Source organism: Pseudomonas sp. DWP3-1-2 (genome assembly GCF_049896285.1).
Classification (GTDB): Bacteria; Pseudomonadota; Gammaproteobacteria; order Pseudomonadales; family Pseudomonadaceae; genus Aquipseudomonas.
This window is the reverse complement of sequence record NZ_JAFCTZ010000013.1, coordinates 56,881-114,551: the sequence shown is the minus strand read 5'-3', so window position 1 is coordinate 114,551 and position 57,671 is coordinate 56,881. Positions and strand designations below refer to the sequence as shown.

The window sequence follows — 57,671 nt, the reverse complement described above, 5'->3', positions numbered from 1 at the left end:
CTGCTGCGCAAGCGACCCAAGGGATGCCAGGCTGACATTCAATGCGGCGGCCTTGGCCTCCATTGCGGTCAACTGCTCGGCAATGCTTTTCTGGCGTTCATCAATGACGTTGACCTTCAACCGCAACTGGTCGGCCTGAGCATAGTGTTCCAGCAAGACCTGCTCCCCTTCCTGGCGATAGGTCAACTGAATACCGATCAGATTCTCACTGCCCATCAGGTTGCGCTGGCTCGGGAAATCAGCAGCCGTAAACGTGTGCTGGCCACCATTGAACAGACGCAGGAAATCAACAAATGCCCGATCTCCCGTCCAGTGCCTGACCAGTTTGAAGTTGGCGAAGCTGATTTCCAGCGAAACATCTGTACAGGCACCAGGAGCCCAGACAAAACTTGCACGGGTGGGAAAGTTGAAGTTATCCAGGACCGTTGAGCGACCGCTGCATTGCAGCGTCAAACGCGTTTGCTGTGGCAATGATCGTGCGCTGATATTGACCTGCGACGGCGTCGCTGAAAGCTCCACCACCGCAGCGGTAGCCTGCAACGTTGCGATATCCTGAATGAGTTCCAAGCGTTGTGCCGTCAGGCCCTTCTGCTCGGCTTCCAGCGCCTGCTTGCTTTGCTGCTCTGTGGCCTCTTGTGTCTGGCTTTGCCGCTGGGCGCTGGTCAGATCGTTCCGGGCGTGCTGCATACGACTGACGTAGGCGTAAAATGCGCCCGTCAGAGGGATCTGCACGCCCAGGGATTCACGACCGCTGTAGCGCTGCACATCGCGCTGCACGAAAGTTTTCACCGAGCCATTCATAAAGGCAGGCAGTTGACCGCGATCACCGTACAACAACTCGTTGAGCATGACCGGGTCGCGAACGCCCTGAATCGAACTAAGCAATTGCCCGCTCCAGTCACTTTGCAGGCGACAGGCCGCCACCTGCGCAATGTAGTGCAGGGAAAAATCCAGTTGGCCGGTCACCAGAGACCAGACCACATCTTCACGCGGGTCGGGGCTCCTGAGCGCTTGGATCAAAGCGGTGCGGATACGATCCGCCTCCCAAAGAGGTGCGGACTTCACTGCGGGATCAGCACCAAACCCCCAAGTGTCGAGGGCAACCTGAAAGGCTTGCGCGTCGCTTTTCTGCAGGTCGGCAACCACACCTGACATCAGTTGCTGAAATCTGGCCAGGACACGTGTCTGAGCCAGTTCGTCACGCAGGCCATTGACACCTCCCTCGATCGAACCGCCATTGACCATGCCTTTGAGCACATCACCGCCCAGCGCGTTAGTCACCTTGAAACTACCCAACGCACCCGATTCGGCATGCAGATCGTTGTTGCCAGCCAGTTTGAGCATGCGATCCATCGACACCGCTCGGCTCACCCACGGTGCCCGCTGCTCGACCGGAATCAGCTCGAAACGCATCGCACTGCGATGCAGAATCATGAGGAAAGGATCGTTGGACGTACCCACTACACTAAGGGTTTGCTGCCAGTCACTGCGGTTTTTCAAGCGGGTCTGCGCGCTGAGCAAGCTGTCCTGTATGAACCGATACCAGGCGTCCTGGGTATCGCTCTGATACTGATCCAGAAACTTCGCTCGCTGCGCCTTCCATAGCGTCTGGTCACGGCTGGCGCGACCCAGCTCATCAAAGAAACCGAGAATTGCGTTGTGCCCTTGTGAGGTGTATGCCTCGGAAAGGCTCACGTTCGGGTGTTCCGTATCGGTCCAGTATTCACTGAGCAATATGGGCTGCAGATCATCTTGCAGCTCAGCCCAAGCCGTCAGCCAGGATAAGTCACGCGATTCAAGCACCATACTGTCGAGTTGGCCCAGTAAGGCAACGAGCTGACTCTGCATCTGCGGTATATCGGTTTGCCATTCCAGATAGGAGCGATAGCTAGTCCCAAGGGTAATCAATTGCCCGGCACTGATTACGTCTTTATTGCCATAGGCCAGGTTCAGGAAACCCACCTCCGATCCTGGCATTGGCAAGTTACTCATTGACTGATTGTTGAGCCTTGCGTCGAGCAGATTGATACGCCTTACCAAGAACTCGGCATAAGCGGCAATCAACCGAGGGTTGCCGTGGTTCAATGCATTGCTCAGGTTTTGTGCGATGAAACCATCAAACACCGGGTTACGTATCTGGCTGTCAAACAGCTTTACGTAGTCGGCACGATAATGTTCCTGCACATGATCGATATGCCGTGAGAACGGCAGTAACGAATGCCATCCGCCCTGCTGTTCATCGGACAAATTGATCAGTGCCTGCCGGAAAAGCCGCAACGCATCCAGATCGGTCTCCAGCCCACCGGTAAAGGCTGAAGGAGCCGGAGGCTCATTGAGCGCTTCAGCGAGCACCGCCTGGGTGTGACGATCGGCATAGACCAACAGCGCGCCTGACCCTATGCACAACCCCAGCCACGAAATCACTGCGGCGTGGGCCAGCAACCGCCGCCAGCGACGCCAACTGTCGATGGTTTGATACGCGTAACGCTGCGCTGGCAGCAGTCGCCCCAGTAGCTCGTGGCTGAACCAGCCTTCCTCTCGCGCATCCGAATCCTGCCCTTGCGCGGTGAAAAACAACCCGCACAGCAGAGGCGGTTCGCTGTAGGGATTGGCGTCAAAAGCCGGCAACAGCAGCTTCTCAAGGCGCGGACGTAAATCGCCGATGCGTTCCGGAAGACTGAAGGCCTCTTCGTCAGGCAGGCCCCGCACTCCAAGCTCTATGCGCAGATCAGAAAGGCGTTGACCGATTCCGCTGAACATTTCATCGAGAAAGGCGCCAGCGTTTGTGCGATGCAGGCTGAGCAAGCCAAATGGCTGTTCACGTTGTATGGGGGTCAGCGCTGTACCCCACTGTGCGAAACCAGGTACGGCTTCTGCGCCAGTGATGATGAAATACACCGGAAGCCGCGCGCCGAACACTTTCACCAAGTCATCGAGACGGCGGCGCAGACTGTGTCCCTGTTCGGCCAGACGCTCATCGGAATCCGTCAGCAACCGCGTGCTGTCGATCACCAGCAGCACGCCGTTGAGCGGCTCCCGGCGACGCGAACGCAGCAGCCAGTAAAGCAGCCGCCGCCATTCTGCGCCTTCGTCACTGTGACCCTCGGCCATACGTCCTGCGGGATCAATAACCACTCCGCGCTCAAGGAACCACCAGCCCAGTGTCCCGGTCGGGTTCGCCTGCCGGCTACGGCTGGTCGAACGTAATGCCGAGGTCAGCCCACTGTTGTTCAGCAGGCTGCTTTTACCGCTGCCACTCTCGCCCAGCATCAGGAACCAGGGCAGCACATACAGCGGGGAGCCCAATCGACTCAGACGTGACTCGCGCAGCATGCGCACACCACGGTTCCAGTCCTGGTCCAGGTTGGGAGCCTCATCCTGACGCCCCTTTGGCAACTCGCTTTTCATCCTTGCCCGTAAACGCCAGGCGTACCAGCGGCGTCCGATCCACCGCAGCGTCAGGACCAACAGCACAGTTCCAATAAAGATCAGCGGTACATACCACAGTTGCCAATCCTCATAGAGTGCCAGCGCCCATAACACCAGGGCAAAGGCTGCCAGCAGCAGTCCCCACAGCACGAAGATAGCGGCTTTCTTTAACATCAGCGCATCTCCAGCAACTGGCTGACCTGTCGACTCAACGAAAGATCGAAACTGATGTAAAGCGCAGTCAATACCATCAGGGGAATCCCGATCAGCAGAAGCAACGAAATGCCGCGCAAGCCTCGGCGCACCACACGAACACGTTTCGGCAATTGGTCTTCGGGTTGTTCAAAGAGGTGACTGGTGGCATCCAGCGGCTCCATTTGGTGATCCAATATGATCCGTTCCAGCAGCGACCGACGGTACTGGGCCAGTTCGCCCCCCGGACGGGTCGCATATCGACCTTCAAAGCCACTTAACAAGGCCAGCCCGAATACTTCACGGGCCTGCACCGCAGCCTCGGGCAGCGCCTCCAGACGCTGAAAAAACTCTACACCGGCACGGCTGGTGGAAAAGTAATGACGTTGCAGCGGTGCGCGACGCCATTGCGCCGAACCGGGCCACTCACGAGACATGGCCGTTTCATCGATCCAGGCCACGACTGCGAACAGTGCCTCGCGCACTTCAGCTTCAGCAAAGTGCAATTGGCGGGCACGGTTCGCAGCATCATCAAGCAGCGCGATCAGAAGCGGTGAAAGAGCGTCATGGGATTGAGCAGGATCAAGGATGCCACGCTTGGCAGCATCGAAAATCGGTGTCCAGCAACCTGCAAGTCGGGGACTGGTCATGAGCGCACGACCACCAGATCAATGACCAGATCAGTCAATGGCTGTGGCAGGAAGAACGCCGCCTGACGCTCGCGTTGCAGCGCTTCCCAGCCATCACTCAGTGTTTCCAGACGGAAGTACAGCGCACCGGCCACACGCGGCAGGCCCTGTGGCGGCACTTGCAGATATATCAGCTCGACGCCCGGGAGGGCACGGTTGATCAGCCCTTCCATGACACTGACGGCACCCAGCTTGCCATCAAGCGGCAGGCTCTCGGCCAGCCAGACCGGATCGACCGCGCTGCGTGCTACCAGAAAGTACCGATGGCGTGGGCCGAAAAAAGCGTCAGGCAGTTCAGCCTGATAGAAACCGTCAAGCAGTTGCAAACGGACAAGCAACTCGGAGCCGATGCTGATTTCGTTCAACTGCAGGCCGATCAAGGACGCCAGGGCAATGGTCGCAGCCCCCGCCTCTTCATGTTTATAAGGCGGGACCAGCAGACGGTCGTCCGGGGTTTCACCGAGCATGTCGCAGACGTCGGAGAACAAACTCAACTCACCCACCAGTTGGCGAAGGGTGCCGTATAACTGCCAGGGCGAGACCTGCGGTGTTTCCAACAGATGAGTCAACAAAGGACCGTAGCGATTCAGCACGGCCAGGGCCATTAAATGATTCATCTGGGCGCCGTCGAAATCTCCCCGCCGTGACTCTCCCGGCTGCTTGTACACCGACAACTGCCGGGCTCTGCCGATCAATTCGTCACGCACTTCCCGCAGCGTTTGCAGGAGCATCGGTGATGCCGCGAGGTTGACCAAGGGCGGCACGTAGCGCTGCGCCGGCCGCACGCGGTCGCCGTCAAGATCCAGACGGGCAATCGGCAGCAGCTCGTAAGCGCTCAGATGCTCCAGTTCTTCTTCCCAGAACAACCGCAATACATAGGACATTGAGCGCACCCGAGCTTCCGGGGAGTTGCCGAGACGGTCGCCGATGACTTCCGGGTCCGCGGCCACCACAAAGCGTGCTTCGGCTCGCGCGCCGGCAGCAAGCGTCTCGAACATCTGTGCATTCGCATCGCCCGGCAACAGACGGCGCAGCCCGACATACAACGTGCGGCCTCCATTGAACTCACCCAGATCCAGCGTGCGCGACTCCAGCACAGCGTTACCGGGGTATTCGGCGAGAGTACCTTCAGGAAAACGCACAGACAGTTGATCCAGCAGACACTGCTTGGCCACCAGCGCAGACTCATTGATCTTCAGCGAGATCAAGCCCCACGGATAGGGGTGATTCAGCTCTGTGGTGCGGGTCAGACGATGCTCGATGCGCGCATCGTTCTGCTGGAAATGCTGAGGCTGGAGGAACAAGCCCTGATGCCAATACAACAACTGATCGATATTCATAGGACTCGCGTTCGGGCAAAAGATGGAAAAAAGGGATGGCGGCAACACTCAAGATATAAAGGTCAGTCCTGGGCGCCCGGCAGACGCACCTCGCCCTCTCGCGGCTGCACCGGTTTGGGCAGCGCAAGGCGACTTTCCTTGCCGCGCAGCAACGCGTCGGGCCCGACCAGCAAGTCGATGGCGATCGGTCTGGGCGTCGCGGTCCAGGTCTTGCTGAACCAGCCGGTGGAGGTGACATCGACGCCGATCTGATACAGCTTGGCACTGCGTGCCGGGTCTAGATGGGCGTAGCCCGCAGCGATCCCGACCATCTTCGCGCCCTCAAGCCTTGGCAGACTCAATTGCTTGCTCTGACCCGGCTCGATGAACAGCCGTGTAAGACCGATCAACCCGGTCGGCGCACTGTTCATCAGCAACAGACTGCTCAATTGCTGGGAACTGCCGGTGTAAGCCGCAAACGCATTGATCTGATCGAACTGTGCGACCACCACCAACAGGTTATGCGCCTGGCCGTCGTACTGATTGAGGTCGTTATCGGCGGTAAACGTCAGCTCGATGGCGTTCTCGGCGTAGTCCCACTTGAGTTCGGCAAGGGCCTTCTGCTCGGGGCTTAGGTCCTGGGAGCTGCAAGCGGTGAGCAGCAGACAGAGCGTGAGGAGTATCGCCAATACCTTAATCATTCGAGCCACCGTACGTGTGTCGGCGTATTGCCCCTATCGAGAGAGGTGAAGCTTTTCGTCATTCCCCTGTGTTTAAGCATGTTCATCACACCCACTTCCCCTAACCAATTTATCCATTCGCCATCGGGGCGACTGTTACTTAAACGTTTCGATCCAGGATGTGCTGCCCAGCCTGGTTATTGCCTGGCAGAGGCATCGCCGCACCGCCCGACAAAGTGATCAAGCACACGGTCTAGCCTTGATCAGGACATGACCATGACCACCGTCTGGCTTGGAGCGCAGACCATGCCCATGGTGTTGGGCGGGGTTCCGTTGTGAGCTGTCTGCGAGGTGAGTCGCACGGCGGGCATCCCCCCCACCATGACCGTGGCGCTGCCATCAATAAACGCCATAGATCCCATTATTTTTCCGCTCACCACGCCCCCCGCCACACCCGCCTGGTCGCCGTTACTCAACAAGACCTTGCTCATGAAATTCATCGCAGGCATACCACAGACCAAAACCGCCATTACCAGTCCGCCTGGATCTGCCATGGATGTATCCGCCGTATTGGGATAAGGCATTGGCATCGGCCCTGCAGGCGTAGGCGTTTTGCAGATGTCAGGCACTGTGGAACTTGCGGTCGCTCCGCCATTGTTGAGCATGTACATAGCTACCTCCTTTTTCAGCCCAATTTGATTTGTTTACCGCTTACGGCAACGGCGACTTCAGCAAACAAATCAAGCGTCTCGCCGCGCAGGCTCCAGTCTTTGTCGACTCGCTGACGAAGCGACCCCGCGGTCAGCTCCTCATGCCCTTTGACTTCACGGCGGCTCTGACTGTAGTGCGCGGTATGCCGCACAGCTTTTTCGCAATGCCTGATTGCGCTGTCGTTGCGCTCGCTCCAATGATGATCGGAGCGCTCCCCAGTGACGCTGAGTGTCGTGACGCCAACTTGAGCCTGAGCGAAATGCGCCACCATCTGATCGGCCCGCAATGCAAGCATGGGGCCCGCATCCGCCGAAAGGCCGTCTCGGGCTTCAATGCTCAATGCGCCGCTGGGCAGGTTGAAATGCACGTCGCCCTCCACACGCAGTTGCGCGGGTTGCCATTGAGTGCGCTCCAGAACGCTAAGGATGTAGCCGTCCTCCCCCGCCAAAGTAATAAGCACCGTGTCGCCGACGGCAGGCTGAAGCAGGCAACCCATGGCCGGTTTCAACCAGTAGCGATGGCCTTGAGTGCTGACGACGCCGAAACGTTCGCCGCTGACCGCATTGATCTGCGCATGGCGCAACACAGCAGGGGAGTCGATAACGTGCAGGGCTTCTTGCATCGCTGGTTCCTATAGAGTTGGTAGCCAGCGTTGCGCCGCCAGGCGCTCGCTGTCTTCGGGACGGATGGCATCTAAGTTGGCACCGCGCCAGTCACAATGGGCGAGGTCGGCACCGTGAAAATCGGCGCCGTTGAGGTTCGCGTCGAGGAAGCTTGCCTTCGGCGCGTGAAGCGCCTCGCACAGCGCATACTCCAGTGAAGCCCTGGACAACATTGCATCGGATAAATCGGCGTTATTGAGACACGCCATGTTCAGGCTGGCCTCAGTGAAATCGGCACCTGACAGTTGCGCATTGGAAAAAATAGCCTTGTCCAGGCGTGCGCCTTTGAACACCACACGTTGACCCCGGCTCTGGTAGAAAGACGCTGACTGGGCATCACACCCCGTGAAATCAGCACCCGTCAGCGTCGAACGATCAAAGGCGCATTGATGGAGGACAATTGCGGCGAAACGCGCCCGCTCCAGCAGACAATTGATAAAGCGCGTCTGTGACCAGCGAGTTTGAGCGGTTTGCAGATCAGTCAGGGTGCAGGTGTCCCACTGACTGGACTCCATACTGGCCTGTGCGAAACGCGCGCGAGCAAACACCCCCTCGATCACCGACAGCCCGTTGATTCTGGTCTTGCGCAAATCCAGGTCATTGCCACTGCAGCGCAGCCATAGACCGTGATCCAGCCGGGAACCTAGCAGGCTCGCCCCGTGTAACGTGCAATCGGTCAGCGTTGAATCGGTAAACGCACAGTCGTCGAATTGCGCGGCGGATAATTCGCTGGATATCCATGAACAGCCTTCAAGCTGCGCCTGGGAAAAGATTGCCCCTCGCGCATTGACGCGCTCGAACCGGGCATTGCGAAGATCGATTGCGCGGTAGTTTCCACCTTCCAGATCAAGGCCCACCAACGGTTCATGATCCGCGACCAGCATTTGCAACTGATCAGCTGTCAATGTGTGCTCAGCCATGGGCGAGGTCCTCTTTCAAACGACAACGCCCCAGCAGGACTCGATTCAGTACAACGTCCTTGCCCTGAACCGCTTCGGTCACGACACCGAATAGATTGCTCCCTGTCAGATCCGCCGCGTCCAGTTGCACTTTGCGTAACCGCGCCTCCATCAAATTGGCGCCTTGCCAACGGACCTGCCGGAGATCACTGCCGGTGAAGTCAGCCTGTACCGCATTCAAGTGGTAACCGTCGCTGTCTCGCAGATCGCAGCGACTGACAAGCGCCTGCTCCAACGTCGTGCCTTTTAAACTGGCCCCCCGCAGATTCGCGCCTTGAAAACTGGCCCGTTGTAGTTGCGCAGCATCCAGGCAGATACCGGGCAGCCGACAACCTTGATCGAGACGAAAATTAATGGCCTTCACGGCTTTGGCATCGACCGCAGTGCCGGTCACTTGCGACCAGGAAGCTTCCTGAAGATCAGCGCCAGACACCTGCAAACCGTCCACCGTGCAGGCATGCAGGCTGGATTTCGACAGGTCGGCGTCAAAGGCACGCACCGCCGTCAGCGTGCAGGTGTGAAAACGTGCACCGGCCAGTCCGGCGCGGGTGAAGTCGGCGTTGTCCAATGCACAGTCGACGAACTGCGCTTGAGGCAAAAGGGCCGCTGTGAACTGTGTTCGCAGGAGGCTGCATCCGGTGGCATAAAGTGCACTGATACTCGCGCCATGGAACTTCGCATCGTCCATGTTGCAATGTTGCAAAAGTGCACCTTTCAGGTGTGCTTCGCCCATATCGACCCGGGTTAGATCACAATCGGTGAACACCCCATGATCCATCTCGGCACGGTTCAGCTTTGCATCCTTGAGTTGGCATCGTTCAAAATGCGCGCCGGTCAGAATTGCACTGCTCATGTCGACCCCAGAAAGATCGATATCCAGAAAGTGCTGTCCGATCAACGATTGTGAGGCCGAGTGAGCGGCCTCCAGAAGTTCGCGGGTCCAACTCGCTGCAGGACGGATCGATGGAACCTCAGGCAAATACTCAGTTCCCCCGGTCAGTTGCGAGGTCATTTCAGCAATTGCACGAGTGATTTCAGCGTCCACCGATTTGGCTTGGGTAAGCCCCCCTTCGATTTTGGCTTGGTATTCAGCCTTTTTAGCGATCGACAGGGGCAGTCGAGAAACCATCGAGAACGCATCAAATTGTTTGCCCGCAGCGGTGCTATCAGCAGAGGCTGCCTGACCATAAATCGATTCAGCGCTACGGTTCACGCGTTTGGCGATTTGCTCAACATAAAGGTGCGCCCGTTCGAGCGCTGCTGAGACCGATGCGCGAAGATCAGCCTCAAGTGCGACTGCATCGAGAGGTGGGACCGGCGCAATCTCGCCTCGCTTTACGGCAGCGGAAAAACCAGGGCGAGCCGGAGGCGGATACTGCGACGGGTCGAATGGATGCCCCAGACGACTGGCGATTTTCTTTGCCGATTCGATACCTTGCTGATGTGTGTTAGCGACTTCTGCATAAATGATATCGGCGTCCGCTTCAAGTACGCTCAAGGTAACGTCGTCATCCACTGGCAGTGAAACCGTTGCCGCCTGGAGAGGTTCAACCTCGGCTTGTGGCCACAGTTTATCGACCCATTCCTTCTGACTCAGAACTGGATCATCGCGCCGCTCACATCCCACGCCCAGCGCTGCGATGTCTTGTGCATCGGTGTCGTGAAGCGGCAATTGTGCCCGGTACAGCAGCAACTGATACTCATCGTTTGGAAACAGCCAGACAGTGTCCAGATCAAGTGATACTTCAGTAATGCTCTGCGCCGAATCGGCGGGTTCGACAAATAACCGGGGCCTCAGCCCGGGCAGTGTCCCTGTCAATTCTGGATGCCGGGCGTGCATACCGATCACCGACCAAGCCTCATCCCCTCGCCAATACTGGCTGTGGCACTGATCCTCAGCGACTTCGTTGAACCAGCGCACGTCAGTATCCGCCGGCAACCATGGCGCACCATCAGCCTGCCATCGCTCATCAACCGTCCCGATGAATGAACGGCGTGCTGCGCATTGAGGCGGTAGCGGCAGAAAACTGGCCAGCGGTAGACGTTCTAGAGGGCTTCGAGGTCCTGGCAATGGATATTCGATTTGGGCCAGCGCGCTATCGGCAATCCGATCCGGGTCGTCTACATAACCCACGCCATCCGGATTATCCGAGAAACCAGCGCCCCCGAATGCATGCTCCCAATCCAGCGCGACAGCATCAAGCCGAGCCGTCGCGACTCCACGCCAGCCCGTCAGTTCGCGCCGCCACACTCGAGAAGGGAAAACGTGAAGTGTTTTGTCGCAAGCCCCCATTTGAACGCGGACAGCCATACCCTCGCGCTGCTTTTCGTTAAGCGAAAAAGCAAGCCCATGGACGGCAAAAGTGCCCACGCTTTTTTTCAATCCACGATCAAAAGATTTACCTGGAAATCGTGAGTTGATCCACTCAGCACACGCCTGGTTCGATAATGGGTTTGCGCTGGCATCAATCAAGATGCAAACAGTGCCTACCAGATACGGCACCTTCAGAGCCTGGTAGCGGGCCGTCAACAAAAGACAATGGTCATCCAGTTTATAGTTCATCTACGGCGTCCTTGGAGAGTGAATGCCGCACGGTCAGGAAACTATTGCTGCCAACGCCCGAACCATCTGGGCCGCGTTATTTTCAGCCACCGCGGCCGCATTAATTGTTTTGCCCGCCGCCTCAGCTCCTTTTTGAGCAATCCCGGCTGCTTTCATGGCCGCTGATATCGCCACCTCCGCTACCAATACAGGCGGAACAACCTGAATACCTTGTTGGGAAGTCAGGCTTTTGAACGATAAACAGGCGATCTGTGAAGCGTTTATCGAATTACCGACCTTGAGACGCTCCAGCGTCGTGCAGTTTCTGAAAATACCCGTACTGGAAACAACCAGATTGCCATTGATATTGACATCGGCATTAATAGAAACCGGAATCGCTGAGTTAATGGATATCCCGGACGGTGTTAATGAAATACTGTGCGGCCCGCAACTGAACGTGACCAAGGCCACCGTGTTATGAACGTGGGTACCTGTCTTGACCGTAGCATTCACGGCCTCCTTCAATTCATTGATGTTGGACTTCTTCGCATTGAGCAACTTTTCCGCTCTTGCGGCAAATACAGCCTCAAGCCCGTGTTTAAACTCACTTTTCCCCGGATTGATCGTATATGAGGTTTTGGGTCCGGCGATGCTGACGGCAATCTCATAGCCCATGGCACTCAAGCTTTGCTTCAGCAAACCGATTGATGCGGAAGTCTGTTCCAGCGTCGCTTCCATTTTTATCGACCAGGAAGGCGTGAACGTCGCAGTCGGCGCGATCTGATAATCCTGGAACCTGCCGGTGTGCGAAAAAGCAGGAAAGAAGTCATGCGGCTTTGCCGATGCTGCCGGCTTCGTAGATGTAGATGTAGATGCAGAATCAGTCGCGGGAGGCGCGTCACTGCGCGCACTTTGCGAGCCACTTGGCGAAGCGCTGAGTCCACCTCCCATGCTGTGGGAGTACATGTCGGAGACTTCGTGCTTGTACGAGTTGGAGGCCAACCGCATATGATTATCGGTTTGAAGATGAGCGCCGCTGACATTGCCCTCACCCAGGGTCAATTTAGTATTACCTATGGGGGCTCCCATACTCATCATCGGGCCTGACGCGCTGTCTTCCATCGCCAGATAATGACCACCCGGCGTATTAATGCCACTTTGTGTCGCATTGGCCATTGTGACTCGCGCCGGGTTTTCCGAGTTGGGTACGCTGCCGGTGATAACGGGCCGATCAGGGTCCCCCCCCAGGAAAGACACCAGCACTTCCGTACCCTTCAATAACGGAAATGCCATCCCATGACTCGATCCATTGGATATTGTCGCCATGCGCAACCATGCCGAACCACGGGTCGCATTCTTCTCACCGCGAATGAACGGGAAACTCACCTTGTAGCAACCATGCTCATTGAGCAGCGGGCGACCGGTGTCCTCATCGCCATCCACCACCGCACTGAGCAAACCTTGAACATAGGGCCGGGGCGTTACACAGGGTGCGCGAAACTGCACGTCGCCGGGCAAGGCGATAAAACGGGTATTGATACCCTGCCCCGGCCCTTCCCCTTCCGAACCCAGGCCCGGCAACGGCTGATAACCCTCATGGTGAACTTCGATAACCTGATAACCGGCATTGAACACAGGACGTGGATGACCCACCAATAACATCGGATAACCCGCACGCAGCCCAGTGGCTCGACCGTTCCCGTGAAACTCCCGCTGGCGGCATCCAATGGCCTGGGCACGGCGATCAGCCAACCATTGCCCCTGTTCCAGCGAACCAAAGTGTTCGCCATACAGCCCTTGCCCACCGATAAATGCAGACGAACCAGAGACCGCCGTCCGCTGTTCGATTGAGGCCTCTGCACCCAGGCTCGCAATTGCTACCGACGCGTTGGCTTCTAACTTCAACTGCGCATTGGATGCGGAGAAATCCTGTAGCGTAACCCCTGCCACTTGCCGAACCAGCTTGCGCTCGAAGGTGCGCGCTACCGCCAGGACCTGGCCAATATCCAGTTCAGAATCCTGGCGACGATAGGTTAGACGACTGGGAAGTTGCGGCTGGTAGCGCCTGTCGCCACAGAGCACTAACGCCTCACCGTCAGGCCCCTGTTCGAAGAAGTAATACACCCCGAAATATTCAAGAAGACGTGAAATGAAAGCGAAACTCGTTTCTTCGAACTGGCAGGTAAAGGTGGCCTGAGTCATGGGTTCATCGGCCAGCGACAGACGAATATCGAAGTCATAAACCGAGCCCGGCACACCGTTAATGCCAGGTCCCTCAAGATTCAGGTCAGCCAGCTTGAGCACGTCGCGAATCAGTTCCGGCAGGCTTTTATCCAGCCAGATTTCGGAAAAGCGAAAATGGCGCAACTGCACAAAGCGCGGCTCCAGTACCACACGGTAGTAGTAATAAAGGGAGTCGGCGTCGAGATAATCGACCTCCGTTACCACCCCTTGATAGGGGTGCGGCAACCCCAACGCATCACTCAAGGTCAATACCGCTCGGTTGCCCAGTAGCGCTTCGTCATCAAACATCGGATTGATTGTTGCCAGCCGAACCTCGAAACGATAAGGCTGAGAGAGCTTTTCCTCGCCCTGCCACTGCTGCACCCACAATGATTCGAGCAACAGCGAGGGTGCCAGGCTGACGAAAGTACAGAGCGCTTGATCATTTAGAGCCATCAATCAATCCTTGTTCTTCAGTGGGTAATCGAGCGATCACTCTCGGGCTTCAGACGGCGCTTCACCTTCGGGGAAAGACCTGATCGCATCGACTTCTGCCGCGGTAATGAGCCACTCACCGCTCGCACTCGCCGCCACATGCAGCCCGGCCAACGGACGCTGATCGGCAATCGCCCCGAGCAACACGTCAGACAAGCGTGGCATCAGGCTCTTGCGCAGAATGAAGTCGATGTTCCTGGCGCCGCTCTCCACTTCTGTGCAACGTGCGGCGATAGCGTCGGCGACCTCATCCGAAAACGTCAGGCGTACTTTCGACGAGGCCAGCAGGCGTTCGCTGAGCCGACTCAGCTTGAGGCGCACGATGCCTGCCAGTTGCTCGCTGCCCAGCGTGAAGAACGGCACGATGGTCATGCGCGCCAGCAGCGCAGGCTTGAAATGGCGGGACAGGATCGGGCGGATTTTTTCCGCCAGGGTGTCCGGATCGGGACGCCCGCCCACACACAGGCTCTGGATTTCATCGGTGGCCAGATTGCTGGTCAGCAGCACCACGGTGTTGGAAAAGTCGATCTGCCGTCCTTCTCCGTCAGACAGGCTGCCCTTGTCGAACACCTGATAGAAAATGTTCACCACGTCCAGGTGGGCTTTCTCCACTTCATCGAGCAGCACCACCGAATAAGGACGCTTGCGCACCGCCTCGGTCAACATGCCACCTTCGCCGAAACCGACATAACCGGCAGGCGAACCCACCAGACGGCTGACCGTGTGCTTCTCCTGATACTCGCTCATATTCACCGAGATCATTGCCTGCTCACCGCCGAACAAGTGTTCGGCCACGGCCAAGGCGGTTTCGGTCTTGCCGACACCCGACGGGCCGACCAGCAGGAACACGCCCAAAGGCTGTTGCGGATCGCGCAGGCCGGATTGAGCGGCCTTGAGGATTTCTGCGATCTGCTCGACTGCCGTGTCCTGACCGCGAATGCGCGTTTTGATGTTGGCGGCCAGGGCCAGCACGCCACCTGCCGCATCACGCAAGACTTTACCCAGCGGCACACCGGTCCAGTCGGAGACGACCTTGGCGATGGCATCCGGGTTGACTTCAGTGAACAGCAACGGCTCACCGCCTTGCAGCGCGGCCAAGGCTTCGCGAGCCTGCTCCAGCTCCGCCTGACGCGCCTCCAGGGAGGCCAGTACCTGAGCCGCTTCACCTTCGGCCGGTGTCGGCAGATCCTCGTCTTTCAAGGCCAGTTGCCGGCGGGCATCGAGGACGCGAACCGCTGCATCGCGCTCGGCAAGCCAACGGCTTTCCAACGTTATACGGCTGTCTTCAATGGCTGCCTGCTCGTCGGCAATATCGACAAGACGCTGATCTTCAACGGGAAAACCGTTGGCACGGTCGCGCTCAAGGGCCGTCAACTCACGGTCCAGACCGGACAACCGCCGCTCCATGCGCTCCAGTTCCGCCGGTTTGATACCCAGGCCGATCCGCACCCGAGCGCTGGCGGTGTCGAGCAAGTCCACGGCCTTGTCCGGCAGCAGGCGCCCGGTGATATAGCGATCAGACAACTCGGCAGCGGCGACGATGGCGTCATCACGCACGCTGACGCCGTGGACTTTCTCGTAGTGGCCCTTGAGACCGCGCAAGATCAGCACGGCAGTCTTGACGCTCGGCTCGTCCAGTTTGACCAATTGAAAACGACGCGCCAGGGCAGGGTCTTTTTCAAAGTACTTTTTGTATTCTGACCAAGTGGTGGCAGCGATGGTGCGCAGCTCACCACGGGCCAGGGCCGGTTTGAGCAGGTTGGCGGCGTCAGAACCACCCGCCGCGCCGCCAGCGCCGATCAACATATGGGCTTCGTCGATAAACAGGATCACCGGCGTGGTAGAAGCCTTGATCTCTTCGATAACGCCACGCAAGCGGTTTTCAAACTCGCCCTTGACGCTGGCACCTGCTTCCAGCGCACCCAGATCAAGGCTCAGCAGACGAGTATTTTTCAGGAAGTCTGGCACTTCGTTCTGGCTGATCAATAACGCCAGACCTTCCACCACGGCGGACTTGCCCACACCGGGTTCACCCACGGCGATGGGGTTGTTTTTACGACGTCGGGCGAGGATGTCGATCATCTGACGAATTTCATCGTCGCGACCGAAAATCGGGTCGATACGTCCCGCTGCAGCCTTGGCTGTAAGGTCCTCGCAAAACCGGGCGATGTTATCTTCGGCAGCTGGTGCAATACCGCCAGCGCCGGCGACAGTCGAGCGCGCTTCGCCAACCTGCAAGCTGTCCAGCGGACCTTCACTGGAGCCCATCAATAAGTGAGCAAACTCAGCAGTCAAGGCATCAGTGGAAAGGGGTTTGAGCATTTCGCCGTAACGGGTGCCCGCCGTGTAGTAGCCCAGACGGGAAACCAGCGCCAGTAACAACGAGCCGCCACGAATGCGACCGGTGTCCACGACCAATGAGGCAATCAGCCAGGCATCCTGAATCCACTCGGTGAGCAGGCTGGCGAACACCGGTCGGCCCGGATTGCCGTTCTTGAGTTGGGCCAGCCCCTCGTCAAGCAGCGCGCGAAGACGCATCGGATCAATTTCGAAACGGCTGAGGATACGTGTCACATCAGCAGTCGGATCTTCCAGCAACTGGCGCAACAGGTGCTCCAGGGAAATCTCGTAGTGAGTACGGGCCAACGTAACGCCCGCTGCGTTTTCCAACGCTCGGGTAGCGTAGACATTGAGCCGTGCGAACAGCGGTTTGAGTTCTACCTGAATCATCTATCGAGCCCTCTCTTCGAGCATTGGTCCGTGTTCGGCAGTCAGCATGAAAACAACGTCGTCCTGTGTGTCGCCGTCGCCGAGCCAGGTATCAAGGCCTAGCCGCTGCCAGCCCTCGCCCAGAGAGGCGCACTGTTGCTCGTCTGCCGCAAGACGCATGACCAGACGGCTGCGCAGCGGTGTCTGGAGGTACAACGCAACCAATCGCTCGAGCTTTTGATAAAGCATCTGCCCCGGCAACAGGCTGTGGAAACATTCGGCACGCAACGAGTCCACGCGAATGTCGAGTGAGCCGCTGCGGTCCATCACTTCTCGGCCGAGCAGGCTGTTTTCACCCAACACGCCGCATTGCGCTCCCAGATAGGTACGTGCCTGACGGTCAATCCGCAGGCGTGTTTCGACACAGGGCACCACTTCCACCTGCACATCCTTGAGCACGGCCTTGACCAGTTGCTGGAGACCGAGCGCCGAGCGCGGGTACTGATTGAACAGGCCGGCATAGCGCAGCAGGTCTACGGACTGATCCCGCTGCTCGGGACGCGCATCGGCAATGCCGATCAATGCCTGTAGCTGGCGCAGACTCTTGACGTCACGTCGCTCAATGATGTCGATCCAGATCCGATGCTTTTCCCAGGCGCGAAACAGCAGCGGATAAAGCGAGGCGTGCAGGATGTCGAGAAAGTCCCGTCCAGCCGAGTGCCCCTGTAGTTGCTCGTCAATCAAGTCTTCGGTGTAAAAGGTTGGCAGTGGCGAGGTAACGCCATACAGGCCAAAAAAATTAGCTTCTATCCGATAACGGCCATCTGCGCCTTTGTCGATCCGTTCGATATCGCGCTGAGGAAATCCAAGGCCAAGGCGTGGCCGGACCCTCACGTTCTCGACGAAGTCTTTTTCACTCTCAAAACGCAGCCGCAGTAGGCGCAAGGCCTGGAAAAACCCAAAATCGCCGCCGTCATCAAGCAGCGGGTCGATCACAGCAGGCGTTGGTGCCCGATCTTCGCTGGCCATTGCAAGGTCTCTTGGTGGACGCTGTCGAACAGCGTGAAAGCGGTAAAGCTGTTGATAGCTGTACAACTGGCAAAAAACTCTTCGAGCACGCAACCGAACATGTAGAAATTGCCGGGGCTCAGAAAGTGGTCGCCCCGACACTCGACCCGAACCACGCTGCCTTCAATCGGCAGCCCACGAATGAAGCGCCGCTCGTGGCTGACTGTGACTTTTTCGATAGCATCGATTCGGCGCTGATTGGCGTCCTGGCTGCCCTCGCCGACGCTGGGCAGATAGAGCGAAAGCAAGCCTTGCAAGTAGTCCCGATCAGCCAGACGGAAGTGATTGGCATTGAGTTGCGAGAGCATGCGCCACAGCAGTTTTTCGTCGAACTTGGGAGGCTGGCATGGGGTAATGCCGCGAATACTCTTGAACTCAACCCGGGGTGGAGTGTTGTCACAAGGCTGGTTCAAATCACCCAGGCGCAGGCTTTCCGGCAACTTGCCATTCGTGCAAAGCAAACTGATGGACAGGGTCATCTCGTCCGGCACTTTGCTTTCGCTGTAGGGCAGGCTCAGATAATGGTCATATCCGTGAGCATCGATAGTCGACTGTCGGATGCGTAAGTTGTAGGTATCGCGCTGTGAGAACGTATTGAACGACTCCAGTTGCCGTTCGCCCTCAGTGGCTGAGTAAGCGCTGATTTTAACAACCGAGTGAATCCGCATACTCATGCGCTGGCCATGATCCGCAGGCTGGATGCGGTAGTCGACTTGCTTGTGATCGATACGTAACGGGTGTGCTTCCTGGGAGAACAGGTTGATCGCCGGAGTTACCCCCAGCATGAAACTGTTGGCCGACAAGCCAGGCGTCCAGTCCGGCAAGCTCTCGAACATCAGGCGCACGCTGAACTGACCGTCCTTGCCCCTGCCCCGCCACTGCTTGAACCCGGAAAGTTCGACAAAGAGAAACTTCTCGGGCAGGGCAAAATACTCCTGCAGGCAACGATAGACAGGGTGTGCGGTGTCGGGAAAAGGCAGCAAGGTATTGCTCGCATCGAAGCCCACGCCACGCAAATGCCTGGCGGGCAGCAACGTCATGGGTTGTCCCTGCGCACTGATGCGGATCTCGCGCAGGTTGAGCTGCAACAGACGCAACAATTTGGAGCCGTCGGCCAGACCATCGCCGAGATAAAAACGCAGGGTGTCCGCTTGCCAGGCCCCAGGATCGGCCGTGGTAAAGGCAAAATCCAGGACCAGACTACGCTCTTCTCCTGCGTCGCCATCCCAACGGGTATTGATCAGTTGCAGCGGTTCGAGGGCTACCGCCGCCGTGCTGCGAAAGCGCACCCGCTGACCATCCACAGGCACCGAGGCCACCTCGCATCCGGCATCGATGTGAGAAACCTCTTGCAGCGACCCGCGAGGCTGGAATTGCAGGAGTGTCAGGCATGGCAATGGCTGCAGATAATGTGGATAGAGCAACTGCGCCAGTTCCTGGATGAACTCGGGGAACTCATCATCCAGCCGTTGGCGAACCATCCCGGTGAGAAAGGCCACACCTTCGAGCAAACGCTCGACATCCGGATCGTTGGCCGAGTCCACACCCAGCAACGGCGCCAGAGCCGGGTTGCTGCGGGCGAACTCATCGGCCAGACGCCGCAGTTGATTGAGTTCGCTCTGATAATGGTTATTGAGCATGACTTAGTGCATCGCCAGGGAGACACGACCGTCCGAGGACACGCGCGTTGCCAAGTGGATGGGGATGTCACGATCATCAATCGCGACAAGGCCTTCGAGGCTGAAGCTCAGCGACAACACTTCCTGCGCACCTTCGGCGACCAGAATGCGTGGCGACTTCAACCGAGGCTCATAGCGGGCGATCATTCGCGTCATGTTCTCGATTATTTGCGTGGTCTCGCCGGTCGCGAACGAACCGGCCAGATTGGTGAAATCGGGTACGCCAAACTCGGCGTCGATGGGCACACTGCCGCGCCGGGTGTTCAAGATGCGTTGCAAATGCTGGACAATTGACCGGGTCAGTACCTCTGCCTGTGTCAGGTGCGTACGGCCGGTCTCGGCCTGCAGGCCTGTGATGCGCTCCAGCAATCGTTTTTCTCTCAACGCCGTGTACCTTCTGAAATTGAAAGAACGCCCCCCTGAACCAGGGCGGCGTTTAACTGCTTGAACCCTGTTTACGCTTTGGGCGCCAACCACGAGTCTTCGGCTTCGATGCCGTCCGGCACCCAGGTCCAGACAATTTTTTCGTAAGTGATGCCAATATCTTCCATGTGGCCCATCTGCTTGAACTCGGGGCTCAACACGTTCGGCACCCAAGTGCGGGCCGAGACGAGCACTGCGTTGCTCAGGGTGATGGTGTAGTACTTTTCTTCCGTGCCTTTAGGCGAGATGCGATAGAACTCAAGGACGACGGACTTGAGCTGTTCACCGGACGTCAAGGCTTGCAGCAGTTTCGGTGAAGCCTTGTCGATCTCCTTGGTCAGCGTCATGCCCTGATGGACACGCTTACCAGCGGGCAAACCTGTCTGGGGGTTCTTCGGAATATCGATCAGGTGTTCAACGGCTTGAACGAGGATCATCCCTACGTGGCCGGTAACACTGCATGAACCTTCGATCTTGCCTTGGTTCTGGCCTTCGATACTCAAGTAGCATGGCATTGGCATAACGGGTACTCCGGGTTTATCAGTTGGTTTTCAGGTACTGCCCATCAGTTCTTGTCGAGCTTGCCTACCAGCGACAGCGTGAAAGAGGCGCCCATGTATTTGAAATGCGGGCGCACTTTCAAACCCACGCGGTACCAGCCTGGATCCCCTTCAACGTCGCTGACGGTAATGTCGGCCTGGCGCAATGGGCGGCGACTGCGCACCCCCGCTGCCGGGTTGTCCATGTCGGCCACGTACTGACGAATCCAGGTGTTGAGTTCCGACTCCAGATCTCCACGCTCTTTCCAGGTGCCGATGTTTTCGCGCTGAATAACCTTGATGTAGTGCGCCAGGCGACTGACCACAAAGATGTAAGGCAACTGAGTGCCGAGCTTGTAGTTGAGCTCAGCCTCTTTGCCTTCCTTGTCGTTGCCGAAGTACTTGGGCTTCTGGCAAGAGTTGGCAGAGAAAAACGCCGCGTTATCGGTGTTCTTGCGCATCGTCAGCGCGATGAAGCCCTGCTCGGCCAGTTCGAATTCGCGGCGCTCGGAAATGAGCACTTCGGTCGGGATCTTGGTCTGGGTTTCACCCATGGCCTCATAGTTGTACACCGGCAAATCACCGACCGTGCCACCCCCCTGAGGGCCGATGACGTTGGCGCACCAGCGGTACTGGGCAAAGCTGTCGGACAAGCGGCTGGCAAAAGCGAATGCAGCGTTACCCCAGAGAAAGTCCTTGTTCCCGCCACCGACGTTCTCGTTGTAGCGGAAGGTTTTTGCCGGGATCGTGTCTTCGCCATAGGGCGTGCGCAACAGGAAGTGCGGCAAGGTCAAGCCCACAAAACGAGCATCGTCGCTTTCGCGGAATGCATTCCATTTAGTGAACTGCGGACCTTCAAAGACCGCTTGCAGGTCTTTGAGATTAGGCAGATCGGCGAAGCTGTCGATGCCAAAAAACTGCGGGCCTGCCGATGCAATAAAGGGCGTGTGGGACATGGCCGAAATGGCTGCGACTGACTGCAGCAACTTCATATCCTGAGCGCCTGGATTGAACTCGTAGTTACCGATGATCGAACCGAACGGCTGACCACCAAACTGGCCGAACTCAGCGGTGTAAACCGCCTTGTACAGACCCGAGCGGGTAATTTCCGGCGCGTCTTCAAAATCTTCGAGCAACTTTTCCTTGGAAACGCTGAGAATCTCCAGCTTGTTGTTTTCGCGGAAATCGGTACGGTCGATGAGGAATTTCAGCGAGCGCCATGAAGACTCAAGCTTTTGGAATCGCTCGTTGTGAATGATGGCGTCCACCTGACGACAAAGCTTGGCGTCCAAAGTGGCAATCATGTCGTCAATCAGGCCAGCACTGACTTTCTCGGTCTGGCGAGCAGGTTCGAGCAGTTCGGTGACGAAGGCTTCGAGCCCTTGACGGGTCACGGCGTAGGCTTCATCGCCGGGCTTGACACGAGCCGCTTCTACCAACTGATCCAGCAAGGACACAGACTCAACGGTTTGCCCGGTACTGCTGGCAACCTGACTTTTCTCTTCGCTCATGGGTTATTCCTTGTCCTTTACGCCAAGTTCCGAGAGCAAGCGCTCGCGGGCACCGTCATCGTTCATCAGTGCCTGAAGTTGCTTGCGAAATTCCGGCAGGTTGCCCATGGGGCCTTTCAAGGCCTTGAGCGAGTCACGCAGGGCAATGAGCTGCTGCAACTCGGGAACCTGAGCAACGATGGCGTCAGGCTCGAAGTCGCGGATGGACTGGAAAGTGAGCGATACCGGAATCTGCTCGTCCTCCGGAGCGTTTTCCGATAAGCGATTGGGCACCGCCAGTTGCAGGCTCAGGTTCTGGCCCTTGAGCACATCGGTGAAGTTGTCTTTATCGACGCGGATCGGCTTGAGGTCTTCCACGGGCGTATCGTCGTCACGCAAGGTGAAGTCGCCGATGACCAGTTGCTTCAGCGGCAGCTCAACCTGCTCCTGAGCACCTCCGGTGTCGGAGCTATAAACAATATTGACGCGCTCTTTGGGCGCGACTGAACCTTCACTAGCCATTAACTCTCACTCCTGTTGACCGGGCACGCTCAACGCTGCCGTTAAAAACCTCATGGCATGGATATGCACACGTCTGTCACGTAGTGCCTGCCACTGACTCAACTTGCCTGTGGACTGGCCAGACGCCAGAAAGCAGGAAGATCCATTGCGGCCAATTGCTGCGCCCATAACGCTTTGGAGCTGCCGTCTTCCTGGCTCAGGGCCAGTTCCAACAACGGTCGCACCAGATCTGGCTCCCATCGATCCAACCCCTGCTCTTTCGCTTCTTGCAGCAACACGTCAACCGCCACTTGCAGCGGGGCGCGAGGATCAAAACGTTGCAGCAAAAGGCATTGAGCGCAGCGCAGGCGGAACCGGTCACGGCCCCCGCTGACCTCACGCAGGCCGCCCTGCAGACGATTCATTGCGTCGCTCAACCGACCATCGGCAGCGTCTTGCGCCGCTTCATCAATCAGCGTTTGTAAGGCATCTGCGGCACCGGAACGGGTTGCCGGCTCCAACCCTTCAAGCCAACTGCGCGTCGCACCGTCGGCAAAGGGCTGACCGTCGGCGAACGTCAGTTCGGCCAACGCTGGAATTCGAGCCAGGAAATGCCGCGTCTCCTGGGCCACGCTCGTGGCACCGGCCAACGCTACGGCTCCGAGGCGAGAAAGTGCCGAGTGACTGGCTCGATTAAGATCCAGCCAGAATGGATAGGAGTTGAGTCGGCCTTCACAAAAGCGCACGACATCCAGTGCCTCACCGGCACTCTGTAAACGGTTGAAGGTTTCGAATTCAGCCTCGGAAGGCCCGGGCAGACGCGTGGTATTCCCTTGCGATGGCGGCGCCTGATCCAACGTCGTCCAGGCCAGCTGGCGATTCAGGCGAAACAGCAACGGCAAGGTGGTCCGGGACTCCAGGCAAAATCCAATCAGCGGTATCAGAGAGGAAAACACGCCACTGACTGCAGTTTCGATGGCCTCATCACTTTCCAGGCTGCCCAATGGCTGAGCAAGAGCAATGGTTGGCAGCGCCTTGACGGGCGCCGGCTGAGGTTGTGAGACCGTCGCCGGGGCAACGTTCCCTGCCCCGGACTGCGCAGGCACCTCATCGGGCGGCGTGACCATCGGCGCAATGGCGGCTTGCACCGGGAGCTGTGAAAGGCGACGACGCAACGCAAAAAACCCCGGCCCTTCCGCGTCCCGATCACGCCAAAGGGCGTCTATGGCATCCCAGTCATCAAGCAAGGCTGCCAGTTGCTCTCCCGGCACGGCTTCGAAACTTTCTTCAACCTTGACCGTAAGCCATTCAAGCATCCATTCGGCCTGATTGCGTCGGGCCCGCAACCGCGCAGGTGGCGGGGTCAACGTGTCCCAATACAGCTCAAGCATTTCGCGCAAGACATGCACACCGGTGGCCAGGCCCGGCAGGCCTTTGATCGTGGTCCAGGCACACACAAGCCAGACCGCGGCGTTGATATCCTTGCCCTCATCGCGAAGCACTCGGGCACAGGAGTCGGCGACTTTGTGCCAATCAACCCCGGAGTCGGCGTGAATATTGGTCAGCTTTTCAACTTCGATTTGCGCAAGCGAGAAAGCAGCGCCCTCCCGAGGATTCGCACCAGCGGGGTTGGCAACACTGATCGCAAACGCACCCAGCTCCTGATCGAGACAGCTCATTCATTATTCCTGCTAAATCACAAACCGCTCGATGCATCGTTACGTGCGTGACAAACTCGCTGCCGATGCCCGGATACTGAAAACAGGTGAACGTGACTTGCCGCCTGACTCAAGCCAGTTTTTTCATGAAAAAACATGGCATTAACACTGGATCGGGGCTTTTAAGGTGATTTACAGCGACACCTCTTTCAAAGCAGCACATCTGTCGCCAAACACTCGCCCCAGGGATTATCAAACGGTATTACGTTCGCGCTCTCTTTGAGTGCAGCTACAGGCAAAGCCCCTTGGCCAGAGCGCGATATGGGGTCCGGAGCAGGAAGAAAGTTATCAGATGGCCGCTGCAGCGCTTGACTCTGCGTTGCAGTTTTTGAACTTTTTTCAGAAATTGAGGTATCGAAAACCGGACGCGGTAGACAATGACAACGAATTACCCGTAGATTGGCAAAACCCGAGCATGCGAACACAACAGGGTGATTAATAATCCCTTGCGCCGACCATCAACTCGCCACCCCTCACAAACAACGGGCAGTTATTGATAACAACCGATCGTTGGGTCAGCAATGAAATCATGAAGAGTCCAACGCCCGTTCCAGAGGTGCGCTGTTTGGGCGCAACGCAGAACCACGATCATTTCGATGTCACCAACGAGCCGGCCGCCAGTCAATTACTGGCATGGCGTTGCCGTGTAGGCCACGTCATCGATGTCCTTCCATCATCAAGTGCTGCGAACCTGCCGTTCAACGCATCCATCGACCGTTACAAACTGGGCAATCGAACATTTACCGATTGTTCCAGCGATAGGTTATTGCTTGATCGCTCGGTCGCACGCATCTCCACGGACAACAACCGTGACTATGTTTTTCAGGTATACACCGAGGGGGGTATCGAGAGCATCGAGGGTGCCGGCCTTGAACGTCGGAGCCCTGCGTCGGCAAGTATCATGGTTCTGGACCTGAACCAGCCGATACGCATGCTTCGGAGCCGGTGCCGAGTGCTCACTTTTTTTGTACCCCGCCCGGTCGTTGAACAGGTGCTGCCCCATGCGGATTCCATCCACGGGCGTGTCTTCGAGAGTAAAACACCCCTTACCCACTTGATGATCGAACACGTCGCTGCATTGTCAAAAAGTCTTCCGGGCATGACTGAAAACGAAGCTGTCCAGGCATTCGATGTAGGCATTCAGTTGATGCTCGGGGCGTTTGCCAAACAAGCCAAACTCAGTGGCAACGTCCGCGCTGCGGCACGCAGCGCCGTGTTTGACAAGGCCAGACGCTATGTAAAAGAGAACTTGTACCAGCCCTGGTTAACACCGGAAAGTGTGCTGGCGGCATTACAACTGCCCCGCGCAACGGTATACCGCCTTTTTCAAAATGAAGGAGGACTGGGTCGTTACATCATCAACCGCCGTTTGCGTGAAGCCGCCGATGAACTCGTTCGTTACCCCGACCGGCAGATTATAGAAATCGCTTACAGCCTGGGATTTAACAGCGCTTCGGACTTTACCCGGGCGTTCCGTCGCCATTATGGAATGCCCCCTCAGGATCATCGCTTTATGGTAATGCAAAAAATGAACGCGCAGGGATGACGCAACGTTTTAGAACCCCAGGTACTGACTACTGTTATGCACCCGAGGGAAATTTTACCAATGCAAACAAGCTGATCAGCATTGCCCCCAACAAATACCCTACCGGTGCCATCGGGTTATGAGTCGCGTCAATCAGTAACGTCACAAGGAATGGACTGAACGCGCCAAAAAGCGTAACGCCGAAACTGTAAACAATCGACATTCCCATAGCACGGTGATGCCTGGGAAATGACTCCATGACCATTACAGTAGTCACACTATTGCTGCCCAATGCCACAACCGAGTAGCCGGCGATCAACAGCAAGGATACCCACTCGCTCACACCGTGGGTCAAGACGTGAAACACCGGGTACACCAACAGGATGCTGGCAAGCATCGTCACATACTGAATAGGCTTTCTTCGACGGTAGCGATCTGCGATACGACCAAACAAGGGAACCGCGATAAATAACATGACGCTCGACAGGCACGCCGAAAGTAGGCTGATAGTCGGCGACATCCCCAGCGTGCGGACCAGATAGGTCGGCATGTAAAGCACCATTAAATAAATGCTTGCCGTCGGGGTCGCCACCAGCAAAATCCCGAAGAACAGTGGGGAACGATACGCTTTCAGAAAGGTGGTCAATAAGGGCCGCTGCTTAACAGGTTGAACGGTCTCGATCATATTGCGCCGAATAACCCAACTCACCGGAGCGATCAGCAACCCAAGAATGAAAGGGATGCGCCAGCCCCAAGCCAGTAGCTGCTCAGGTGTCAGGAACGACGTCGTCGCAGCACCTATCAAAGCCCCCGCCAAAGCAGCCGCAGCCTGACTCGCCGAGCGCCAACTGACCAGATAACAACGCCTCCCGTTCGGCGCCAACTCCATCAAAGCGGTGGAAGCCACCCCGATCTCTCCACCGACGGCGAAACCCTGCAGCAAACGCGCGATAACAATAAGCAGCGTAGCGGTGACGCCAATGGACTCATAAGTCGGCATGAAGGCAATCAACGCGACTCCCGTCGCCATCAAAAAATTGGAAACGTTAAGCCCAGCTTTGCGCCCTTTACGGTCGGCAAGATGACCGATCACTAGCGCCCCCAGCGGACGCATGGTGAAACCGATACCGAACGCCAGCAACGACATCAGTAGAGAAGAAATCGGATTATCCGACGGAAAAAATAATTTACCGATGATCACGGCAGAAAAGCTGTAGACGGTGAAGTCGTAGACCACCAAACCATTGCCGATAACAATCGCAAATACAACATTCCTCGATTGCCGAGAAGCAATCGGCGCTGCTTCAGATGCAAGACTCGACATAATCAGTGGGACCCGGGAAGCCAGAATTGTAGGTAGGGAAGGCGGTCACAGATAACCATCTGTTTCAAGCCAATGAGCAACCCGGGGAGACAACCCCTATCACAAATGAACGCTAAAGAGTGCCTATGCCGTAATGCGGTTCAAAGAGCATCTGACGGGTATTGCTCAATTTGACGTGTCAACACGGAACCGGAGTCTACCCTCGGCCCGTAGGATCTGCCATGTGGATGTGATCGGCTGCTTGCCAGCAGAAAACGCAATCAAACGCCGCGCTTTGCAATGGGCGTATCGCCCGGCATCACATGGGTTATTCGTGTTTTTTGACGAGCGTGCGGTGCAACCCGCTCAGGCATCCTGCCCAAGCATTCAATCGAGTTACATGACCTCAACCCGATACCAATAAAAGCAAATCGACGAAATGGCTCTCGGTAACAAACCGGCATTTTAATACCGGCGCAAAAACCCCTTCGTCATGAAGGCGAGACCAACAGCGCGCGCTCAAAAGGAATCAACAACAACCAAGCTACCTAGGTCTTTCCGGAGACTGGGCAGGCCGATCTCAAACCGCTGAAAATACGCGGCCTTGCTCAGTAACCGACTTCTTTCTGATGCCGAAAGGCCAATACATAGACAGCATCATCCCCGCGCTCATGCCGATAGAGCGCCGCATAACCCGAATCACCGAATTCGATAATCAGCTCACGTAACTCCGGCAGCTCTGGAAATGGGCGGCCCACTTCCGGGCCTTCTTCCAGTTGAGCGAGCTGCGGACCTTTCTCGACAAGAAACTGACGACAGCGCTCCAACCCTTGCGCAGCACCTTCAGTAATAATCAATCGTGGCACTTGGGGAGCTCCGCCTCAGCCTCCGTCCCCCAGGTATTGAGCCAGGCCCGAGTCTCTTGGCCGGTCAGATGCCGACCCGTTTCCTGATAGGCTGCCCACGACGCCAAGGCTTCCTGCTTGAAGCGCTCACGACCCTCCTCACGCTCGACGTACTGCGCTATTGCCTCGCGCATAATCCAGTGGACCGAACGTTGACGTAGACCCGCCAGGTGCTGAATGCGGCTTTTCAAATCGTCATCGATCTTGATTGAAGTGGCCATCGCCGAACCCTCGCTATCTAAAGGTATTACCTTTGAATAAGGTATAAGTCGCCCGGCGTATCCGTCCACGCGCCAAGAAGCCGGACGAACTCACGCAGAACCTGGTTGGGAGGGCAAGTGGAGAGCCGTGAATGAGCCTTGGTTATCCACAACCAGCCCCTCAACTACCTATCGGCCTGCATTGGCTGTGACAGGTTGGCAGTTCTACAGGGTAGACTTAGCTTTTTTTGCCTACCCCAAGGAATTGTTGCGTGAATACGGAAAATCATTCCCAGACGGCCGCCTTTCTCTGGTCAATTGCCGACCTGCTGCGTGGTGATTTCAAGCAATCCCAGTATGGCCGCATCATCCTGCCGTTCACGCTGTTACGCCGCATGGAGTGTGTGCTGGCGCCGACCAAAGATGCTGTCATTCGCGAGTCATATGCCCAAGAAGGCCGCCCGGACAACATTCGTGAAATGTGGATGCGGCGTGCGGCAGGTGAGCGCCAATTTTTCAACGCTTCAAAACTGACCCTCGACACTATCTCCGACACTCAAACGGTCGACGATCTACTCAAGTATGTAGAGTTGTTCAGCAAAGACGCCCGGGAGATCTTCGAAAACTTCCACTTCGAGGACTTCGTTCAGCAACTGGCCAACGCCAACCTGCTCTACCAAGTGGTACAGCGATTTGCAGCGACCGACCTTAGCCCTGAGCGTATCAGCAACTTCGGCATGGGCATCATCTTCGAAGAACTGATCCGCAAGTTCGCCGAAAGCTCCAACGAAACGGCTGGGGAACACTTCACCCCGCGTGACATCGTGCACCTCACCACCTCGTTGGTGATCACCGAACAGGACCAAAAACTCGCGCCCAACAAAATCGTCACTATCTATGACCCAACAGCGGGCACGGGTGGCTTTTTGTCCGAGGGTGACGAATACATCCAGTCCATCAGCGAAAAGGTCAGCGTGTCCCTGCACGGCCAGGAGCTGAACCCCGAATCCTATGCCATCTGCAAAGCGGACATGCTGATAAAGGGCCAGAAGGTCGAGAACATCAAGCTCGGCAATACCCTGTCCAACGATCAGTTAACAGCCCCCGAGCACCGTTTCGACTTTATGCTCAGCAACCCGCCGTTCGGCGTGGAATGGAAGAAGGTGCAAAAGCAGATCACCGACGAGCACAGCCACAAGGGCTTTGACGGTCGTTTCGGCCCCGGCCTGCCGCGTGTGTCCGACGGTTCGCTGCTGTTTCTTCTGCACCTGGTCAGCAAAATGCGTGACCCGCGCGACGGTGGCTCGCGCATCGGCATCATCCTCAACGGCTCGCCGCTGTTTACTGGCGGCGCGGGTTCGGGTGAGTCGGAGATTCGTCGCTACCTGCTGCAAAACGATCTGGTTGAAGCCATCGTCGCGTTGCCGACGGACATGTTCTACAACACCGGCATCGCCACCTATGTGTGGATACTCAGCAACAAAAAAGCCGCCGCACGCCAGGGCAAGGTGCAGTTGATCGACGGCAGCCAGCACTACGCCAAAATGCGCAAGTCGCTGGGCAGCAAACGCCAGTACATCACCGAGGATCAAATCAACGAGCTGGTGCGTCTGTATGGCAGTTTCGAGCACACCGCGCAGAGCAAAATTTTCCCCATCGACGCCTTCGGCTATCGCCGGATTACCGTCGAGCGCCCGTTGCGCCTGAACTTCCAAACCAGCGCCGAACGCGTCGCTAAAGTGCTGGAAGAAAAGGCTATCCAGAAGCTCGACAGCGCCGCTCAGCAGCCACTCATGGCCGCCCTGCAAACAATGGACTCCAGTGTGCTGCACCGCAACCGCGAGCAATTCAGCAAATTGCTGAAAAAAGCCCTCAGCTCGCACAGCGTCAACCTCAGCGCGCCGGAGCTTAAAGCCCTGCTCAATGCCCTGAGCGAACGCGACCCCGAAGCGGATATCTGCATGACCAAGGGCCAGCCGGAAGCGGACGCCGGCCTGCGCGACAACGAAAACGTGCCGCTGGGCGAATCGGTGTACGACTACTTCCAGCGCGAAGTCATTCCCCATGTGCCGGATGCCTGGATCGACGAAAGCAAAACCGATGCGCTGGACGGCGAGGTCGGCGTTGTTGGCTTCGAGATTCCGTTTAACCGCCACTTTTATGTGTTTCAGCCGCCGCGTCCGCTGGCCGATATTGACCGCGACCTGAAAGCTTGCACCGACCGCATCAAGCAGATGATTGAGGGGCTGTCGGCATGAGCTTTTCTTCCTATGGCTCCTACAAGGACACTAACGTAGCTGAACTAGGGGAGGTTCCAGCGCATTGGAATGTCGTGCCCTTGAAGCATGTTGTGGAAACTCCAATCACTGATGGTCCTCATGAAACACCTGAGTTCATCGATGACGGTATTCCGTTTGTTTCTGCGGAGGCTGTTTCGTCAGGAGAGATAAACTTCTCAAAATCCCGATTTATTTCTCATGCTGATCATCATAGATACTCGAAGAAATACAAGCCGCGTAGAAACGATATTTTCATGGTGAAGTCCGGAGCTACTACTGGCGTAGTGGCTCTTGTTTCCACTGATCGGGACTTCAATATTTGGTCGCCATTGGCCGTGGTGAGGTGTTCTCGGCTGGCTTTTCCTCGCTACGTACTTCAAGCAATGCGATCTCGTAACTTTCAAGAGAGCGTCATTCTCAATTGGAGCTTTGGAACACAACAAAATATTGGAATGTCAGTGATCGAAAACCTGCGTATTCCATTGCCTCCAAAACCCGAGCAAACCCAAATCGCCCGCTTCCTCGACCACGAAACCGCCCGCATCGACGCGCTGATCGAAGAGCAGCAGCGCCTGATCGAACTGCTCAAGGAAAAGCGCCAGGCCGTGATCTCACACGCCGTCACCAAAGGCCTCGACCCCACGGTGCCGATGAAAGACTCAGGTGTGGAGTGGTTAGGCGAGGTGCCGGTGCATTGGGACGTTAAACAACTCAAGCATGTGGTAGATTCTAATACATCAATTACCTACGGAATAGTTCAAGCCGGCCCAGAGTTTGAAGGTGGCATCCCATATATTCGGACCAGCGATATGAATGGAAAAGAACTTCCTATCTCAGGCTATCCACTCACATCTCCTGACATTGATGAATCTTATGCAAGATCGCGTGTGCGGCCAGGAGACATAGTCATGTCTATACGCGCATCTGTCGGGAAGTGTTTGCCGGTGCCTGATGAGTTGAAAGTTGCCAATCTTACGCAGGGCACTGCGAAGATCTCGGCTGGCAAAGACATCACGCGAAACTTTCTTATCGCGTACCTCAATGCCGAGACTACTCAAAATTACTTCGATTTAATGGCAAAAGGTGCAACATTCAAAGAAATCACTCTTGATGCCTTACGGCGAACGCCAGTGCTTCTACCGCCATCAGATGAGCAAATCAAAATTGACCAATTCGTGGCTAGGCACGCTGGCTTACTGGATGAAACTAGTAAGCAAGCAGTCCAGACTGTTTCTTTACTTCAAGAACGCCGCTCCGCCCTAATCTCCGCCGCCGTCACCGGCAAAATCGACGTACGCGGCTGGCAGCCACCCGTCAGCGCACCCTCCCCTGAATGTGAAGAAGAGCTCGTGTAATGGCGAACAGCAAGGAAGCGCAATTCCAGCAGGACATCATCGACGCCCTGGCCGCCCAAGGTTGGCTGGTGGGTACGGCCAGCGGCTATGACCGGCGCACGGCGTTGTATACCGAAGATGTGCTGGGCTACTTCAAGGACGCCTGGCCGGAGCGTTGGGACAAGTTCGCCAAGGCCAACCCCAATGCACCAGAAGACATACTGATACAAAAGCTGGTGCGCGAGCTGGAGCAGAGCGGCACCCTGGATGTGTTGCGGCACGGCTTCAAATTGCCTGCGGTGAAAGTGGAGCTGTGCAGCTTTCAGCCCGACCACAGCATGAATCCGGATACGCTGAAGCGCTACCACTGCAACCGCCTGCGGGTGGTGCCGGAAGTGTCCTATTCACCCCACGCGCGTGAGGCTGGCAACAGTGGGGCAGGCTACAACCCACGGCTGGATCTGGTGCTGTTCGTCAACGGCATCCCCACCGCCACGCTGGAGCTGAAAAGCGAATTCAAGCAGTCGGTGGAAAACGCCAAGCGTCAGTACCGTAACGACCGCCCGGTGAAAGACCCGCTGACGCGCAAGCCCGAGCCGCTGCTGACCTTCAAGCGCGGCGCCCTGGTGCACTTTGCCGTTGGCCAGAACGAAGTGGCAATGACCACCAAACTCGCAGGGATAGACACCTTCTTTCTGCCGTTCAACCTCGGCAGCGAGGAAGGCGGCGCGGGGAACCCTATCGCTGCAGATGACAGCCAATACGCCACCAGCTACCTATGGCAGCGCCTGTTGCAGCCGGATGCCTGGCTTAAGGTATTAGGCCGTTTTCTGCATCTGGAAAAGATAACGCGTGAAGCGTTTGACGGTACCCCGACGACCAGGGAGACGATGATCTTCCCGCGCTACCATCAGTGGGAAGTGGTGAACACACTCATCGAAACCACCCATGCCGAAGGGCCGGGCAAGCGCTACCTGATCCAGCACAGCGCGGGCTCCGGCAAATCCAACTCCATCGCCTGGACGGCGCATCAACTCGCCTCAATGTATAACGCGGACGGGCAGCGGCTGTTCAACTCTGTGATCGTGATCACTGACCGCACCGTGCTCGACAGCCAATTGCAGAACACGATTTACCAGTTCGAACACGCCCAGGGCGTGGTTAAACCGATCAGCCGGGATGTCGGCAACCAAAGCAAATCCGAACAACTGGCCGAGGCGCTGGCTGAGCAGACGCGCATCATCATCGTCACCATCCAGACGTTTCCCGCCTTGTTCGATGCCCTGGACAAGTACCCGAAGCTGGCCAGCGGGCGTTATGCGGTCATCGCTGACGAGGCGCATTCGTCACAAACGGGTTCGTCGGCCAGCAAGCTGAAACAGATTCTAGGCAGCGATGCGTTGGACGCCGAGGAAGTCAGCGCCGAAGCGTTGTTGGACGCCGCCGTGCAGGCGCGCCAGCCGAATGAGCGCATCAGTTACTACGCCTTCACCGCCACGCCCAAGGCCAAGACCCTGGAACTGTTCGGTCGCCCGGCCGACCCCACGTTGCCGGCGAGCTCAAGCAACAAGCCGGAGGCTTTTCATCTGTATTCCATGCGCCAGGCTATCGAGGAGGGTTTTATCCTCGACGTGCTGCGCAACTACACCACCTACAGCACCGCCTGGAAGATTGCCCACCCGGATGGCGAAGACGACGAGGTGGACAGCAAGAAGGCACGCATCAAGCTGGCGCGCTGGGTGCGCTTGCACCCCTACAACATCAGTCAAAAGGTTGAAGTGATCGTCGAGCACTTCCGCGCCAATATCCGACACCTGCTGGATGGCCAAGCTAAAGCCATGGTGGTCACCAGCAGCCGCCAGGAAGCGGTGCGTTATCAGTTGGCGGTAAAGGCTTACGTGCAGCAGATGGGCTACGCGGATGTGCACCCGCTGGTGGCGTTTTCCGGCAGTGTGCTCGCCGATGAAGTGATACCTGAAGAGGTAACGGAAAACAGTCACCTGCTTAATGCTGGCTTGAATGGTCGCGACCTGGCCGACGCCTTCGACACCCAGGACTTCAATGTGATGATCGCCGCCAACAAATACCAGACGGGTTTCGATCAGCCCAAGCTGTGTGCCATGTACGTGGACAAGAAGCTGCAAGGGGTGGACTGCGTGCAAACCCTGTCGCGGCTGAACCGCACTTTCGGTGACAGCAAACAAACCTTCATCCTCGACTTCTTCAACGAGCCGCAGGACATTCTCGACGCCTTCTTGCCGTACTACACCAAAGCCGAGCTGACCGATGTCACCGACCCGCAGATCATCTATGACCTGCAGAAGAAGCTGGATGCCGAGGGGATCTATCACTGGCAGGAGGTCGAGGCGTTCGCCATGGCTTTCTTCGACCCCAAAGCGGCGGCCAGCAAGCTCAGCTACTACTGCACGCCCGCCAGAGAGCGCTTTGCCAAGCGTTATGCCTTCTCGGTCGAGTCGCGCCAGCAAGCTCTGGACTTCAAACGCACCGCCGAAGCCAATGGCGACAGCAGCGGCCTGAAAAAAGCCGAGCACGCACTGAAAGAGGCTGGCGAGCAGATTGATCAGTTGGATCTGTTCCGCAAGAACCTGCAAAGCTTTGTGCGCTTGTACGAGTTTCTGTCGCAGATTGTTCCCTATGAGGACGCCGAACTGGAGCAGCTTTGCGTGTACGCCAAGCACCTGCACCCTCTTCTGCGCGTGGACCGCCTGCAACAGGACGACGTAGACGTGGGAGAGCTCCAGTTGAGCCACTACCGCTTGAGCAAGCGCGCCGAACACCAGCTACGCCTGGACGAGGAAGGCGGCGAATACACCCTCAAACCTGGCAGTGATGTGGGCAGCGGCAAGCCCCACGATCCAGAGAAAAAACGCTTGTCGGAAATCATCGAGGCGCTGAACGATATCTTCGGTGCCGAGGTGAGCGATGACGACCAGCTACAGTTCCTCACCGGCATCGCCCAGCGCATAAGCCGACAGGAAGATGTGATGGCCCAGGTGAACAATCACTCGGTGGACCAAGTGATGCACGGCCTGTTCCCCAAGCGGGTGCTGGACACTGTGCTGGATGCCATGACCGACCACGAGAAGCTGTCGCTGGAAGTGCTGGACAACGAAACCAAGAGCCGGGCATTTGCCTTGGTAATTTTGAAGATGCTGAAGTCGGCCGCTGGCCTCGCTGAAAGCGGTCAACAGGGTTAAGGAGTCACGATGCCAATCCCGGATTTTCAAAGCGTCATGCGGCCGGTGCTCGCCACCGTTGCCGACGGCACTCCGATAGCGCTGAGCGAACTGCGCGAGCGCATCGCCGACGCGTTTGTGCTTAACGAGGAGGAGCGCACCGAGCGCCTGCCTTCCGGCAAGCAGACGGTGATCAACAACAGAGTCGGTTGGGCACGCACCTATCTGAACAAGGCGGGGCTGCTGAGCATTCCCACCAAAGGAATGGTGCAGATCACTGAGCGCGGTCGCGAGGCACTGGACAGCGGCCCGGCACGCATTACCGTGAGTTGGCTCAAGCAATACCCGGAATTCGCCGCGTTTCATTCGACCACACCCGCCGACAACGCCACACAGGCTTTGCAAAGCGAGCCGGTCGAGCAAGCCACCCCCGACGAGCAACTGGCCGCAGCACACCAGGCGCTGACGCAATCGCTGGCTGATGATCTGCTGACTCAAGTGCGTGCCGCCTCGCCGACCTTTTTCGAGCAACTGGTGGTCGACCTGATGATCGCCATGGGTTATGGCGGCTCACGCAAGGAGGCAGGGCAAGCGACCCAGCAAACCAACGACGACGGCATTGACGGCATCATCAAGGAAGACAAGCTCGGCCTGGACGTGATCTACCTGCAAGCCAAGCGCTGGACTCACACCGTCCACCGTCCGGAGATCGACAAGTTCATTGGCGCCCTCACCCGCCAGCGCGCCCGCAAGGGGGTATTCATTACCACTTCGGACTTCTCCAGCGGTGCCCGCGAAGCCGCTATGAGCCTGGATATAAAAGTGGTGCTGATCGATGGTCTCGAGTTGGCACGGCTGATGGTCGAAAACAACCTGGGTTGCAGCGTGAAGCAGGTTTACGAAGTGAGGCATCTGGACAGCGACTACTTCGTCGAGTACTGACCGGTACACCTCGTCCGTCACAAACCGGCCTGCGCCCCCACCTGCAACTCACTCAATCGAATACTTCCTAAACGCCGAATGCTGCTCTGCCAGATCAGCATTGCGTTGCAGGTTGGGGAAGGCTTCGGTGTTGATTGCGTCTGGCAGCATGTGCTGGGTGAACGACCAGACCACTGCGGCGGTGAGGGTGGCTTGGGTCAGGGGTTCGCTCGGGGGGTTGGCGAGCTGTTTTTCCAGGGCGGAATAGGCGGCCAGCAGTTGCCCGGTTACGCGTTCGATCCACGGTTCGTGAAGTTTTTCCGATGGCCGCAGCTTGTGTTCATAGACGATTTGCACGGTTTTCTCGGAGGCGGCCAGGGCCAGCCCGAGCAATTGCAGGTCGTGGGCGCGGGCTGCGGGGGATTGAGGCAGCAGCTTTTTCTCGGCGGGGGCCAAGTGTTCGAAGTAGTCCAGGATCAGGCTTGAATCCATCAGCGTGGTCGAATCATCCAGCACCAGCGTTGGGGCTTTGACCACGGGATTGATTTTGGAAAACTCTTTGAAGGTGCTGAAGACCGAGAGCGGCAGATGCTCAAAATCGACACCGTACAAATCCAGGGAAATAGCCACGCGACGCACGTAGGGTGAGTCCAGCATGCCGACCAGTTTCATAAAGCCTCCATTTACGACGGGGTGGTGTTCGAAGTCGAAGGTGTACGCCTGCGTTGCATTCAACAGGTTTTTTAGATCCCCGTCTGCCCCTCTTCGGCTCGATCCTCGCTCATTACGACGCTCTCAAGCTTTGCCCTGGCATTGCAGCTTTTAAAGTGAGCCCGATCTGGCGGAAATTTCCAGTACCGATCGGACAGCTCAATTTGCCCCGACGCCCTCGCTCTGCTAGTGTCGCGGCGGTTTAACCTCTACCGGAATAGCGCTCATGGCCCGCAAGAAAGCTGCACTGGATTTCGAACAATCCCTCGCTGATCTGCAAACGCTGGTAGAGCGTCTGGAGAATGGCGAGTTGTCGCTGGAGGATTCCTTGACTGCGTTCGAACAAGGCATCCGTCTGACCCGCGACTGCCAGGGCGCTTTGGCCCAGGCGGAGCAGAAGGTTCAGGTGTTGCTGGAGCGCGACGGCGAGTTGGCTGAAGAGCCGTTCGATGCGGAACAGCCCGAATGATTGCAAGCTATCAGGCCCAGTGCCAACAGCGGGTCAATGCGGCGCTCGACAGCCTGTTTGTCGCGCCAAGCCCGGAGCTGACGCGCCTTTACGCGGCCATGCGCTACAGCGTGATGAACGGCGGCAAGCGTGTACGCCCGTTGCTCGCTTATGCAGCCTGCGAGGCGTTTGGCGGCAGGGCTGAAGATGCCAATGGTGCGGCCTGTGCGGTGGAGTTGATCCACGCTTATTCGCTGGTCCACGACGATTTGCCCGCCATGGACGACGACGACCTGCGGCGCGGCCAGCCGACCACTCACAAGGCGTTCGATGAAGCCTGCGCGATTCTGGCCGGAGATGGTCTGCAAAGCCTGGCGTTTACGGCGCTGTTCGATCAGCGCCTGACGCCACAGGATGCAGAAACCCGCCTGCAAATGGTCGGTGCGCTGGCATTCGCTGCGGGGCCTGCGGGCATGGTCGGCGGTCAGGCCATTGATCTGGGGTCGGTGGGCATCAAGCTCGATCAGACCGCCCTGGCCTTTATGCATCGGCACAAGACCGGCGCGCTGATTGAAGCCAGCGTCAAGCTCGGCGCCCTGGCCAGCGGCCACGCCGATCAAGCCCGACTCGATGCATTGCAGACCTACGCCTACGCCATAGGCCTGGCCTTTCAGGTGCAGGACGACATTCTGGACGTCGAAAGCGATACCGCGACCCTGGGCAAACGCCAGGGCGCCGACATCGCCCGGGACAAACCGACTTACCCCGCGTTGCTGGGCCTGGACGCTGCCAAGGCTTACGCCCTGGAGTTGCGCGATCAGGCGCTGGATGCCCTGCGACCTTTCGACGCGGCCGCACAACCGCTGCGCGATCTGGCCCGCTACATCGTCGAGCGACGTAACTAAAAGGCTCTCGGCCCTCAAAAGATGACGAACTGGCTTCCGTGAGTCAGGTCACAGTCATGAGTTTGATCTTTGTGTCTGACCATCCACTGCCGCACTTCATGGGCAGCATGCGATGCATCAGGTAAACTGCCGCCTCTTTTACTAATAACGATTCGCCTGATGCCCACGACGTTCAAAGAGATTCCCCGCGAGCGCCCCGCCACGCCGCTGCTCGACCGTGCCGAAACGCCGGACGGCTTGCGTCGGCTGGGTGAAGCCGAGCTGGAAGCCCTGGCCGATGAACTGCGCCTGGAGCTTCTTTATTCTGTTGGTCAGACTGGCGGGCATTTCGGTGCCGGCCTCGGTGTCATCGAGCTGACCATCGCCCTGCATTATGTATTCGATACCCCGGACGACCGTCTGGTCTGGGACGTCGGTCATCAGGCGTATCCCCACAAAATCCTCACCGGTCGGCGTCAGCGCATGGCTACGCTGCGTCAGAAGGACGGCGTCGCCGCTTTTCCGCGGCGCAGCGAGAGCGAGTACGACACCTTTGGCGTCGGTCACTCCAGCACGTCCATCAGCGCCGCCTTGGGCATGGCCATTGCCGCCCGCCTGCAGGGCAGCTCGCGAAAGGCCATCGCCGTTATCGGTGACGGCGCACTGACCGCAGGCATGGCGTTCGAAGCGTTGAACCACGCGCCTGAAGTGGCCGCCGACATGCTGGTGATCCTCAACGACAACGACATGTCGATCTCGCGCAACGTCGGCGGGCTGTCGAACTATCTGGCCAAGATCCTTTCCAGCCGCACGTACGCCAGCATGCGCGAAGGCAGCAAAAAAGTGCTGTCACGCTTGCCCGGTGCCTGGGAAATAGCCCGGCGCACGGAAGAATACGCCAAAGGCATGCTGGTCCCCGGCACCTTGTTCGAAGAGCTGGGCTGGAACTACATCGGCCCTATCGATGGCCACGACCTGCCGACCCTGATCGCCACGCTGCGCAACATGCGTGACCTCAAGGGCCCGCAATTCCTGCACGTGGTGACCAAGAAAGGCAAAGGCTTCGCACCTGCCGAAGCCGATCCGATCGGCTACCACGCCATCACCAAGCTCGAACCCTTGAACGCGCCGATTGCCGCGCCGAAAAAGGTCAGCGGCCCGAAGTATTCCGGCGTTTTCGGCCAGTGGATCTGCGACATGGCCCAAGCCGATTCGCGGCTGGTCGGCATCACGCCGGCGATGAAAGAAGGCTCGGATCTGGTGGCGTTCAGCGAACGCTTCCCGGAGCGTTACTTCGACGTCGCCATCGCAGAACAGCACGCCGTCACGCTGGCGGCGGGCATGGCCTGCGAAGGCTCCAAGCCGGTCGTGGCGATTTACTCAACGTTTTTGCAGCGCGGCTACGATCAGCTGATTCATGACGTGGCCGTGCAGAACCTCGACGTGCTGTTCGCCATCGACCGCGCCGGTCTGGTGGGCGAAGACGGCCCGACCCACGCGGGCAGCTTCGACTTGTCTTACCTGCGTTGCATCCCCGGCATGGTGGTGATGGCGCCGAGCGATGAAAACGAACTGCGCATGATGCTCAGCACCGGCTACCTGCATGAAGGCCCGGCGGCGGTGCGTTATCCGCGTGGCACCGGCCCGAACGCAATGATCGACAGCAGCCTTGCGCCCATCGAGATCGGCAAAGGCGTGGTGCGTCGTAACGGCCAGGGCGTCGCTATCCTGGTGTTTGGCGTGCAGCTGGCCGACGCCTTGAAAGTGGCCGAAAAGCTTGATGCCACGGTCATCGACATGCGCTTCGTCAAGCCGATTGATGAAGCCTTGATCCGCGATGCTGCCGCCAATCACGAACTGTTGGTGACCCTCGAAGAAAACGCCGTGATGGGCGGCGCTGGCGCGGCTGTCAGCGAATTCCTGGCCCGTGAGAACATCCTCAAGTCCGTGCTGCACCTGGGCTTGCCGGACGCTTACGTCGAGCACGCCAAGCCCGCGCAAATGCTGGCGGAATGTGGTCTGGATGAAGCGGGAATCGAAGCGGCGATCAACGAGCGGTTAGTGTTGATTGGTTGAGCATCGTTGGGGGTGCAGTTCACACCGTGGGACCGGCTTTAGCCGGGAAGGGGTAGTTCAGGCGATGCAGATGCAGCGAACGCCCTGGCTTCTTCCCGGCTAAAGCCGGTCCCACGAGGTGTGGAGGTCCCACGATCATCAGGCTGCGGACCGTGACCTCAGCCCAACTGCCGCGGTATCCGATACAGGTACAACAACACCACGCTGGAAATCGCCAGTAACACCAACGGCACCGCCTCCAGCCCCACAAACACTGCAGCGGCGGCAATCCAGGCGGGCAGTCCTGCCGCGAGAAATGCTTTGCGCCGCACTGCGCCCAGGTGGGCCCAGGCAGCGGATTCTTCAGGGGTGTCCAGCGCAGCCTCGGTGGCGATCAATGCCCGTTTGTAGGCACCAAAGGGCTTGAGGCTGACAAACATCGAGAGCAACCCGGCGATGAACAGCGGCATCGCCAACACCAATGACATGGTGTCATCGGAGCCAAACAGCGCACAGGCCACAATCAAGGGGCCGAGCGTCAACAGCAACTGCCCCCACCACGCCAGCGCCAGGCGACGTCTCACGTTATTGCGGTTCACGCCCGGTCTGCCTCGCCCTGATGCTCATTGCCCATCATGTGGCCCAGCTTCCCGGCCTTGGTGGCCAGGTACAGTTTGTTGTGCGGATTGTGGCCGGTGTGCAGCGGCACGCGTTCGGCGACGGTGATGCCCATTTCGGTCAAGGCTTTGACCTTGCGCGGGTTGTTGGTCATCAAGCGCAAGGATTCGACACCCAAATGCTGCAGCATCGGCAGGCAGATGGCGTAGTCACGCTGGTCCGCAGCAAAACCGAGACGTTCATTGGCCTCCACAGTATCGGCGCCGCCGTCCTGCAACTCGTAAGCGCGGATTTTGTTCAGCAGGCCAATGCCCCGACCTTCCTGACGCAGATAGAGCAAGACGCCGCGCCCTTCGGAAGCAATAGCACGCAGCGCGGCCTCGAGCTGGGAGCCGCAGTCGCAACGCTGACTGAACAAGGCATCGCCGGTCAGGCATTCGGAATGCACCCGGCCAAGGACCGGGGCGCCATCGGACACATCGCCGAGGCTCAAAACGAGATGTTCACGACCCGTTGCAGATTCAAGAAAGCCATGCATGGTGAATTGCGCAAACGGGGTTGGCAGCTTGGAAGCGGCGACAAATACGACGGGCACCGTGTGCTCCTGATCAGTATGAGGACTGGAAATTCGCAAGGCGGCATTGTAACAGCAGGTTCCCGCCCACGCTCAGGCTCAATTGCTGGCCATATCGATCGGAAAGCTGGATGGATGCGTCTGGATGATGACGATGCGGGCACGTCGCAGGTCGCGACGCGCCCCGCTCAGTCAGATGAAATGCCAGCCCCAGACCAGAACCTGCATGGCCAGCCAGGCGAACACGCCTGCCAGGACGTCGTCGAGCATGATGCCTACGCCACCGCTGACATGCCGGTCTATCCAGTGGATGGGCCAAGGCTTGAGGATGTCGAAGAAGCGGAACACCAGAAACCCCACCAACAGCCAGACCCACCCTTCGGGCACCAGCCACAACGTGATCCACATGCCGACCATTTCATCCCAGACGATGCCTTCATGGTCATGCACGCCCAGATCGTCAGCCACTTTGCCGCACAGCCAGAAGCCGAACAGCATGGTGATGCCCAGCATCAGCCAGTAACCCCAGTCCGGCAGCATCTGCCACAGCGGAATGAACGGCACGGCGACAATAGAGCCCCAGGTTCCCGGCGCCTTGGGCAGCGTGCCGGAACCGAAGCCGAACGCCAGGAAGTGCCAGGGATTGGTCCAGACCGACGGTGGAACGTTTTCCGCCGGGACCTGCTTAGGATGATCTGTCACCGTGTCTCCCGAAAATGTTGATAGCCGCGAGTCAGGACGGGAATGTCCTGCCCATTGGCGTCAATCAGCGCAACGCCCTCACCCGCCTCGACACGGCCAATGACGTGCACCGGCCAGCCCGCTGCCTGCAAACCCGCCAGATGACCGGGCGGCAGGGTAAAGGCCAGCACGTAATCATCACCGCCACTGAGCGCTGCCTGTTGGGCGGCCTGCAAGCCGAGCAGTTCCAACAGATGCCCGGACATGGGCAGTGTTTCCCGCTCCACCACCAAGCGCACCTTGGACGCCAACGCGATATGCCCGCAGTCCGCCAACAGCCCGTCTGAAATGTCCAAAGCGGCACTGGCCTTGCCCCGAAGGGCCTGCCCCAGCGCCAATTGCGGCTGAGGTGTCCAGTAACGTGCCAATAACGCCTGAGCGGTAGACGCCTGAGCTTCGCGCTCGTTCAACACCAGCGTCAATGCACCTGCGCCATCGCCCAGTGGGCCGCCGACACAGAGCAGGTCGCCCGGCTGCGCGCCACGGCGGGTCAGGGCCTGCCCGGCGGGCACCCGGCCAAAAACCGTCAGGGTCAGGCTCAACGGCCCGCGGGTCGTGTCCCCGCCCACCAAGCGTAGCCCACAGCCTTGCGCCATGACGTTCAGGCCGCGGGCAAAGGCGTGCAGCCAGTCGGCGTCAACGTCAGGCAGGGTCAAGGCAAGGGTGAAGGCAACGGGCGTGGCCCCCATGGCCGCAAGGTCGCTGGCAGAAACCGCAAGCGCACGCTGGGCGAGGAGGAAAGGGTCACACACATCGGGGAAGTGCACCCCGGTCACCAGGGTATCGGTGGAGATTGCCAACTGCGCGCCGGGGGGCAGCGTCAGCAAGGCGCAGTCGTCACCGATCCCCAGAGCAACGCCCTCGCCCGCCTGCGCACAGGGGGCAGCGGCGAAGTAATTGCGGATCAGTTCGAACTCGCCCATTTCAGTCTCGTCCTGCAGGACACGTTGGAGCGAGGCTTGCCCGCGAAGCCGATCTTCCTTCCGGAATATCGGCTGAATGTTCCGGCCTCTTCGCGGGCAAGCCTCGCTCCAACGGCTCTTCCTAGCGCTTGTGCGCCTTGACTTCGACTTCGCGCAGACGCGGAGCCAGCTTGTCGAGCACGCCATTGACGAACTTGTGGCCGTCGGTGGAGCCGTACACTTTGGCCAGCTCGATGCCTTCGTTGATCACAACGCGGTAAGGCACGTCGATGCGCTTGAGCAGCTCGTAGGTGGACAGACGCAGGATCGCCAGCTCAACCGGGTCGAGCTCTTCGATGGTGATGTCCAGGCAAGGCGCGAGCACGGCGTCGATTTCGCTCTTGTTGGTCGGCACGCCGCGCAACAGCTCGCTGAAATAAGCGCCATCGACGTTCTTGAAATCGTTATCGACGCGGAACTGCGCCTCGATTTCATTCAGCGAATGACCTGCCATGTGCCACTGATACAGGGCCTGAGTGGCCATCTGGCGCGCTTCGCGACGCTTGGCACTCTTGCTTTTGGCAACTTCAGGCGATTTTTCTTCGCGTGGGTTGAACTGATCGCTTTCGTCGGAAATCACTTGGCCTCCAACTGCGCCAGCAGGCTAACCATTTCAAGGGCGGACAGCGCCGCTTCTGCGCCTTTGTTGCCAGCCTTGGTGCCGGAACGCTCGATGGCTTGCTCGATGGAATCAACGGTCAGCACGCCGAAGGCGACCGGGATACCGAATTCCATGGACACCTGAGACAGGCCTTTGACGCATTCGCCAGCCACGTATTCAAAGTGCGGAGTACCACCGCGAATGACCGCGCCGAGGGCAACGATGGCGGAGTATTCGCTCAGTTGGGCAACTTTCTGCACAACCAGTGGAATTTCGAAGGCACCCGGCGCACGGATGATGGTGATGTCGCTTTCGCTCACGCCATGGCGAACCAGGGCATCAACGGCACCGCTCACCAGGCTTTCCACGACAAAGCTGTTGAAACGGCCTACCACAAGGGCGTAGCGACCTTGGGGGGCGATGAAGGTACCTTCGATGGTCTTCAGGGTCATTCGGGTGAGTCTCGTCTTAAAGAGCAAGCACGCCTTGGCGGCGGACTTTGAGGGATTTTAGGCCACGAATCGTCACTGTCAGGGCGAAAGCGGCATAACCCTGAAGGTTCGACCGCCAACGCCCTGCCGGTATTTATTCGGAGGGCACGTATTCTACAACTTCCAGATCGAAACCGGATATCGCATTGAACTTCATCGGTGAACTCATCAGGCGCATTTTGCGCACGCCCAGGTCACGAAGGATCTGCGAACCGGCACCGACCGTGCTGTACGTGGTCGGCGATTTGATCGGCAACTGTTCGGCGGTCTCACGAATATGAGCCAGAAGAACGTCGCCATCCAGCGGGTGTCCGAGCAGCAGCACGACACCGCTGCCAGCCTTGGAGACCGCGGACATAGCGGCGCGCAGGCTCCAGCGGCCGGGCTGCTTGACCATCAGCAGATCGCGCAGCGGGTCCATGTTGTGGACCCGGACCAGCGTCGGTTCATCGGCGCAAATCTTGCCCAGGGTCAGGGCCAGATGCACGTCGCCTTCCACGGAATCGCGGTAGGTCACCAGGTTGAACTGGCCCAGTTCGCTGTCCATCGGCTGCTCGGCAATCCGCTGAACGGTACGTTCATGGATCATGCGGTAGTGAATCAGGTCGGCGATGGTGCCGATCTTGATGTTGTGTTCAGCAGCAAAGGTCTCCAGTTCGGCGCGACGGGACATGGTGCCGTCGTCGTTCATCACTTCGCAGATCACACCGCTGGGTTCGAAACCCGCCATGCGCGCCAGATCGCAGGCCGCTTCCGTGTGCCCGGCGCGGGACAGCGTGCCACCGGCCTGGGCCATCAACGGGAAAATGTGCCCGGGGCTGACGATGTCTTCTGCCCTGGCGTCCTTGGCGGCCGCGGCTTGCACGGTGCGGGCGCGGTCTGCAGCGGAAATGCCGGTGGTCACGCCTTCGGCGGCTTCGATGGACACGGTGAACTTGGTGCCGAAACCGGAACCGTTACGCGGGGCCATCAAGGGCAGCTTGAGGGTTTCGCAGCGTTCGCGCGTCATGGGCATGCAAATCAACCCGCGGGCGTGCTTGGCCATGAAATTGATGTGTTCGGCTTTCACACACTCGGCGGCCATGATCAGATCGCCTTCGTTCTCGCGATCTTCGTCGTCCATGAGGATGACCATTTTGCCCTGGCGAATGTCTTCAACCAGCTCTTCGATACTGTTGAGCGCCACGTGGCACCCCCTTGAGTCAGGATTTGAGGTAGCCGTTGGCGGCCAGAAAACTTTCAGTGATGGTGCCAGCCTGCCCTTTGGAGGAATCGGCGGCCTTGTCACCCATCAACAGACGCTCCAGATAGCGCGCCAGCAGGTCCACCTCCAGGTTCACCTTACGGCCCGCACGGTAGTCGGACATGATGGTTTCAGCCAGTGTATGCGGCACGATGGTCAGTTCAAACTCAGCGCCATCGACGGCGTTCACGGTCAGGCTGGTGCCATCGACCGTGATCGAGCCTTTATGGGAGATGTACTTGGCCAGCTCCCGTGGCGCACGAACGCGGAACTGAATCGCCCGGGCGTTTTCCTCTCGGGACAGGATCTCGCCAACGCCGTCCACATGACCGCTGACCAGATGACCGCCCAGGCGGGTCGTAGGCGTCAGGGCTTTTTCCAGGTTGACGCGGCTGCCGGGTTTGAGATCGACCATTGCTGTCACGTCGAGGGTTTCGCGGCTCACGTCAGCCCAGAAGCCGTCGCCCGGCAGTTCTACCGCAGTCAGGCAAACGCCGTTGACCGCGATGCTGTCGCCCAGCTTGACGTCGCCCAGATCGAGCTTGCCGGTTTCCACATAAACGCGGACATCGCCGCCTTTAGGGGTCATGGCGCGGATGCTGCCGATGGATTCGATGATGCCGGTAAACATGGGGTCCTCCAGAAGACCAAAGCCTGCGCGCTGAGCGAAAGGCCGAAATTATACGCCCGCCAGCGGCGTTGGTATCGCAATGACTCGCCAGTCATTGCCAACGGCACGCATTTCCAGGATGTTCAGCTCCAGCGCTTCACTCATCTGCGCCAATGGCAGGTCGAGCAACGGGCGGGCCGAAGAGCCGAGAAACTTGCCCGCGATGAAAATCTGAAATTCGTCAACCAGCCCCAGGCGCGTGAACGCCCCCGCCAGACGCGGTCCGGCTTCGATCAACACGTCGTTGGTGCCCCGCGCCGCCAGCTCGACCATTAATTTGCGCAGATCCACATGCCCCCCCGCGCCCGCCAGGGCCAGCATGTCATGGCCTTCATCGTGATAGCGCTCTCGGGCCGACGCCGCTGCGCATGTGGCAACCAGCGCATGATCGGCCTGAAAGAACGGCGCACTCAACGGCACCCGCAAGCGACCATCGACCAGGACACGCAACGGCGGACGCGTCATTGCCAGCGCGGTCAACTCGGCATTGAGGCCCAGTTCGTCGGGGCGCACGGTCAACCGGGCATTGTCCGCCAGGACGGTGTCCGCCCCGGTGAGCACCACACTCGACTGCGCACGCAGACGCTGAACGGCCGAGCGTGCCTGCGGCCCGGTGATCCACTGGCTCTCGCCGCTGGCCATGGCCGTGCGACCGTCCAGGCTCATGGCCATTTTGACCCGCACGTAAGGCAGGCCTTTTTCCATGCGCTTCAAGAAGCCTTTATTCAGGGCTCGGGCTTCGCTTTCCAGCACACCGCACTGCACCGCAATGCCCGCCCCCATCAACCGCAACAGGCCGCGACCGGCCACGTCGGGATTGGGGTCCTGCATGGCCGCCACCACCCGCGCGACACCGGCATTGACCAGCGCGTCGGCACACGGCGGTGTACGACCGTGATGGCTGCAAGGTTCGAGGGTGACGTATGCAGTGGCGCCTTTGGCCTTGTCGCCGGCATGCAGCAGTGCGTGGACTTCGGCGTGGGGTTCGCCCGCCCGTGCATGCCAGCCTTCGCCAACAATCTGCCCATCACGCACGATGACGCAGCCGACCCGGGGGTTGGGATGCGTGGAATAAATACCCTTGCGCGCCAGTTCCAGCGCACGCGCCATGTAATGGACGTCCAGCGCGGTTTGCTCAGTCAACGGCGCACTCACTCTTGAACCGGCTCACGCGCCAGACGATCAATCTCTTCCCGAAACTCGTTGAGGTCCTGAAAGCGCTTGTAGACCGATGCGAAGCGGATATAGGCCACTTCGTCGAGCTTTTGCAGCTCGCTCATGACCAGTTCACCCACCACCAGGGATTTGACCTCGCGCTCACCCGTCGCCCGCAGCTTGTGCTTGATGTGGGCCAGCGCGGCTTCGAGCCGTTCGACACTGACCGGGCGCTTTTCAAGGGCACGCTGCATACCGGCGCGCAGTTTTTCTTCATCGAAAGGCTGACGACTGCCGTCTTGCTTGATCAGACGCGGCAGCACCAGTTCGGCGGTTTCGAAGGTGGTGAATCGCTCACCACAGGCCAGGCATTCGCGACGGCGACGTACCTGTTCGCCTTCGGCAACGAGGCGTGAGTCGATGACTTTGGTGTCATTGGCACCGCAGAAGGGACAGTGCATGGGCGCAGGCAACAAAAATAGGAAGGGCGGCCATGGTAGCGCATCCCGCAGGCAAGACAAGTCTTGGCCTTTACGGTATATAGACGCGCAGCGCACGAGCGGTTGAGTAATACTCCCCACAGCGTGAAGCTTTTTACCTCCCGTCAGCGATGAATGAACGGTTCCCATGGCCGTCCTTCGTATAAGTATTTGTTGGAGCTGTTCATGACGCTACGACCGTTTATCCTGCTCGGCCTCGTCGGGCTGCTCGCTGCGTGCAGCAGCAACGATGCCGCCAAACCTTCCCCTACCAAAGCCGTAACCGCGCCGACGACTAAAGCGCCCGACGGCCCGGGGCCACTGCAACCCTTTCAGCGCGAGCTGAGCGGCCAGTTGCTGGGCGTGCCGGCCGGTGCCGAAGTGGAATTGGCCCTGCTGGTGATCGACGCTCAGGGTCGCCCGCAAAAACTGCTGACCAGCACCAAACTGGCCGGCAACAATCAATCCCTGCCGTTTCAACTGCGCTTCAACCCCGAGGCTTTTCCCGTCGGGGCGCGGGTTGAATTGCGTGGCCGGGCGAGCAAATCCGGGCAATTGATCCTGCACCTGCCGTCCGTACAGATCCAGCAGCCCACCACTCAGGCGCTGGGAGCGCTGCAATTCGAACCCGCGCCATGATCCCACCGTTTCACCTGCAGCGGTCGCTGAGCGAACTGCTCGGCGATGCCCGCCTGGTTGCCACGCCACTCCCTGAAACAGCCCTGAAGCTGTGGCTGATAGACGCCGAAAACATGGACCGCGCCTTCAGCCCCGAAGAAACCCGGCGCATCCTCGACGAACCGCCTTACTGGGGTTTTTGCTGGGCCAGCGGCCTGGCACTGGCCCGTTTTCTGGCGGAGCATCCAGACTGGGTTGCCGGGAAGACCGTACTGGATTTCGGAGCGGGCTCGGGTGTTGCGGCGATCGCAGCGCTCAAGGCAGGTGCGCGGGAAGTGGTGGCCTGCGATCTTGATCCACTGGCCCTTGACGCCTGCCAGGCAAATGCTGAACTCAATGACGTGCAGTTGAGTTATTCAACGGATTTTTTCAGCGAAGCCGATCGTTTCGATCTGATTCTCGTCGCTGATGTTCTCTATGACCGGGCCAACCTGCCGCTGCTTGATCAGTTCCTGAGTCGTGGGCAGCAAGCCTTGGTGGCGGACTCCCGCGTCAGGGACTTTCAGCACCCGGCCTATGAGCGCCTGGGCATCCTTGAAGCGCACACATTGCCTGACCTGGCCGAGCCTCATGAATTTCGGCAGGTGAGCCTGTATCACGCACAGCGCTGAGACGGTTCTCGTTCAGGCTTTGCGCAAACCCCCGCGCCCTTTATAGTTGGCGGCATTCAGATTCCCGAGACTCGCAATGAACCAGGAAACCTCCTACATCTTCGACGCCACCGCTGAGACCTTTCAGCAACTGGTCATCGACAAGTCATTCGACCAACCCGTGCTGGTGGATTTCTGGGCCGAGTGGTGTGCGCCCTGCAAGGTGCTGATGCCCCTGCTGGCCAAAATCACCGAGGAATATCAGGGCGAACTGCTGTTGGCCAAGGTCGATTGCGACGCCGAGCAGGACATCGTCGCCCGCTTCGGCATCCGCAGCCTGCCCACCGTGGTGTTGTTCAAGGACGGCCAGCCCATCGATGGCTTCACCGGTGCACAGCCTGAGTCGGAAATTCGCAAGATTCTTGATCAGCACGTGGTCATGCCCGCGCCTGTGGCTGCCGACCCGCTCAAGCAAGCTCAGGAGATGTTCGCTGAAAGTCATTTCGCTGAAGCCGAAGCGGCGCTCCAGCAATTACTGACCGAAGACAACACCAATGCCGCAGCGCTGATTCTCTACGCACGCTGCCTGGCTGAGCGCGGTGAGCTGGGCGAAGCCCGGACAGTGCTGGATGCCGTCAAGAGCGACGACCACAAAGCGGAACTGGCCGGCGCGCGTGCGCAACTGACGTTCCTGGCTGAAGCCAAAGCCTTCCCCGATGCCGCCGAGCTCAAGGCCCGGGTCGCGCAAAACCCGCAGGACGATGAAGCCGTGCATCAACTGGCGATTCAGCAACTGGCGCGCCAGCAATACGAAGCCGCGCTGGAAGGCCTGCTCAAGCTGTTCATCCGCAACCGTAACTACGCCGACGGCTTGCCACACAAAACCCTGCTGCAAGTGTTCGACCTGCTGGGCAACGATCACCCACTGGTCACCGCGTACCGTCGCAAGTTGTTTGCCGCCCTGTACTAGTCCTTCCAGCTATAGAGCGGCGCGTCCTGGCCGCTCTCGACCTTAACCTGCGCACTGTGGCGCAAGCGCACTAACAGACGCTTGCCCGCCGCTGTGCTGCCGGTCAGGCCTTCCAGTTGATGCAGCAACTGCGGCCCACTCATCTGCCCCGCCTTGCGAAGCAAGTCCTGAGCGACTTGCCAAAGTGCATCGTCCTGACTGACCGGTTTGCTGTCGGCCACGGCCGCTTCGGGCTTGACGGCCTTGAGCTGCGCACCCAATTGCGCCCAGTCACCTTCGTCCAGCTCCAGCGTCAAATCCACCGGCCAATCGCCGACCGTTCCTCGAATGCGCAACATGTGGGTTTCCTCGTTTTTTCTGCTGGGGGACATGCTCGCATTTGAGCCACCGCCTTCGCGAATGAATTCGCTCCTACAGGTGAACCGTATTTCATTTACGAAGAGACCCGTGACAACCGCGTTCAAAGATTGGAATACCCGTTGGAGCGAGGCTTGCCCGCGAAAAGGCTGGTACATCCGATACACCTCTTGCGTCTGACCTGACGCGTTCGCGGGCAAGCCTCGCTCCTACAGATGGACCGTATTTCATTGTGGGAGCGGATTCATTCGCGAAGAGACCCGTGACAACCGCGTTCAAAGATGGAAATACCCGTTGGAGCGAGGCTTGCCCGCGAAAAGGCCGGTACATCCGATACACCTCTTGCGTCTGACCTGACGCCTTCGCGGGCAAGCCTCGCTCCTACAGATGGACCGTATTTCATTTACGAAGAGACCGTGACAACCGCGTTCAAAGATGGAAATACCCGTTGGAGCGAGGCTCGCCCGCGAAAGGGCCGGTACATCCGATACACCTCTTGCGTCTGACCTGCCGCGTTCGCGGGCAAGCCTCGCTCCTACAGGTGGACCGTATTTCATTTACGAAGAGACCGTGACAACCGCGTTCAAAGATGGAAATACCCGTTGGAGCGAGGCTTGCCCGCGAAAAAGTCGGCACATCCAATACACATCTCGCGTCTGGCCTAACGCGTTCGCGGACAAGGCGCATTTCAGCGGGGTTACTCGGACGCATAATTGTTATAAGATCACATAACGATTTTATCCAAATGTGTCCCGGAGACCGTTTATGCGCCGTCTGCTTCTTGCCCTGCCGTTCGCCCTGCTGCCACTCGCCCTCGCTCACGCGGCGGAAGAGCATGACCACGATCACGAACATGGCAGCCTCGGCGCACATGAGCATGGCGTGGGTCGCCTGGACGTGGCATTGGAGGGCCAGACACTGGAGTTCGAACTGGACAGCCCGGCCATGAACATCGTCGGCTTCGAACACCAGGCCACCAGCGATGAAGACAAAGCCAAGGTCGTCGCCGCCCGCGAGGTGTTGCTCAAGCCCAACGCTCTGTTCAGCATGCCGGAAGCAGCGCAGTGTTCGGTGACGTCGTTGAAACTGGAAAGCCCGTTGTTCGGCGACAAGCCTGACGCTGATGACCACGACCATGACGACGCGAAGGCCGATGAGCACGACGAACACAGCGAAATTCACGGTCACTACGCCTTCAACTGCAAGGTGCCAGCCGTGCTGAAAACCCTCGACCTGTCACAGATCTTCAAGTCATTCCCGGCCACCCAGAAACTTCAGGTGCAGCTGATTTCGCCAAAAGGCCAGTCAGGCGCGGAAGTGCGTCCAAGCAATCCGAAACTGAAGTTCTGATTGCGCTATGGTTCCAAACCGACCGGGCTTGCCCGGTCGTTTGTCTTTACCGCCCATGCCACGCACAAGGCCATCAAGCAGGCTATGACCCACGCACTTATTGAATTGTCCGACCTCGGTTTTACCTGGCCGGGGCATGCGCAGTTGCTGGACATTCCGGCATTCCGCCTGGAGGCTGGGGAAACGCTGTTCCTCAAAGGCCCCAGCGGCAGCGGCAAGACCACCCTGCTCGGTCTGCTCGGCGGCGTGCAGACACCCAATCGCGGCAGCATTCGCCTGCTGGGCCAGGAACTGACGCAGCTGTCTGCCAGCGCCCGGGACCGCTTCCGGGTCGATCACACGGGCTACATCTTCCAGCAGTTCAATCTGTTGCCGTTTCTGTCCGTGCGGGAGAACGTCGAGCTGCCGTGCCACTTCTCCAAAGTCCGGGCGCAACGGGCGATTCAACGTCACGGCAGCGTGGAAAAAGCCGGTGTCACCTTGCTCGCCCATCTGGGCCTTAAAGACCCGGAAATGCTCGAGCGTCGCGCGGATTCCTTGTCCATCGGCCAACAGCAACGAGTGGCCGCAGCCCGGGCCTTGATCGGCCAGCCAGAACTGGTGATCGCTGACGAGCCCACTTCAGCCCTGGACGCCGACGCACGGGAAGCGTTCATCAAGCTGTTATTTGCCGAATGCCGCGAAGCAGGCGCCAGCCTGTTGTTCGTCAGCCATGATCAAAGCCTTGCGCCGCTGTTCGACCGCGCGCTGTCGTTGTCCGAACTCAATCGCGCCGCCGTCGCCGCAGAGGTCTGAGATGTATCTGTTTCGCCTAGCCATGGCCAGTCTGGCTAACCGTCGTTTCACCGCCTTTCTCACGGCGTTCGCCATTGCCCTGTCAGTGTGCCTGTTATTGGCTGTCGAGCGAGTGCGCACCGAAGCCCGCGCCAGTTTTGCCAGCACCATCAGCGGCACGGACCTGATCGTCGGCGCACGCTCCGGGTCGGTCAACCTGCTGCTCTACTCGGTGTTCCGCATTGGTAACGCCACCAATAACATCCGCTGGGACAGCTTCGAGCACTTTGCCCAGAGCAAACAGGTGAAGTGGGCGATCCCGATTTCCCTGGGTGACTCCCATCGCGGCTATCGAGTGATGGGCACCAACGAAAGTTATTTCGAGCACTACCAGTTTGGTCGCCAGCAGCATCTGGAACTGGCTCAGGGTCGCGCCTTTGCAACCGATCCATTCGAAGTGGTGCTCGGTGCCGAAGTGGCCGACGCGCTGAAATACAAGCTGGGCGACAAGCTGGTCCTGGCCCACGGCGTCGCGGCGATCAGCCTGGTCAAGCACGACGACAAGCCGTTTACCGTGGTCGGCATTCTCAAGCGTACCGGTACGCCGGTGGACCGCACGCTGCACATCAGCCTGGGCGGCATGGAGGCGATTCACATCGATTGGCACAACGGCGTGCCCGCTCACGGCGCCGAAAAAATCACCGCCGATCAAGCCCGCAACATGGACCTCAAGCCTCAGGCGATTACCGCGTTTCTGCTTGGGCTCAACAGCAAGATCGCTACCTTCAGCGTGCAGCGCGAGATCAATGAGTATCGCGGCGAGCCGATGCTGGCGATCCTGCCCGGCGTAGCGTTGCAGGAACTGTGGAGCTTGATGGGCACCGCCGAAAAAGCGTTGTTCGTCATTTCGCTGTTCGTGGTGCTGACCGGATTGATCGGCATGCTGACCGCCATCCTCACCAGCCTCAACGAACGTCGGCGGGAAATGGCGATCCTGCGCTCGGTGGGTGCTCGTCCCTGGCACATCGCAAGCCTGCTGGTGCTGGAAGCGTTCGCCCTGGCGCTGGCGGGCGTGGTGAGCGGCGTGGTGTTGCTGTACGTCGGCATCGCCGCCGCCCAAGGCTATGTGCAATCAAACTATGGGCTGTTTCTTCCGCTCTCGCTGCCAAGTGAATATGAATGGACGCTGCTCGGCGGTATTCTGGCCGCCGCGTTATTGATGGGCACGGTGCCCGCATGGCGCGCCTATCGGCAGTCGTTGGCCGATGGTTTGTCGATCCGTTTATGAGGACATTGTGTATGCGCAGCCTGCTGCTCGCGCTTTTGCTTTCGGTTGCGACGCCGCTGTGGGCAGCCGACGTTCGAGTGCTGACCTGGGAAGAAATGATCCCGCCGGATGCGCCGAAAATCGCTCCGGTAACGGCACCGATCCATGATTTGTCCAGGCTCTCCGATGCCCTGTCGGTGGAGTCCGCGCCCGCTGCACATCAAATAGCGCCCCACGCGCCAGTGGTCAAAGCGCTCGATGGACAACGGGTGCGCCTGCCGGGCTATATCGTGCCGCTGGAAGTCAGCGAGGAAGGCCGCGTGACCGAGTTCCTGCTGGTCCCGTACTTCGGCGCCTGTATTCATGTGCCGCCGCCGCCCTCCAACCAGATCGTGCACGTCACCAGCGAGCTGGGCGTGAAGGTCGACGAGCTTTATCAACCGTACTGGATCGAAGGCCCCATGCAGGTCAAGCCGTCCAACAGTGAACTGGCGGATGCGGGTTATCAAATGGAAGCAGACCAGATTCTGGTCTATGAGTTGCCGGATTCCTGAACCGCAAGGGCTTCATCGCGTTTTCATTGAGCTGTGTCAAAGCCGCGTATCAGACGCGACGTAACATCGTACACAGACAACTTGAACCGCCTTTGGAGCCCCCCATGAACAAGACCTTGCTCAGCGCTTCCCTCTTTGCGCTCGCCCTCACTTCGCCACTCGTAGCCCAGGCTCACGAAGCAGGCGACTTCATCGTCCGTGCCGGCGTTGCGCACGTGGAGCCTAACGAAGACAGCGGTGAGCTGAAACTCGATGGCGCCAAGGTATCGGGCACCAAAGCGACCGTTGATGGCGATAATCAACTGGGCCTGACCTTCGCCTACATGTTGACCTCGCACGTGGGTATCGAGCTGCTGGCGGCGTCGCCATTCAGCCACACCGTTTCGGTCAAGGGCCTGGGCGCGAGCCTGGACGGCAAGCTGGCAGACGTCAAACAACTGCCTCCGACCCTGTCTCTGCAGTACTACCCAATGGAGCCGACATCGAAGTTCCAGCCGTACGCCGGTGTCGGTATCAACTACACCACGTTCTTCGATACTGACCTGACAGGCACACGTAAAAGCGAAGGGTTCAGCAACCTCAAGCTCAAGGATTCCGTCGGCCTGGCCGCTCAACTCGGTATGGACTACATGCTGACCGACAGGGTCATGCTCAACGCCTCGATCTGGTACGTCGACATCGACACCGAAGCCACTGTAGACGGCCCGTCTGCCCTGAGCGTTGGCAAGACCAAAGTCAGCGTCGACATCGATCCATGGGTCTACATGGCAGGTGTTGGTTACAAGTTCTGATACCCGAAAGGGACACAGAAACGAAAAAAGCACCTTCGCCGGTGCTTTTTTTATGCCTGTGATTTAAAGGCGCCGAGAGTCAGCGCCCCAGCAACCTTGCCAGCCCGACCGTCAACGGCGTCGGCTCATCCAGGGTGAAACGCGACAGGAGCCGCTGATTGTTGGCGCGCGAATGCTTGATGTCACCCGAGCGGGCTTCTTTGTAGGTAATTTCAGGCAACCGACCCAGTACGTCGGACAACGCGCCGAGTAGCTGATTGAGCGATGTTGTCTGGTTCAGGCCAACGTTGATGGCGCCTTCCTGAGGATCAGGTATTTCCAGCGCTTGGGTCAGCAGCTTGACCACATCGCCCACATAGAAAAAATCCCGGGTCTGTTCGCCATCGCCAAAGATGGCAATCGGCAATCCCTTATCGGCGCGCTCAGCGAAAATACTGATCACGCCGGAGTAAGGCGATGATGGATCCTGACGCGGGCCGAAGATGTTGAAGAAACGAAAAATCACCGGTTCAAGGCCGTGCTGGCGGCGGTAGAAATCCAGATAGTGCTCACTGGAAAGCTTGTCCGATGCGTAAGGCGTCAGCGGTGACTTGGGCGTGTCTTCACTGATGGGCTCGCCTTCGCCATTGTTGCCGTAAACCGCCGCGCTGGAAGCAAAGACCACGCGCTTGATACCCGCCTGACGCATGGCTTCGCATACGTTGAGCGTGCCGATGAAATTGCTTTGGTGCGTGCGAACCGGGTCTTCCACGGAGGCTTGCACCGAAGCAACGGCCGCCAGATGCACAACACCCTGACACCCTTGAGCAACACGAGCCACCAGGGCGGCGTCAGCGACATCCCCTTCGATCAACTCCACACGCGCATTGTTCAACGGCAGGTTGCTTCGCTTGCCGGTGGAAAGGTCATCAAGAATGCGAACGGCGAAGCCTTTGGCGAGCAGCGCATCGGTCAGGTGCGAGCCGATGAAACCGGCACCGCCAGTGATTAAGACAGGAGCATCAAACATGTCGGTAGTAGCGATCCAGTAGGCTTGGCAGGCCAGCACGCCATGCGCGCGGCTTGATACCAAAAGTGTGGAGGATTTTCTTGCAGGCCAGCACGCCATGTTGCGGCTCTTCGGCGGCGTCCGGTCGTGCGGCGTGGGCCTGGGCGGTGGGCGATTCAATGGCCAGCGGATGCAGTGGGCGGGCTTCAGTAAGAATCGCTTGCCCCAACGCCAGCGGCGTCGTCGCCTCGTGTCCGGCGTAGTGGTAAGTACCCCACAAGGGTGCCTCGCAATCGAGTTGCTTGAGCACGGCGATAATCACCCGCGCGGCGTCGTCGACGGGCGTCGGGTTGCCACGACGGTCATCGGCCAGCAGCAACTCCTGGGGCGATTCGGCCCGGGTCAGGAAACGGCCCAGCACGCCATCGGCGCTGTCGTCGAGCAACCAGCCAAAACGCAGCAGCACATGTTGCGGACAGGTGGCGCGCACGCTTTGCTCAATACGCCACAGCGCCTGACCGCGCAGGCCCAAAGGCACTGGCTCGTCTTTTTCGCTGTAGGCCGTTGCCCGCGAGCCATCGAAGACCCGATAGCTTGAAGGCTGAAATAGGACAATGTTGTGGTGCTGGCACAGTTGGGCGAGGCGCTCCACAGAGCGCTCCTGACTGGCTAGACGGGACTCGCTTACCGTTTCGGCCTGGAACCAGTCGAAATAGTACGCAAGGTTGATCAAGGCATCGGGACGGGTGTCATCGAGCAGTTGCGTCAGGCTCGCTGCATCCCAGCCGTCTTGCGGCGGACGCGGCGCGAGGAAACCAATGTCTTCCTCGGCACCCAGACGAATCAGCGCCTGCCCGAGGGCATTCCCGCCGCCCAACAGCATAAGGCGCATTCGCATAGAGTCAGCAGGCTCGGATAAAAGTCGTTGAAATATTTTGTGTAAAACGCCTGCAAACATATCACGTTGGAGGCTGGCACCCAACAGTTACGCGGGCTGCAGGATTGTGCCCTATATGAAGTGGCTTTGAAGTCGGATTTTTGAGGGTGAATCTGTCGGATTGAGGCGTTTCTGTTGTAGGACGATATTCCTGACGCCGCCCGACGCCATCACTGCCTCGCGGTTGAACTGTAGGAGCGAGCTCGCTCGCGATAACGTCCGGTCAGTCAGCGCGTTAGCGGCTTGATTATCGGATCGCGAGCAAGCTCGCTCCTGCGGAAAATACGCGTTCACGAGCCCGGCGAGGCGATTTGGGGTCGTGAACATCAATAATCGCTGCCTCGCGCTGCTCGTGAGCTCCTACAGGAGGCGGTTATCAATTGCCTGCCGTTTTCGCACACCGGATTTTTGTAGGAGCTCACGAGCCCTGCGAGGCAGCGATTTTGGGGATGGGCTGAGAATCGCGGCTCGTGAGCTCCAGGCATTTCCGGAATCACGGGGCTGAATAAACCGGCATACGATCAAAGGCCCTTGCAACTCCCCGCCCGCCCCCTCATTAATTGCCCATGAATCTTCCCCCTATGCCCGACCCGGCGCTCGATGGTTTTCATCCGGCGGTGAGTGCCTGGTTTTGCCATACATTCCCGGCGGTCACGCCCGCTCAGGCCCAGGCGTGGCCGTTGATCAAGGCGCGACGCTCGACGCTGATCGCGGCGCCCACCGGTTCAGGCAAAACCCTGACGGCGTTTCTTGCAGTGCTCGACGATCTGGTGCATCAGGGCCTGGAAAATGGCGGCGAGCTGCCGGAGCAGACCTTTGTGGTCTACGTGTCGCCGCTCAAGGCGTTGTCCAACGACATTCAGATCAACCTGCAAAACCCGCTCGCAGGCATCACCGGACAACTGGCGCGAATAGGCCTGCCGCCCTTGCGTATCACCACCGCCGTGCGCACCGGGGATACGCCGCAGAAAGACCGCGCCAGCATGCGCAAAAAGGCGCCGCACGTGCTGGTGACCACGCCGGAATCACTCTATGTCTTACTCGGTTCGGATTCGGGCCGCACGATGCTCGCCAGCACACAAACGGTGATC

General features: G+C 58.6%; 51 protein-coding genes (2 of these 51 only partly in view). 17 read left to right on the top strand and 34 right to left on the bottom strand.

Features of this window, described 5'->3' with window-relative positions; translation table 11 throughout:
• From ACP7B0_RS21435 to tssA, 17 genes are all read right to left on the bottom strand, one after another.
• Positions 1-3,603 carry the 5' portion of a type VI secretion protein IcmF/TssM N-terminal domain-containing protein gene (locus ACP7B0_RS21435; protein WP_426143664.1) on the bottom strand. 339 nt of this gene lie to the left of the window's left edge, so only the first 3,603 of its 3,942 coding nucleotides appear in the window; its start codon is at positions 3,601-3,603; the stop codon falls past the left edge of the window.
• The gene (locus tag ACP7B0_RS21430; RefSeq protein WP_426143663.1) at positions 3,603-4,271 is read right to left on the bottom strand and encodes a DotU family type IV/VI secretion system protein; all 669 of its coding nucleotides are present in this window, start codon (positions 4,269-4,271) and stop codon (positions 3,603-3,605) included. Before ACP7B0_RS21430 ends, ACP7B0_RS21435 begins: the two co-directional genes overlap by 1 nt.
• Entirely contained in the window at positions 4,268-5,650 is a 1,383-nt protein-coding gene (gene tssK, locus ACP7B0_RS21425; protein ID WP_426143662.1) for a type VI secretion system baseplate subunit TssK, read from the bottom strand. The genes ACP7B0_RS21430 and tssK overlap by 4 nt, the downstream gene beginning before the upstream one ends.
• 62 nt (positions 5,651-5,712) lie before the next feature.
• Positions 5,713-6,330 carry a type VI secretion system lipoprotein TssJ gene (gene tssJ, locus ACP7B0_RS21420; RefSeq protein WP_426143661.1) on the bottom strand — a complete coding sequence of 206 codons (618 nt, stop codon included), beginning with the start codon at positions 6,328-6,330 and terminating at the stop codon, positions 5,713-5,715.
• A 242-nt stretch (positions 6,331-6,572) separates the two neighbouring features.
• Complete coding sequence (locus ACP7B0_RS21415) at positions 6,573-6,980, bottom strand: DUF4150 domain-containing protein (RefSeq protein WP_426143660.1); 408 nt, start codon at positions 6,978-6,980, stop codon at positions 6,573-6,575.
• A 14-nt stretch (positions 6,981-6,994) separates the two neighbouring features.
• Positions 6,995-7,642 (bottom strand): DUF3540 domain-containing protein, encoded by a 648-nt coding sequence (locus tag ACP7B0_RS21410; RefSeq protein WP_426143659.1) that lies wholly within the window; start codon positions 7,640-7,642, stop codon positions 6,995-6,997.
• A 9-nt stretch (positions 7,643-7,651) separates the two neighbouring features.
• Positions 7,652-8,602, bottom strand: a complete 951-nt coding sequence (locus tag ACP7B0_RS21405; RefSeq protein ID WP_426143658.1) for a pentapeptide repeat-containing protein — start codon at positions 8,600-8,602, stop codon at positions 7,652-7,654.
• Positions 8,595-11,204 carry a DUF2169 family type VI secretion system accessory protein gene (locus ACP7B0_RS21400; protein WP_426143657.1) on the bottom strand — a complete coding sequence of 870 codons (2,610 nt, stop codon included), beginning with the start codon at positions 11,202-11,204 and terminating at the stop codon, positions 8,595-8,597. Before ACP7B0_RS21400 ends, ACP7B0_RS21405 begins: the two co-directional genes overlap by 8 nt.
• A 33-nt stretch (positions 11,205-11,237) precedes the next feature.
• Positions 11,238-13,862: a type VI secretion system Vgr family protein gene (locus ACP7B0_RS21395; RefSeq protein WP_426143656.1), complete on the bottom strand. Its 2,625-nt coding sequence runs from the start codon at positions 13,860-13,862 to the stop codon at positions 11,238-11,240.
• A gap of 36 nt (positions 13,863-13,898) precedes the next feature.
• On the bottom strand, positions 13,899-16,631 hold the full coding sequence (gene tssH / locus ACP7B0_RS21390; RefSeq protein ID WP_426143655.1) for a type VI secretion system ATPase TssH: 2,733 nt from the start codon (positions 16,629-16,631) through the stop codon (positions 13,899-13,901).
• Positions 16,632-17,639, bottom strand: a complete 1,008-nt coding sequence (tssG, locus tag ACP7B0_RS21385) for a type VI secretion system baseplate subunit TssG (RefSeq protein WP_426143653.1) — start codon at positions 17,637-17,639, stop codon at positions 16,632-16,634.
• On the bottom strand, positions 17,603-19,318 hold the full coding sequence (tssF, locus tag ACP7B0_RS21380; RefSeq protein WP_426143652.1) for a type VI secretion system baseplate subunit TssF: 1,716 nt from the start codon (positions 19,316-19,318) through the stop codon (positions 17,603-17,605). Before tssF ends, tssG begins: the two co-directional genes overlap by 37 nt.
• Positions 19,319-19,321: 3 nt before the next feature.
• Entirely contained in the window at positions 19,322-19,741 is a 420-nt protein-coding gene (gene tssE / locus ACP7B0_RS21375) for a type VI secretion system baseplate subunit TssE (RefSeq protein WP_426143651.1), read from the bottom strand.
• A gap of 71 nt (positions 19,742-19,812) precedes the next feature.
• A complete protein-coding gene (locus ACP7B0_RS21370) occupies positions 19,813-20,301 on the bottom strand; it encodes an Hcp family type VI secretion system effector (protein WP_426143650.1) in 489 nt (162 codons plus the stop codon).
• Between the two features lie 44 nt (positions 20,302-20,345).
• Positions 20,346-21,830 (bottom strand): type VI secretion system contractile sheath large subunit, encoded by a 1,485-nt coding sequence (gene tssC / locus ACP7B0_RS21365; RefSeq protein ID WP_426143649.1) that lies wholly within the window; start codon positions 21,828-21,830, stop codon positions 20,346-20,348.
• Between the two features lie 3 nt (positions 21,831-21,833).
• Complete coding sequence (tssB, locus tag ACP7B0_RS21360; RefSeq protein WP_331189643.1) at positions 21,834-22,331, bottom strand: type VI secretion system contractile sheath small subunit; 498 nt, start codon at positions 22,329-22,331, stop codon at positions 21,834-21,836.
• A 98-nt stretch (positions 22,332-22,429) separates the two neighbouring features.
• On the bottom strand, positions 22,430-23,989 hold the full coding sequence (tssA, locus tag ACP7B0_RS21355; RefSeq protein ID WP_426143648.1) for a type VI secretion system protein TssA: 1,560 nt from the start codon (positions 23,987-23,989) through the stop codon (positions 22,430-22,432).
• Positions 23,990-24,557: 568 nt separating this feature from the next.
• On the opposite strand from tssA, the gene ACP7B0_RS21350 reads away from it, so the two are divergent.
• Entirely contained in the window at positions 24,558-25,574 is a 1,017-nt protein-coding gene (locus tag ACP7B0_RS21350; protein WP_426143647.1) for a helix-turn-helix domain-containing protein, read from the top strand.
• A gap of 34 nt (positions 25,575-25,608) precedes the next feature.
• On the opposite strand, the gene ACP7B0_RS21345 is transcribed toward ACP7B0_RS21350, so the two are convergent.
• The 3 genes from ACP7B0_RS21345 to ACP7B0_RS21335 form a co-directional block, all read right to left on the bottom strand.
• Positions 25,609-26,877 carry an MFS transporter gene (locus tag ACP7B0_RS21345; RefSeq protein ID WP_426143646.1) on the bottom strand — a complete coding sequence of 423 codons (1,269 nt, stop codon included), beginning with the start codon at positions 26,875-26,877 and terminating at the stop codon, positions 25,609-25,611.
• 587 nt (positions 26,878-27,464) lie between these two features.
• Positions 27,465-27,722 (bottom strand): type II toxin-antitoxin system RelE/ParE family toxin, encoded by a 258-nt coding sequence (locus ACP7B0_RS21340; RefSeq protein ID WP_426143644.1) that lies wholly within the window; start codon positions 27,720-27,722, stop codon positions 27,465-27,467.
• Entirely contained in the window at positions 27,710-27,982 is a 273-nt protein-coding gene (locus tag ACP7B0_RS21335) for a CopG family ribbon-helix-helix protein (RefSeq protein ID WP_426143643.1), read from the bottom strand. Before ACP7B0_RS21335 ends, ACP7B0_RS21340 begins: the two co-directional genes overlap by 13 nt.
• 251 nt (positions 27,983-28,233) lie before the next feature.
• On the opposite strand from ACP7B0_RS21335, the gene ACP7B0_RS21330 reads away from it, so the two are divergent.
• The 4 genes from ACP7B0_RS21330 to ACP7B0_RS21315 are packed head-to-tail and all read left to right on the top strand — an operon-like array spanning position 28,234 to position 35,713.
• Positions 28,234-30,219 (top strand): type I restriction-modification system subunit M, encoded by a 1,986-nt coding sequence (locus ACP7B0_RS21330; RefSeq protein WP_426143642.1) that lies wholly within the window; start codon positions 28,234-28,236, stop codon positions 30,217-30,219.
• Positions 30,216-31,595 (top strand): restriction endonuclease subunit S, encoded by a 1,380-nt coding sequence (locus ACP7B0_RS21325; protein ID WP_426143641.1) that lies wholly within the window; start codon positions 30,216-30,218, stop codon positions 31,593-31,595. Before ACP7B0_RS21330 ends, ACP7B0_RS21325 begins: the two co-directional genes overlap by 4 nt.
• Entirely contained in the window at positions 31,595-34,792 is a 3,198-nt protein-coding gene (locus ACP7B0_RS21320; protein WP_426143639.1) for a type I restriction endonuclease subunit R, read from the top strand. Before ACP7B0_RS21325 ends, ACP7B0_RS21320 begins: the two co-directional genes overlap by 1 nt.
• Before the next feature lie 9 nt (positions 34,793-34,801).
• Positions 34,802-35,713: a restriction endonuclease gene (locus ACP7B0_RS21315; RefSeq protein WP_426143638.1), complete on the top strand. Its 912-nt coding sequence runs from the start codon at positions 34,802-34,804 to the stop codon at positions 35,711-35,713.
• Positions 35,714-35,761: 48 nt separating this feature from the next.
• On the opposite strand, the gene ACP7B0_RS21310 is transcribed toward ACP7B0_RS21315, so the two are convergent.
• On the bottom strand, positions 35,762-36,364 hold the full coding sequence (locus ACP7B0_RS21310; RefSeq protein WP_426143636.1) for a glutathione S-transferase family protein: 603 nt from the start codon (positions 36,362-36,364) through the stop codon (positions 35,762-35,764).
• A gap of 265 nt (positions 36,365-36,629) precedes the next feature.
• Between ACP7B0_RS21310 and ACP7B0_RS21305 the strand changes: the two genes are divergently transcribed.
• From ACP7B0_RS21305 to dxs, 3 genes are all read left to right on the top strand, one after another.
• Positions 36,630-36,872, top strand: a complete 243-nt coding sequence (locus tag ACP7B0_RS21305; protein ID WP_020289635.1) for an exodeoxyribonuclease VII small subunit — start codon at positions 36,630-36,632, stop codon at positions 36,870-36,872.
• Entirely contained in the window at positions 36,869-37,756 is an 888-nt protein-coding gene (locus ACP7B0_RS21300) for a polyprenyl synthetase family protein (protein WP_426143635.1), read from the top strand. The genes ACP7B0_RS21305 and ACP7B0_RS21300 overlap by 4 nt, the downstream gene beginning before the upstream one ends.
• A gap of 159 nt (positions 37,757-37,915) precedes the next feature.
• Positions 37,916-39,811, top strand: a complete 1,896-nt coding sequence (gene dxs / locus ACP7B0_RS21295; protein ID WP_426143634.1) for a 1-deoxy-D-xylulose-5-phosphate synthase — start codon at positions 37,916-37,918, stop codon at positions 39,809-39,811.
• A gap of 158 nt (positions 39,812-39,969) precedes the next feature.
• Here dxs and ACP7B0_RS21290 read toward each other — a convergent pair whose 3' ends face one another.
• The 10 genes from ACP7B0_RS21290 to nrdR form a co-directional block, all read right to left on the bottom strand.
• The gene (locus tag ACP7B0_RS21290; RefSeq protein ID WP_426143633.1) at positions 39,970-40,389 is read right to left on the bottom strand and encodes an MFS transporter; all 420 of its coding nucleotides are present in this window, start codon (positions 40,387-40,389) and stop codon (positions 39,970-39,972) included.
• Positions 40,386-41,003 (bottom strand): GTP cyclohydrolase II, encoded by a 618-nt coding sequence (gene ribA / locus ACP7B0_RS21285; protein ID WP_020289639.1) that lies wholly within the window; start codon positions 41,001-41,003, stop codon positions 40,386-40,388. The genes ACP7B0_RS21290 and ribA overlap by 4 nt, the downstream gene beginning before the upstream one ends.
• A gap of 171 nt (positions 41,004-41,174) precedes the next feature.
• Complete coding sequence (locus ACP7B0_RS21280; protein ID WP_426143632.1) at positions 41,175-41,684, bottom strand: phosphatidylglycerophosphatase A family protein; 510 nt, start codon at positions 41,682-41,684, stop codon at positions 41,175-41,177.
• Positions 41,681-42,646 carry a thiamine-phosphate kinase gene (gene thiL, locus ACP7B0_RS21275; protein ID WP_426143631.1) on the bottom strand — a complete coding sequence of 322 codons (966 nt, stop codon included), beginning with the start codon at positions 42,644-42,646 and terminating at the stop codon, positions 41,681-41,683. The genes ACP7B0_RS21280 and thiL overlap by 4 nt, the downstream gene beginning before the upstream one ends.
• Positions 42,647-42,767: 121 nt before the next feature.
• Entirely contained in the window at positions 42,768-43,265 is a 498-nt protein-coding gene (gene nusB, locus ACP7B0_RS21270) for a transcription antitermination factor NusB (RefSeq protein WP_426143630.1), read from the bottom strand.
• Complete coding sequence (gene ribH, locus ACP7B0_RS21265; protein ID WP_426143629.1) at positions 43,262-43,738, bottom strand: 6,7-dimethyl-8-ribityllumazine synthase; 477 nt, start codon at positions 43,736-43,738, stop codon at positions 43,262-43,264. The genes nusB and ribH overlap by 4 nt, the downstream gene beginning before the upstream one ends.
• 133 nt (positions 43,739-43,871) lie before the next feature.
• The gene (gene ribBA, locus ACP7B0_RS21260; RefSeq protein WP_426143627.1) at positions 43,872-44,963 is read right to left on the bottom strand and encodes a bifunctional 3,4-dihydroxy-2-butanone-4-phosphate synthase/GTP cyclohydrolase II; all 1,092 of its coding nucleotides are present in this window, start codon (positions 44,961-44,963) and stop codon (positions 43,872-43,874) included.
• A 16-nt stretch (positions 44,964-44,979) separates the two neighbouring features.
• Positions 44,980-45,651 (bottom strand): riboflavin synthase, encoded by a 672-nt coding sequence (locus ACP7B0_RS21255; RefSeq protein WP_020289645.1) that lies wholly within the window; start codon positions 45,649-45,651, stop codon positions 44,980-44,982.
• A gap of 48 nt (positions 45,652-45,699) precedes the next feature.
• The gene (ribD, locus tag ACP7B0_RS21250) at positions 45,700-46,800 is read right to left on the bottom strand and encodes a bifunctional diaminohydroxyphosphoribosylaminopyrimidine deaminase/5-amino-6-(5-phosphoribosylamino)uracil reductase RibD (protein ID WP_426143673.1); all 1,101 of its coding nucleotides are present in this window, start codon (positions 46,798-46,800) and stop codon (positions 45,700-45,702) included.
• 41 nt (positions 46,801-46,841) lie between these two features.
• Complete coding sequence (gene nrdR / locus ACP7B0_RS21245; protein ID WP_426143625.1) at positions 46,842-47,306, bottom strand: transcriptional regulator NrdR; 465 nt, start codon at positions 47,304-47,306, stop codon at positions 46,842-46,844.
• A 204-nt stretch (positions 47,307-47,510) separates the two neighbouring features.
• Here nrdR and ACP7B0_RS21240 point away from each other — a divergent pair, with 204 nt between their 5' ends.
• From ACP7B0_RS21240 to trxA, 3 genes are all read left to right on the top strand, one after another.
• Complete coding sequence (locus ACP7B0_RS21240) at positions 47,511-47,963, top strand: YbaY family lipoprotein (RefSeq protein WP_426143623.1); 453 nt, start codon at positions 47,511-47,513, stop codon at positions 47,961-47,963.
• Positions 47,960-48,613 (top strand): class I SAM-dependent methyltransferase, encoded by a 654-nt coding sequence (locus ACP7B0_RS21235; RefSeq protein WP_426143621.1) that lies wholly within the window; start codon positions 47,960-47,962, stop codon positions 48,611-48,613. The genes ACP7B0_RS21240 and ACP7B0_RS21235 overlap by 4 nt, the downstream gene beginning before the upstream one ends.
• Before the next feature lie 76 nt (positions 48,614-48,689).
• Entirely contained in the window at positions 48,690-49,562 is an 873-nt protein-coding gene (gene trxA, locus ACP7B0_RS21230) for a thioredoxin (RefSeq protein WP_426143619.1), read from the top strand.
• Here trxA and ACP7B0_RS21225 read toward each other — a convergent pair.
• Positions 49,559-49,900, bottom strand: coding sequence for a hypothetical protein (locus ACP7B0_RS21225; RefSeq protein ID WP_426143618.1), 342 nt, complete (start codon positions 49,898-49,900; stop codon positions 49,559-49,561). The two genes, trxA and ACP7B0_RS21225, sit on opposite strands and share 4 nt — an antisense overlap.
• Positions 49,901-50,684: 784 nt before the next feature.
• On the opposite strand from ACP7B0_RS21225, the gene ACP7B0_RS21220 reads away from it, so the two are divergent.
• From ACP7B0_RS21220 to ACP7B0_RS21200, 5 genes are all read left to right on the top strand, one after another.
• Positions 50,685-51,269, top strand: a complete 585-nt coding sequence (locus tag ACP7B0_RS21220; RefSeq protein ID WP_426143616.1) for a DUF2796 domain-containing protein — start codon at positions 50,685-50,687, stop codon at positions 51,267-51,269.
• A gap of 84 nt (positions 51,270-51,353) precedes the next feature.
• Complete coding sequence (locus tag ACP7B0_RS21215; protein WP_426143672.1) at positions 51,354-52,064, top strand: ABC transporter ATP-binding protein; 711 nt, start codon at positions 51,354-51,356, stop codon at positions 52,062-52,064.
• Between the two features lies 1 nt (position 52,065).
• On the top strand, positions 52,066-53,331 hold the full coding sequence (locus tag ACP7B0_RS21210; protein ID WP_426143614.1) for an ABC transporter permease: 1,266 nt from the start codon (positions 52,066-52,068) through the stop codon (positions 53,329-53,331).
• An 11-nt stretch (positions 53,332-53,342) separates the two neighbouring features.
• Positions 53,343-53,864: a DUF3299 domain-containing protein gene (locus ACP7B0_RS21205; protein ID WP_426143612.1), complete on the top strand. Its 522-nt coding sequence runs from the start codon at positions 53,343-53,345 to the stop codon at positions 53,862-53,864.
• A gap of 104 nt (positions 53,865-53,968) precedes the next feature.
• Positions 53,969-54,655, top strand: a complete 687-nt coding sequence (locus ACP7B0_RS21200) for an OmpW/AlkL family protein (RefSeq protein ID WP_426143610.1) — start codon at positions 53,969-53,971, stop codon at positions 54,653-54,655.
• A gap of 79 nt (positions 54,656-54,734) precedes the next feature.
• Here ACP7B0_RS21200 and ACP7B0_RS21195 read toward each other — a convergent pair whose 3' ends face one another.
• Both ACP7B0_RS21195 and ACP7B0_RS21190 read right to left on the bottom strand, forming a co-directional pair.
• The gene (locus ACP7B0_RS21195; protein WP_426143608.1) at positions 54,735-55,664 is read right to left on the bottom strand and encodes an NAD-dependent epimerase/dehydratase family protein; all 930 of its coding nucleotides are present in this window, start codon (positions 55,662-55,664) and stop codon (positions 54,735-54,737) included.
• Entirely contained in the window at positions 55,657-56,541 is an 885-nt protein-coding gene (locus tag ACP7B0_RS21190) for a sugar nucleotide-binding protein (protein ID WP_426143606.1), read from the bottom strand. The genes ACP7B0_RS21195 and ACP7B0_RS21190 overlap by 8 nt, the downstream gene beginning before the upstream one ends.
• A 605-nt stretch (positions 56,542-57,146) precedes the next feature.
• On the opposite strand from ACP7B0_RS21190, the gene ACP7B0_RS21185 reads away from it, so the two are divergent.
• A protein-coding gene (locus ACP7B0_RS21185) for a DEAD/DEAH box helicase (protein WP_426143604.1) crosses the window boundary here: on the top strand, positions 57,147-57,671 show its 5' portion. The gene runs 3,801 nt beyond the window's last position; only the first 525 of its 4,326 coding nucleotides appear in the window; its start codon is at positions 57,147-57,149; the stop codon falls past the right edge of the window.

Coding starts and splice junctions, on each gene's coding strand:
- ACP7B0_RS21325 (WP_426143641.1), top strand. CDS start 30,216: ATGAGCTTTTCTTCCTATGGCTCCTACAAGGACACTAACGTAGCTGAA.
- ACP7B0_RS21215 (WP_426143672.1), top strand. CDS start 51,354: ATGACCCACGCACTTATTGAATTGTCCGACCTCGGTTTTACCTGGCCG.
- ACP7B0_RS21400 (WP_426143657.1), bottom strand. CDS start 11,204: ATGAACTATAAACTGGATGACCATTGTCTTTTGTTGACGGCCCGCTAC.
- ACP7B0_RS21255 (WP_020289645.1), bottom strand. CDS start 45,651: ATGTTTACCGGCATCATCGAATCCATCGGCAGCATCCGCGCCATGACC.
- ACP7B0_RS21210 (WP_426143614.1), top strand. CDS start 52,066: ATGTATCTGTTTCGCCTAGCCATGGCCAGTCTGGCTAACCGTCGTTTC.
- ribD (WP_426143673.1), bottom strand. CDS start 46,800: ATGGCGCGTGCGCTGGAACTGGCGCGCAAGGGTATTTATTCCACGCAT.
- ACP7B0_RS21315 (WP_426143638.1), top strand. CDS start 34,802: ATGCCAATCCCGGATTTTCAAAGCGTCATGCGGCCGGTGCTCGCCACC.
- tssB (WP_331189643.1), bottom strand. CDS start 22,331: ATGGCTAGTGAAGGTTCAGTCGCGCCCAAAGAGCGCGTCAATATTGTT.
- ACP7B0_RS21220 (WP_426143616.1), top strand. CDS start 50,685: ATGCGCCGTCTGCTTCTTGCCCTGCCGTTCGCCCTGCTGCCACTCGCC.
- ACP7B0_RS21305 (WP_020289635.1), top strand. CDS start 36,630: ATGGCCCGCAAGAAAGCTGCACTGGATTTCGAACAATCCCTCGCTGAT.
- trxA (WP_426143619.1), top strand. CDS start 48,690: ATGAACCAGGAAACCTCCTACATCTTCGACGCCACCGCTGAGACCTTT.
- thiL (WP_426143631.1), bottom strand. CDS start 42,646: ATGGGCGAGTTCGAACTGATCCGCAATTACTTCGCCGCTGCCCCCTGT.
- ACP7B0_RS21415 (WP_426143660.1), bottom strand. CDS start 6,980: ATGTACATGCTCAACAATGGCGGAGCGACCGCAAGTTCCACAGTGCCT.
- tssH (WP_426143655.1), bottom strand. CDS start 16,631: ATGATTCAGGTAGAACTCAAACCGCTGTTCGCACGGCTCAATGTCTAC.
- tssK (WP_426143662.1), bottom strand. CDS start 5,650: ATGAATATCGATCAGTTGTTGTATTGGCATCAGGGCTTGTTCCTCCAG.
- tssC (WP_426143649.1), bottom strand. CDS start 21,830: ATGAGCGAAGAGAAAAGTCAGGTTGCCAGCAGTACCGGGCAAACCGTT.
- tssF (WP_426143652.1), bottom strand. CDS start 19,318: ATGCTCAATAACCATTATCAGAGCGAACTCAATCAACTGCGGCGTCTG.
- ribH (WP_426143629.1), bottom strand. CDS start 43,738: ATGACCCTGAAGACCATCGAAGGTACCTTCATCGCCCCCCAAGGTCGC.
- ACP7B0_RS21405 (WP_426143658.1), bottom strand. CDS start 8,602: ATGGCTGAGCACACATTGACAGCTGATCAGTTGCAAATGCTGGTCGCG.
- ACP7B0_RS21240 (WP_426143623.1), top strand. CDS start 47,511: ATGACGCTACGACCGTTTATCCTGCTCGGCCTCGTCGGGCTGCTCGCT.
- tssG (WP_426143653.1), bottom strand. CDS start 17,639: ATGGCCAGCGAAGATCGGGCACCAACGCCTGCTGTGATCGACCCGCTG.
- ACP7B0_RS21335 (WP_426143643.1), bottom strand. CDS start 27,982: ATGGCCACTTCAATCAAGATCGATGACGATTTGAAAAGCCGCATTCAG.
- ACP7B0_RS21370 (WP_426143650.1), bottom strand. CDS start 20,301: ATGCCAATGCCATGCTACTTGAGTATCGAAGGCCAGAACCAAGGCAAG.
- ACP7B0_RS21320 (WP_426143639.1), top strand. CDS start 31,595: ATGGCGAACAGCAAGGAAGCGCAATTCCAGCAGGACATCATCGACGCC.
- ACP7B0_RS21205 (WP_426143612.1), top strand. CDS start 53,343: ATGCGCAGCCTGCTGCTCGCGCTTTTGCTTTCGGTTGCGACGCCGCTG.
- ACP7B0_RS21190 (WP_426143606.1), bottom strand. CDS start 56,541: ATGCGAATGCGCCTTATGCTGTTGGGCGGCGGGAATGCCCTCGGGCAG.
- ACP7B0_RS21235 (WP_426143621.1), top strand. CDS start 47,960: ATGATCCCACCGTTTCACCTGCAGCGGTCGCTGAGCGAACTGCTCGGC.
- tssJ (WP_426143661.1), bottom strand. CDS start 6,330: ATGATTAAGGTATTGGCGATACTCCTCACGCTCTGTCTGCTGCTCACC.
- ACP7B0_RS21410 (WP_426143659.1), bottom strand. CDS start 7,642: ATGCAAGAAGCCCTGCACGTTATCGACTCCCCTGCTGTGTTGCGCCAT.
- ACP7B0_RS21195 (WP_426143608.1), bottom strand. CDS start 55,664: ATGTTTGATGCTCCTGTCTTAATCACTGGCGGTGCCGGTTTCATCGGC.
- ACP7B0_RS21300 (WP_426143635.1), top strand. CDS start 36,869: ATGATTGCAAGCTATCAGGCCCAGTGCCAACAGCGGGTCAATGCGGCG.
- ACP7B0_RS21200 (WP_426143610.1), top strand. CDS start 53,969: ATGAACAAGACCTTGCTCAGCGCTTCCCTCTTTGCGCTCGCCCTCACT.
- ACP7B0_RS21225 (WP_426143618.1), bottom strand. CDS start 49,900: ATGTTGCGCATTCGAGGAACGGTCGGCGATTGGCCGGTGGATTTGACG.
- ACP7B0_RS21430 (WP_426143663.1), bottom strand. CDS start 4,271: ATGACCAGTCCCCGACTTGCAGGTTGCTGGACACCGATTTTCGATGCT.
- ACP7B0_RS21395 (WP_426143656.1), bottom strand. CDS start 13,862: ATGGCTCTAAATGATCAAGCGCTCTGTACTTTCGTCAGCCTGGCACCC.
- nrdR (WP_426143625.1), bottom strand. CDS start 47,306: ATGCACTGTCCCTTCTGCGGTGCCAATGACACCAAAGTCATCGACTCA.
- tssA (WP_426143648.1), bottom strand. CDS start 23,989: ATGAGCTGTCTCGATCAGGAGCTGGGTGCGTTTGCGATCAGTGTTGCC.
- ACP7B0_RS21310 (WP_426143636.1), bottom strand. CDS start 36,364: ATGAAACTGGTCGGCATGCTGGACTCACCCTACGTGCGTCGCGTGGCT.
- ACP7B0_RS21350 (WP_426143647.1), top strand. CDS start 24,558: ATGAAGAGTCCAACGCCCGTTCCAGAGGTGCGCTGTTTGGGCGCAACG.
- ACP7B0_RS21345 (WP_426143646.1), bottom strand. CDS start 26,877: ATGTCGAGTCTTGCATCTGAAGCAGCGCCGATTGCTTCTCGGCAATCG.
- dxs (WP_426143634.1), top strand. CDS start 37,916: ATGCCCACGACGTTCAAAGAGATTCCCCGCGAGCGCCCCGCCACGCCG.